Origin of the sequence: Acinetobacter sp. 16 (genome assembly GCF_033439925.1) — a bacterium.
Lineage (GTDB): Bacteria > Pseudomonadota > Gammaproteobacteria > Pseudomonadales > Moraxellaceae > Acinetobacter > Acinetobacter junii.
Genome location: NZ_CP137746.1, coordinates 749,731 through 807,401, shown reverse-complemented (window position 1 = coordinate 807,401; position 57,671 = coordinate 749,731). Strand labels below are relative to the sequence as shown.

Below are 57,671 nucleotides of genomic sequence, written 5' to 3'. Positions count from 1 at the left end.
GCTTTTTTTATGGATTTTCAGAAATTTTGCTCAAATGAGAAATATTCTCATATAAATCGATCAGACCGTGTCTCGGCGCAGTCACCCGCGCGCCTGGGGTTCGTCTAAATGAGTCAATTTCACTGCAACAAGATACACTATTGGATTAAGCAAGGAGACCTATGAAAGTTAGGCTATTGAGAGAAAAATGAGGAAATTTTCATACTGCATATTACTACGATACTACAGTTTCAAGCTAATACGAACCAATGAGTAAAAAATTTGATCGCTATTTGATACTAAAGAACATAAAAATGTCTTTTTAAAGGATCTGAAATCGATTTGAAGTAATAAAGTAATACCAATATATAAATAATTGAAAATTAATGATAAAAAACCTTACTTCTAAGAGTAATTTTTTGTAATAACATAAGTAATTTTTTATAAGTCATTGTTTTTATTAACACTGAATATTGGGTAACAATACTTTTTTTCACAGTAATATCTTACATATTTATTACTGATAATATTACATATGATTAATGATATAAAGTATTGATATATATAAAGATTAATTAAAATATTACTTTATTACTTCAAAATAATGCTATACCCAATTTATTTTTTAGATATTCAAAAATAGCCTTTTTGCTGATTTTGCACGCAATATGAAGAAAATCTATGGGAGTAGGTTGGGAATGGGAATGGGAGTTTAACTAGGTATTTCAATTACACGATCAAGAAATAATTCACTCTATGATCGGCATTATCAAAGCCTGTACTTTGATATTTTTCTTTTAATTTTCAAGAATATGGTCGGAGCAGTAGGATTCGAACCTACGACCCCCTGGTCCCAAACCAGGTGCACTACCAGGCTGTGCTATGCTCCGAAATTGGGGTGAATGACGGGATTCGAACCCGCGACAACTGGAATCACAATCCAGGGCTCTACCAACTGAGCTACATCCACCATAACGTTTGGTTCTATGTACCAAGCTACCAATTAAATGGCGCGCCTGACAGGATTCGAACCTGTGACCATCCGCTTAGAAGGCGGATGCTCTATCCAACTGAGCTACAGGCGCATAACGATGATAATACTATCAAGCGATACTTCGCCGATCTTAAAATAATGTTTTTCAACATCTTTTAAATGGTCGGAGCAGTAGGATTCGAACCTACGACCCCCTGGTCCCAAACCAGGTGCACTACCAGGCTGTGCTATGCTCCGATTTATCTCAGCTTTTATTGTATCGCACATCGTGCGGTACGGTGTGCATTCTAGGCTTGACGTCGCATCACGTCAACACCTAGTTTTAAAAAAAATGATTTTTCCTTATCAAATGTATATTTAACAAGCATTTTAACGCTTTAGAGAAGCACTAAAGTTCAACATTCGATCGAGCGGTAATTTTGCGCGTTCAGCCAATGCTGGATCGACGTGTATTTCTTGATCAGCATGTTGTAACACGTGCAAAATACCATCCAACTCATTCATTGCCATCCAAGGACAATGTGCACACGAACGACATGTTGCGCCCTCACCCGCCGTTGGCGCTTCGAATAATTCTTTATCTGGCGCTGCTTGCTGCATCTTATAGAAAATACCGCGATCAGTAGCTACGATCATTTGTTTATGCGGTAAAGTCTGCGCTGCTTTGATCAGTTGCGAAGTACTTCCCACTGCATCTGCAATATCTACTACAGATTCAGGCGATTCAGGATGAACTAAAACTGCTGCATCAGGATATAGCGCTTTCATTTGTGCAATACCACGTGCACGGAATTCTTCATGTACGATACACGCGCCATCCCATAACAACATATCAGCACCCGTTTTCTTTTGGATGTAACGTCCTAAATGCTGATCAGGTGCCCAAATAATTTTTTCACCCAAGCTATCAAGATGCTCAATAATCTCGACTGCACAGCTTGAAGTTACCACCCAGTCAGCACGTGCTTTCACAGCTGCCGAAGTATTGGCGTACACCACGACAGTATGATCGGGATGTTGATCACAGAATGCTGTAAACTCATCTACTGGACAACCTAAGTCCAAAGAACAGGTTGCCTCAAGTGTAGGCATTAATACTGTCTTTTCAGGAGATAAAATTTTTGCTGTTTCTCCCATGAACTTTACCCCAGCAACTACGAGAGTTGATGCAGCATGATCACGACCAAAGCGCGCCATTTCTAGAGAATCAGAAACACAACCACCTGTTAATTCTGCAAGCTCTTGAACATCAGGATCACAGTAGTAATGTGCAACAAGAACAGCATCACGCTTTTTAAGCTCAGCTGCAATTTGTGCGAACTTTTCTTGTTTCACTTCTGGGCTGAGGCTATGGTCCTTTGGCTCACCCAAACGATCTAAATGCGCCTGCACAATATTTTTGGCTTCGTTCGCAATTAAATTCGCATCATTCATAAAACGTCTTCTCTATCCTGCGTGCTTGCATCACAGCAAACATATAACGTGGGTATCTAGGGTGATCATTTGGGATGAATCACTTCGTCCACACATGAGTGATATAAAAAAAGCCCCTCTGTGGAGGCTTTATTATAACGCATATTTACGAACGATAATCGGCATTAATTTTGACGTAGTCATAAGAAAAATCACAGGTATAAACTGTGTCTTTCGCTTCACCTCGTCCTAAATCAATACGAATCGTGATTTCTTTCTCAGCCATCACAGCAGCGCCTGCTTCTTCGGTATAGTCAGGATTCGCACCACCATCCAAGCAAATCTGTACATCACCTAACCACACTTGAACCTTACTGCTATCTAAGTTTGGAACACCTGCTTTACCAATCGCCATTACAATACGCCCCCAATTTGGATCAGAAGCGAACAAAGCTGTTTTAATGAGTGGTGACTCAGCAACACTATAAGCAACATCACAACACTCTTGGGTATTGGCTCCGCCTTCCACCTGTACCGTAATGAATTTAGTTGCACCTTCACCATCACGAACAATCAATTGTGCTAAACGATTCATAATACGCGCAAGTACATCCAGCACTTGTTGGTAACGAGGGTCATCTTGTGACTCAATTTCTGCGCCACCAGCTAGACCTGTTGCTACAAAAATACATGAGTCATTGGTTGAAGTGTCGCCATCGATTGTGATGCGGTTAAACGAATGTTCGACAGTCGTTTGTAACAGTTGCTGAACAAGTACTTTTGATATTGGTGCATCTGTTGCAACAAAGCTCAACATGGTTGCCATGTTCGGGCGAATCATACCCGCACCTTTACTGATTCCAGTCATGGTGTATGTCACACCATCAAGCTCAAACTGTTCAGATGCACCTTTCGGAGTAGTATCTGTGGTCATAATGCCAGAAGCAGCTTCAGCCCAACGATCCGCATTTAAATCATTTAATGCAGGCTGAATACCTTGAACTAAACGCTCAATCGGAAGTTGCTCACCAATTACACCTGTTGAAAATGGTAGAATCTGATTCGCTTGGACACCTGCTAATTCCGCTAATTTGGCACACGTCGTTTCTGCATTTTTATAACCTACAGTTCCTGTTGCCGCATTTGCATTACCAGTGTTAATAATCAAATAACGTGGTGTATTTTCTGCCAAGTGCTTTTTACTGAGCAAAACTGGCGCAGCAGCAAATGCACTTTGAGTAAATACACCTGCAACATTTGAACCTTCAGCAAATTCAAAAATGACTAGATCTCGTCGATTTGGATAACGTACATACGCCTCAGTTGAGCCAATTTTTACACCCTGCACCACATGCATAAGTGGCATTGTTACGTCACCAACAGCCATTTTTAAACTTCCATTCAATTTAATAAGAAAAAGATCGGGAAAATAATCACCATAAAACTATACCTCCACCATTAGATACTCGATAAAGTCATTCACAGCCTGCGTGGTATCTGCAATATATTGTTTCTGCGACAGAATAAAGAGAATGCAAGAGTCCAACAGGTTCTGTGAATGACAATGGTTTTGCCTACTTTTGCCAAAACAAAAGTAGGTCGAACCGAAGGTTTATCCGACAATTGATATACTTGAGACAAGACGCCGTCATGCTAGTAATTATTTATCAATTATTTAGATAGGGTCTTACAGCTTACATCCGTAGCTTATTCCAAAAAGCAATGAAAATCGAGTATTAACAATACAGATTATCGAATTTGACTTTGCTCTAAACTGAGTAAAATCTGCTTCTTGTCCAACCCACCAGCAAAACCAACCAATGCCCCACTTGATCCAATCACTCGATGACACGGCGCAATAATCGAAATCGGATTCTTACCATTAGCAGCACCCACTGCACGTACAGCTTTTTCATTACCAATCTGGAGTGCAATCTCTTTATAACTACGTGTTTCCCCGTAAGGAATCGTCAATAAAGCCTTCCAAACCTGCTGCTGAAAATCAGTGCCTTGAAAATCAATAGGTAAATCAAATTGTTGGCGCTGCCCTACGAAGTATTCTTCTAATTGTTTTTTAACTCGCTGTAACATCGGATGTTGATGATCTTCTAAGGGCTTTGCTAAACGAACTCTTTTATGATCTTCATTATCCCACATGACTGCAACTAAAGCCTGATCATGTGCAACCAGTTTTAATGCACCTACAGGAGAATCCATATACATATAAACCAATTGCATTAAAAATTCCCCATAGGCTTTGTTCTATTCAGCTTACTCAATCCGATAAGATGCTGAATTTTCTTAATTTGAAGACAATTTCATTAAAATCAGACCAGATACGATCAACACTGCTGCAATCATTCGCATTGCGGTCATCGGCTCATTCAAAATGAGAATACCCACCACGAAAGAGCCAATCGCTCCAATCCCTGTCCACACCGTATATGCTGTACCTAAAGGAAGTGAACGCATTGAAATCGACAATAAAACAACACTTAAAATCATGAAAACAATAGTCACGATGCTCGGCGTTAACTTTGTAAAACCTTCAGACATTTTCATAGAATATGCCCAAATAATTTCAAAAATACCCGCCAAGATTAAAATTGCCCAAGCCATTTTTAACAGTCTACTTTATCAATAGTCAGGTCGTCCCAACGTGATTCTTTGCATGGAGGTCGTCCTCCTTCGTTGAACAGTTTACTGTAAAATGCGCAATTGTGTGAATTGTTGTGTATCTAGATAATTTAAACATTTGAAATAATTAAAATTTCTTAACACAACTATTACTGCCAAACGATACTTTCAACTTTCATGAGTTCACAAGCACCATTCCCTGTATCTTCTCGAGATAGAGAGCTTTTCCATCGCCAGCCATCTGAAGCCTGAATCTCAATCAATGAACCTTTTAAATAAACCAAATCATCTTTTTTTATCTTCTTCATTTGCGATGCCACAGAAGGATTTGCTGGGACTAAATGCATGTTGGCACTATGTGTTGCAATCTCTCTTAATGAAATAGGTGGCTCATTTTCAACTTTCCAATAATACCAACGATTACTTTGAGAAATATCAATGCGCTCATACACTTGCGGTTTCGCCATCTCTCCCCAACCGACCGCAATGTCGATCGGTGAAAATTCAGCTTCTCTTCCCCAATGATAATCTTCTTTGGATAAGACACGGAAAGAACCTTCATACTTTTCTAATTCAATGATTTGAACATTCTGTTGTGTCTTGAGTTGATCTAAATCAGGAACAGGTTTTAAAAAATTTGTCCAAATTAACCATGCAAATGCGACTGCTAATACCCAATACATCCATTTAGGCATCTCATTTATCCCTTTTGTTTCGTATCGCATTCATCCATTGATTTAAATGCTGAAATATAGTCTTCAAAAAAATCTGGAATTGGTAAAAATAATTATGCTTAGATGAATCTATAGATTCCTCTTGTATCGAACCCTTATGTCGATCAATCATGATCTGAATCGGTTCGTAATGCGACATGGTTTGTTGCAATTCCACCCCTAAATTCAAACACTCAAGTTTATAAGTGAGCTGAGATAAATCATCTCGATGGTACAACGTGAGGTGCTTACAATCTAAATCGATATGATGCTCGATTAATACTTCCGAGAAAGGAATTAATGCTTTTCTGATTCGTTGTACATCCTGATCATCATTCATCAGAGGAATATAATAATAGCTCACCTGCATAGAACTATTATTGCTCCGCTGTGAATCTGAAAAAGACGATTGATTACTAATCTTTTCGAGGGAATCTGTTATTGCTGTTATTTGATTGTTTTGTTGTTCTAAAGCCATTTATACACCATCAATGACTCAAAAAAGATACTGCTAGTATAAACCAACAGTATCTCAGTAAAGTGACTTTTTAGACAAAGTATCAGAACTTTAGCGTTAATCCCGTAGCATATAACCAACCCTTTTCACTTTCAGAAGCAGATTGCCATGGTGTTTGCTCTGTACCTTTATGATAAGCATATGCTACATCTACAAAAGGCATAAGTTTTTTATTGATCTCATAACGCACTTGTACACCCGTTTGTAGTTTAGATAACCCTGATTTCTTTGCATATTTTGATTCATCACTCAATACCACATCTGCATTCAAATAGGGTTGAGCAATTAACTTTTGTGTAAATAGCAAGTCTCGACTGGTTTCTAAACTCAACTGCCAATGCTGATCTTGTCCAGCAAAAACATAAGCTTCTGTTTCAAAGAAATATGGTGCTAAACCATGCAAACCGAATACAGCACTCCATTGATCTTGATCTAGCTGATGTTCTGGTTGATATTGATAACGTACACCCGCCTGTATATCCCAAAAATCTGCAATATTTCTGCTATATAAAGTCATTGCTTCAGTTTCAGCTTTTTCTGATTCAGCCTTCTCAACATGGGCTTTGATGAAGATTTTATTTTCATCTGTACCCACCCATGTTTTTAACTCGGTGCTTACACTACCATTTCCATCTTCATCAACCGTCCAAGCATTTTCTAAGCTGGTTGACTGGTATATTTGCCCGCCATGCTCGTTATGATGGCTATGCTCTGCATCTTGAACATCGCTTGAATATGCAAGTTTGGACTGTTCATGTTTGTGATGATCTGCCTTTGACGTTTCCATCACAACCGTCTGTTGCTGTGAAGCTTGATTCATCTGCAACATTTGATTATGAGCTTCATGGGCATGGGCAAATCCTCCCAAAGAGGATGCAATACCACTCACCACGATCAACTGTGTATATCGTTTCATCTTCGAAGACTGCTTAATGATGTGCATGGCTTTCTCCTATCGATGGTTGAACTGGTGTAGATGTTGGTTGAGTGGCTGTTTTTGCCTCATTGACATTCGCAACAATCAACTTACTCATCATTCCTGCACTCATGTGATAGAGCAAATGACAGTGAATGGCCCACTCTCCTAATTCATCAGCTGTCAGTAATGCAGTTACGGTTTTACCGGGTGGTACGATCACGGTATGCTTATTTGGCATATCGGCTGCGCTTTGTCCATTTTCTAGCTGCATAAACATGCCATGTAAATGCATAGGATGTGCCATCATACTTTCATTGACAAACTTCAAACGAATTCGCTCACCGTACTGCACTTTCAATGGTTCAAAATCTTTATCACTGAATTTTTTACCATCAATTGTCCAAATATATCGTTCCATCGTCCCACCTAAACGAATCACGAGTTCTCTTTCTGCAGCACGCGTATCAGGCTGAGGAGTTAATGCTTTTAGATCGGTATATTGCAATGCTTTATGTCCAACAGGTGTGGATGCATTTGCCCAACCTTGAACAGCTTGTGGTTTATGTTGGTTTGTTACGGATATAGAGGATTGTTGCTTATCCGAATGATGATGCATCTGGATCATATTCATGTCGGCATGAGATTTATGGTTCATATCGCCCATATCCATTTCACCATGCGCATTATGATTCATTGCCATCTTACTCATCTGAGTATGTTGGCTATGATCCATTTTAGACTTATCCATTTCAGCATGCTGGCTATGATCCATTTTGCTCGTTTCATCTTGCACATGCGCTCCATGTCCCATATCGTCCATGGTCAATAATGCACGTGGACGCGCTGCCGGCATCGTCACGGTCTGTTGTGCTGGCTTCATCTCATTCTGCAATGACGCGATTGCAAAACCAGACCGATCAATTGACTCTGCTTGGATTTGATAATGCGGTTGAGTTGGTTCAACAATTACATCATAAGTTTCTGCTGCACCAATTCTAAATTCATCGACAGGAACAGGTTGGACAGGCTGACCATCTGCACTCACAACCATCATTTTTAAATTAGGAATTCGCACATCAAAAAAAGACATCGCCGAAGCATTGATAAACCGTAAGCGAACTTTTTCTCCTGCTTTGAAAGCACCCGTCCAATTTTGTTGTGGTGTTTTCCCATTCACTAAAAAGGTATAGCCAGTAACATCCGATAAATCAGTTTTCAGCATGCGCATCTGATTCCACATCGAACGATCTTGCCATGTGGCTTTCAAACCTTGATCTTTCAGTTGTGACCAAACATCAGCGACTGTTTCACGTTGATTTTGATAGTACTCCGCTGATTTTTTTAGATTTGCCATGATCTTGTCACTTTTCGTTTCATGGAAATCGGAAAGCATCACAACATAATCACGTTCAGCACTTTCATGTTTGGCTACAGGCTGTTTTCCTTTGGGATAAATGACCAAAGGACCATATAAACCATCCTGTTCCTGACCTTTACTATGTGCGTGATACCAATAAGTTCCGTTTTGTCGTACTTTAAAACGATACTCAAAACTACCATTAGGCTTAATAACTTTAAAGCCATTGAAGCCGGGAACACCATCCATAAGCCCTGGTAAAAGTAAACCATGCCAATGCAGAGAGGTATCTTGATCTTTAAGTTGATTATGGACATGAATGACCGCTTCATCCCGTTCTTCAAACTCCAGCAAAGGCGCAATAAATTTGCCATTCACTGTAATTCTTTGAACAGGTTTTCCTGTGACATTCACCATCTCTTGGTTGATATTAAGATGATACTCTTTGATTGCAGCCATGCTATAGGGCGCGAATAAGAGACCGAAACTCGCAATAACGCCAGCATATAATTTTGAAGACATGAAATAATCCTAATCTATTGATTCATCAAATTTCCCTAACTATAAGAAGTTAAGAAAAGACTGAGTGGCTGATAGATTAGGCTTTGGGAGGACGAAGAATTTCTTGCCAATATCCAGCTAAGTGTCGAGCTTGATATGCTGTTATTAGATGAACAGGTCGTTCAAAAACAGATAAAGCAGATAGTTCAGGTATATTTTGATCGAGTGTAAAACTCACCGTTTGACAATGTGATGGATGATTACAATCTTCACAATGTTGCTGATTTGGCACTTGTTGGTCATGACATTTAGTCATACTCGTCATGTCTTGATGTGCCATTTGCATTTGATGATGCTGTTCACTTTTTATTTGCATCTTGTGACACGGCATATCCTGAGTAGTTACAGTGGATTGCTCAGTATGAATTGCATGTACAGCTGCAACGGCGACATTACTCCCCCGATGAAAAATATCATCAGGAACACAAACCACATATGTTTGTATCTTTTGAGATGTAGCACTTAATATTCCTATCCACAGATCAGAATCTTTATCTATATAAAGCATAAGTTGTTTCATAGTTATGCACAATCATGTTTATGTTCAAATTATGCAATATTCAACAACTTTAAACAGAGTGATGCTGTTTTATTCTACAATATTTGCAAAAATCGTTCATGAGTAAAAATAGAGCAAAATAAATAATTTAGCGCACAAAAAAAGGACAAAAAATTGTCCTTTTTCGTTCAAACTGCTGTGAATATAAACAACTGAAATCATTTTGTTTATTTTAACAACATCTTATCCACTCGCTTATCAACATGGTTATCCACGTAGTTATAAACAAAGTTATCCACAACCCAGTGTAAAAAATAGGTAAAATAGACTAAATTTGTTTTGCACCAACTTTAGCCAACTCTGCACGCATTTGGTCGATCACTGTTTTGTAATCTGGTTGACCAAAAATTGCTGAACCAGCAACAAACATATCCGCCCCAGCTTCTGCAATTTCTCGAATATTTGCAGGTCCTACACCACCATCCACTTCTAAACGAATATCACGACCACTTGCATCAATAATTTGGCGTGCTTGGCGAAGTTTTTCTAATGTCATCGGAATAAATTTCTGCCCACCAAAACCAGGGTTTACACTCATTAATAAAATTTGGTCCACTTTATCTAGAACATAATCAAGATAATGTAATGGTGTCGCAGGGTTAAAAACTAATCCTGCTTTTGCACCACCTGATTTAATCAACTGCAAAGAGCGATCAATATGATCTGTCGCTTCTGGGTGGAAAGTAATGATATCGGCACCTGCTTCCAAGAAGTCACCAATCATACGATCCACAGGAGAAACCATGAGGTGTACATCAATTGGTGCTTTGATACCGTAATTTTTTAATGCTTTACAAATACCTGCACCGAAGGTCAGATTCGGAACATAGTGATTATCCATCACATCAAAATGTACAACGTCTGCGCCTGCAGCTAGAACTTTTTCTACATCTTCACCTAAACGAGCAAAATCAGCAGATAAAATTGAAGGAGCAATGAGATAAGGCTTGGACATGGATAACCTGACAATGACGAAGGAATGATTCCGTGATTATAACAAATTCATACTGCTTAGGGCCGTTAGAAAGTGATTATTCGAGCATTGCAAACATGCAACACCACGTTGCAGAGTTACTATTTTTTTATCATTGGTTATTTGCTAAGGTAATTTTCGATACAAAAAATGAAGTCGTATGATGAAGAGTACTACACAAATTGAAACAGTCGAAGGTAAACGAATCGCTAAACGTTTACTCAATCACTGGAAACATAAATTTGAAGTTGAAGAAACTGAAATCTATTCAAAAATTTTGATGCCTACTGCAACGGTGACACTCACAGCACAACAGGAATACTTAGAGGTTATCATTGAAAATCAACAAGATGATGTCGAGCGCCTAGAGCAAGTTGTAATAGATCATTTGAATCGAATGGCTCAGCAGGAATTCGCTGCCAATTGGACTCATCAAGAATAAGAAGCTCATTATGAGCTTCTTTCAAAGATTAAGCATTCTTTTCTAATTGAATAGCATGAAATTGCAAATGATCATCGATAAAGCTTTGAATAAAATAGTAACCATGATCATAGCCTTCATGCAAACGTAAAGTGATATGTTGGCCAGACTCTAAACATGCTTGTTTAAATTTTTCAGGATTTAACTGCGCAAAGAATTGGTCTTCTAAACCTTGATCAATCAGAATTTCTTCAAATTGAGCCCCTTTCTGCTGCACTAATGCAGTTGCATCGTGTTCTGCCCAACGTTGTTGATCCTGTCCTAAATATTGACTAAATGCCTTTTCACCCCAAGGGCAAATACTTGGTGCGCAAATCGGTGCAAATGCCGAGACCGATCTAAAAAGTTCTGGGTACTTAAATGCTAATGTTAGGGCACCGTGACCACCCATTGAGTGTCCAAAAACCCCAACCTGATTTTCAATGATTGGAAATTCTTGCAAAACATGAGCGTAGAGTTCATCAACAATGTATGACTCCATTTGATAATGCTCAGCCCAAGGTTGTTGAGTCGCATTAATATAAAAACCAGCACCCTGCCCAATATCCCAATGATCGCCTTGAGCAACGTGCTCTCCACGTGGAGATGTATCAGGAGTAATCAAAATAAGACTTAATCTTGCTGCCATGCGTTGTGCATGTGCTTTTATTGCAAATGTTTCTTCAGTACACGTAAGCCCTGCAAGATAAAAAAGCGCAGAACAAGGTTTGCCATCTAAAGCAGCTGGTGGGAGATAAACACCAACGCGGCTTGAGCCTTTGAGGTGTTGTGATTCAAGTTGATAAATCCTTTGCTCACCCTCAAAACAACGATTTTTTTGCAGTAGCTGCATGTTGATCATCCTGTGTTTTTGTAATGTCTGTTGTTGTAATATTTTGAGTAGGGAATAAATATGGTTCTAATTGCGGCAGCATGAGTTCCATATTACGACCAATTGACCATTGTGGTTCAGATGGCTCAAAACCTTGTGCAGTTTCCCACTGTGTCACCGTTTGTTTGGCTTGTTCAAAGGCTTTTTTCATTGAAGACTGTTCACGCATCGCCAAATCAAAAAAAGCTCGACCAAAATAAGTATAATCTGCTTCATTATTACAGCCAAAAGAGGTCTTATCTGCTGCTGATGCAGTAATAATCAATGTTTCTGGAGACTGTAATGCTGGAATAAAACTTCCAGAATAGCATGCAGAGATTACAATCACTCGCCAACGAATACCTGACTTATCCAAAGTTTCACGTAACCATTTTGGATCGACCTGACCTAATTCAAGTGGTGCATTTTCTAGTTCAAAATGATTTTTTTCACCATGTGATGTCATATAAAGAAATAAAACATCACTATCACGATTCATCTGTTGACCGATACGGCGCAAAGCAAGCTCAATACTTGTCTTTGAAGCTATGGGTACTTCTAAACGCGTGGCAGGGTTATTGACCAGCATGATAGAACGGTCGACAGTTCCAAAGCGTGTATCAAACTGCTCTTTTATACGCTCAACTTCAGATTTAAAAACATTCACATAACTATCACCTGCAACACCTAAAAAGTACCAGTGACTTTGGGCAATGTCGCCATATTGGATGTTATCTAATGCTTGTTGTAATAAATTGCTTTGAGCATAAAAGGCTTCCTCTGAAAAGCTTGGCGGAGTTTCTTCGACTTTCCAAATCGGTTGATCTTTCACCGATAATTGCCAAACCACCATCGTTGCAATCGTTGCGATAAAAACGAGTGCACGCTCCCACCAAGGCCAATTCAGCGCACGTGAGAACACCCAAATTACAGCTAAACTTTGCCAAACAAATAAAGCCACAAAGAATGGTGGTAAAAAACCATTATAGATACTATCAGGAATGAAGTTTAGATAACCATTTGATCCTAAATACTGAATCAAGCACTGTAAGAGCAAAATATTGGTATCAAGAACCAACCAGAGTAAAGCAGGCACTAACATCAACCGTGCTTGGTTCATCCGTTGAGATAGAAAAATCCCAACAATCAAGGCAATGAACGGCCAAAGCGCATAGCCAATGAGACCTTGAGGGTTAAAATCACCTACTTGACCAGCTACTAACCAACTATACAACGAGTTTGTACAGCCACCTAAAATCCCCCAAAGGATCAGCTGGGTGATAGAGGGATGAACCACTTGTAATGAACGGCGGGACCCGAGGAACAACCACATTCCAGCAATTTGGTTACTTTTGAAATCATGCCAGATATTAATGGAGGGTTTGAGATCTATCATAGAATTCTTCGGGAGTATCTCTTCTTAAGCCTAAACTAAAAAATATGCCAAACGTTATAGATTAAATGTCGCTTTTTCAAAATCGTTAATATATGCAACCGTAGTGTAAGCTTAGCAAGAATTTTTTAGCAATCATGCTTTTGAACTATATCACAAATTTTTACCGAGCATTGACCTAAGCCAAACAATCATCTGATAAAAAGACTCAAATTTAACCTTTTGGAAAATAAGCATCAAATCGACAAGCATCCCCTAACCATTGATGATCAGGATGTTGTTCAGCGAGATAAACTGCATGGCGTGGTCGTTTAACAATTACTCTTTTTGCAATTTTCTTAGCTAAATCGAGTAGTTGATCGCCTAAATCCATTTCACCATCTTCAGGTAATAACATATGCAACAACTGCATTTGTTTTTTGACTTGTGCCTGTTTTTTTATCGCTTGCTGATTTTGATCACGCTGGGGAAACATCGGATCAAGATAAACAACATCTAGATATTCACCTTTTTGTGCTAACTCATTTAAATAGCAATTTGAGTCTGCATGTATAAGTTGAATGCGCTGCATAGTGGCTTGTAAAAAGGGATCTCTTTCCGCTTGTACCTTAGCATATTCCAGTAATACAAATAAAATTGGATGTCGCTCAATTAAGCGTACATTGGCACCCAAATGTGCCATAAGCAAGCTATCGTGTCCCAACCCTGCTGTAGCATCAATAAGTGTTGGTTTCTCTCCAAGTTGACATGCCCTCGCTATCATTTCTGATTTTAAACTTGCTCTTTTTAAACGAGGAATTTCAGCACACCAATCGGGCTGCATTTTCATGCCATTTGCACTGAGACTTAAACCATCTTCATCCAATACCAATGCCATATCAGGATTCAAACGTAAAAATCTTGAGTTAATTTTCTCTACAACATGACCCTCAAGTTTTACATCTAGTTCAGCAAAACGAGCTTGAAGTTGCTGAAATGAGTGTTCATATTCTGCTTGATACCAACATATCATTCGCATTACCAATGCACCCAACCTGTCCACCATGTTGCAAGGATAAATACCCCAAAACCGATACGATAATACGCGAATGCCGTAAAATCATGTTTAGAAACATATCGAATCAAGGCACGGATCACGATCAAAGCAGAAATAAAAGCAACCACTATTCCAACTGCAAGTACCGCTAAATCATTATTATGTAAATCATTTCGCATTTTATACATATCGAGTAAACCTGCACCCATCAGTACAGGAATCCCTAAGAAAAATGAAAACTCAGCGGCAGCTTTACGTGATATCCCTAAAAATAAAGAACCAATTATCGTTGAACCCGATCGTGAGGTACCAGGGATCAAAGCAAAACATTGAATTAACCCAATCAACGTTGCTTGTTTAAAAGTCAAATCATCCACTTCAGAACTGACAACTAAATGCTGGCGTCTTTCCGCCCAAAGAATAATAAAACCACCAACGATTAAGGCGATAGCAACAGTAATGGCATTAAATAAATACGCTTTAACCACATCACCAAATGTTAATCCAATGATCACTATAGGAATTGAAGCAATAATTAAATTTAGGCTTAAACGGCGACCTTGCTCCTGACCTTTCATTGCTCCAATCAAAGCACCCCATAATTTGCCCCAATACTCATAAATGACTGCAGCAATCGCACCGATCTGAACTGCAACGGCAAACATATCTCTTTTTTCTACAGTCCAAAAATCTAGCAACTGTCCAGACAAAATAAGATGACCTGTACTTGAGATGGGTAAAAACTCTGTTATGCCCTCAACCAATCCCATTATGGCTGCTTTAAATAGCAATAAAAGATCCATAACTCACCTTAATTTGGTTTGCCCTGATCAGCAATTTTTTTCCACGCATCATCACGTAAATAAACTGGCAAGGCATGTTCTGCATCAACCCATTTTTGTTGAGTTGCATAAACTCGTGCGATGGTTGCGATATCGTGCGCAGTTGCTTTGATATCAGCAACATTTTGATTTAAGGCTTTAGATTCATCTTCTTGCATAAATTCTATGAGAGTTGAACCTGAACCAATTGGTGTAAACTTACAGTATTCACTAGCACGTTCGTAAGCTAATAATTTTTCTTCATCGATTGCTTGCATAATACCAAACTGATCTAAGTTGTAATTCGCAATATACACTTCTTGCATTCGTGCATCTAAAACAGCAGAAACTTGTTTCAAACCGGTTAATCGATATGCTGCTTGAGCTAAAGCTTGTAAAGTAGAAACAGGTATAACAGGCAAATCATGCGACCATGCTAAAGCTTGTGCAACTGCAGCATTGATGCGCACACCACTAAACGAACCAGGACCTCGGCTAAATGCAATTGCTGTTAAATCAGAAAGTTGTGTCTGTGTCTGAATTAAAGCCTGCTCTGTTAAAGGCAAAATGGTTTGAGTTTGTGCCTTTGTTCGCTCATCCAACTGAAAATAGAGTTCTTGTGTGTCATCAATTAGTGAAACTGAACACTGCTCATTTGCAGTTTCCAATGCAAGCAATTTCATGCAAAAACCTTGGTATAAAAGAGATGAAAAACGTCGAGTATCATACTCCACTCAGACATCATAGGCGAGCTGTTCTATTTTTATGGATACAAAAAAGCCAAGCATTCACTTGGCTGAGTTCATATCAATTAATCTAATGTGTTTTAGAAATTAAACGCTTCTAAATTTAGGAAGTTTTTAAAATGCTCAGCATAATGTAAGGCACTCATTCGTAGTTTAACTGCACCTTCATCATCTACAGTTTTAACTATTTTTCCAGGTGAACCCATTACGACAGAATTATCAGGGATCACTTTACCTTCTGGAATTAATGCATTCGCACCAATAATACAATTCTTACCAATCACAGCATTATTTAGAATCACCGCATTAATACCAATTAAAGAATTATCACCGATGGTACATCCATGTAACATCGCCTGATGGCCAATCGTAACGTATTCACCGATATTCAATTCAATACCAGCATCTGTATGCAAAACTGCATTCTCTTGAACATTCGAGTAATTACCGATTCGAATTAAACAGTTATCCGCCCTAATAACAGCACCAAACCAAACACTGGGCAGAGTAAAACTTGAAGTGCGACATAAACCACCTAATTAATTTAAAGGGTTTATGGAGTATATAAAATTGTCATACCATCATCTTAACTTTGAAGATCGTACTGCATTAATGCTTGAGTCAAGAAAAGAAGGCTTTTCAGCCAGAAAATTTGCTGAACTTATTAAAAGACATCCTAGTACGATCTATCGTGAGCTTAAAAGAAATAGCATCAATGACGTTTATCAAGCTCGATATGCTTCTGATAACACTTTTGCTAGACGTAGACGTGGTCACAGAAAACTCAAAATCGATTCAATCCTCTGGAAATTTATTGTTGAAGCGATCCGTTGTTTATGGTCTCCTCAGCAAATAGCAAAGCGTTTAAAGACATTTCCTGATTTGGATCAAACAATGAATGTAAGCCATACAACGATTTATTCAACGATACGAGCATTACCCAAGGGTGAGTTGAAAAAAGACTTATTATCCTGTCTACGTCATGAAAATAAAAAGCGAAAAGCTAACGGTGAACCTAAAAAAGATTCTATATTACAGGATATTAAAACTATTCATGAGCGCCCAGCCGAAGTTCAAGAAAGAAAAATACCGGGTCATTGGGAAGCTGATTTAATTAAAGGTAAAGACAATAAAAGTTCGATAGCAACACTTATTGAACGAAATACACGGCTCTGTATCTTGGCAACATTACCTGATGCAAAGGCAGAATCAGTGCGCAAGGCTTTAACTGAAGCTCTGAAATATTTACCTGCAGAACTGCGTAAAACGTTGACCTATGACCGTGGACGCGAGATGGCAGAACATAAAATACTTGAAGAAGATTTAGGCATAGATGTATATTTCTGTGACCCACATTCACCCTGGCAAAAAGGCACATGCGAAAATATGAATGGTTTAATTAGGCAATATTTACCTAAAGGGATTGATTTAAATCAGGCAGATCAGCATTATTTAAATCAAGTTGCCATGTCACTGAATACTCGTCCTAGAAAAGCGTTAGATTGGCTTACACCATTAGAGAAATTTGCTCAGCTTGTTGATTATCATAAGACTTTTCAAACTGTCGCACCTCATGTTTGAATTCGCCCTGACTTCACGTCCTAATTCGACCTGACCAATCACAGTTGCTGTCGGTGCAACCCAACCATCCCAAGGTTGTTGAAGTGCTTTAGGAGTAAATTCTTTATATTTGTACATCATTTTTAAAACTCTACTTTTCAAAGTGAAATTAAAACTTAGCTAGACCAAAGTTAGGTGGATTAACTAGAAATGGCCATTTTTTTTGATAGCCTAAACCGTATTGGAATAATGAAACGAGCATTCTTGCGGTGAGACCCCACACGACTTCGCTTTCAACTTGCATGCTTGGAAAATATAAAGATTGACGGGCTAATCTAACTTCATAAGGTAAAGGAGGAGCATCGATTAACTGTTTTAATGGTACAAAGAAAATGCGATCAATTTCTGAGGGCTGTGCAATAAGGTTTACTTCCGCAGGGATTAAGCCAACAATTGGTTTAACAGACAATCCACTCCGTGCTCTTTGAATCGGTAAATCACCCAATAATTTAACATCGAAAGGATTTAGTGCGGTTTCCTCTTGAGCCTCACGTAAAGCAACAACAATATTGCTTGTATCGCTAGGATCACGTTTACCACCAGGAAAAGATACCTCACCTGCATGTTGAGATAAATGAATTGAACGACGTGTCAATAAAACTCTAGGCTGAGTCTCCTGCGTAATTGCAATTAAGACTGCTGCATCAGCTTGTTGAATTCGTTTGGAAAATCGCAACCGTTGTTCTAATAGCTGTATTAACGATGCCTCTTCCATGCTACTCATCCCTCTTTGAATGCTTTTCTTATCCACCAACATCATAGCCGAAATTTTACTGAGGAACATAGCTGATCCTAATGCGAATTCATAAAAATTCAGTTATGCTGAGTTATCTCTAGGATTGATGATAATTATGAGCTTTTGTGTAGCGTGTGGACATCAAACTGAAGCAAAAATTCCATTAGGTGATCATAAAACACGTCTTGTATGTACAAATTGTGGCAATATTCATTATGAAAATCCCAAGGTTATTTGTGGTGCTTTAGCGCTATGGGATGATAAGGTTTTACTCTGTCGACGAGCAATTGAACCACGTTATGGTTTATGGACACTACCTGCTGGTTACATGGAGTTATTTGAAACCATGGAACAAGGTGCAGCTCGTGAAACACGTGAAGAAGCGGAAGCTGAAGTTGAAATAGAACAACTTTATTGTATGTACAATATTCCGCGTATTGGACAGATATACGTATTATTCAAAGCACATATTAAACAAGGTTTCTTTGGAGCAGGTGAAGAAAGTATTGAATGTCGTTTATTTGAAGAGCATGAAATTCCATGGTCTGAACTTGCATTTCCAAGTGTTGAACAAACATTGAAACACTATTTTTCTGATCGTAAATCAGGAACATTCACAACTCATCTAGAAACGTTGGGTACTCGTTTAGACCATACAGGTTAAAAAAAGACCGCTTAACGCGGTCTTTTTTATATTAGGACTTAACTTTAATTGCCTTACATGCTGGGATAGATTGATCTGCAATCTTAATACTTACCGAACCAGAGAAACGTTTTGCTAATTCACGTTCTTCTGCTGTAGGAGCTACGTATTTATTTTTTTCTTCTGTGGTCAAATCATCATATAAACGATTATACACATCTACAAAATATGCATAAGTATTTGACCATGTCACTGTATTATTTGAGAAATTCGTTAAATTAATTCCCGTTGCTTGACCTGCAAGAAGGTTATTGATATTGATTTTCGCCCCAGTGCCTGCAGTTACGTTCAAGCCAAACATTACTCCATTGATATTTCCAAACTTAGGATTAGACAATATCGCTCTCACACTGATTGATTTATCATTCGTTGAAAATAATGTCGCTCCCGTTGTACCAATTCGGAACTGTTTTTGATCATTACTATCTGTGATTGAACCATCACTATTCACTGTCTTCACACTGCCACAAATACTTTTCGAAGTACAACCTGTTTTTGAAAAACTCCGATGATTTCTCACTATTGTAGTACAATTATTTCTTATGATTTGCATGTGTTATTTTCAAGTTTATGAGCCAGTTTCAGCAAAAACTCAATATTTCATCTCTATCAGTCTCTGAAATTCTATTTCAGTTGAGAGAGTTAATTGGTTTGGTTTATTTGCATGATCAAAACTCACCTATTATTAGTTTTTTGCCAAAACATTATTTAATCTTCGAAAATTCAACATCACAACAGTTCACTCAACTTGAGTTAAACCAATACCATCAAATTACGCATCCTTTATCGATCATCAATTTTGCTCAGTTTAGCAAAAATCCAATATCAGCCATCGAATCCATTTCTTTTAAAGGTGGATACATCGGCTTTATAAGTTATGACTATTGTTCAAACTTATGCGTTACAACTGCTATGCGCTCTCAACCCAGTCTTTTTTTAGGTGAATATTCAAGTTATCTCAAATATCATAATGGTGAATGGTATTTCTATGGCAATGAAAAAAATTCAGTAAACACCTATAATTACATTCTATCCCTTTTGTCTAAAAATAAATCAGATCAACTTGAATCATTATCTTTACAGGATCAATGTACACCTCGCTGGTCTAAAACCAAGTATTTACAGGCATTCAGAAAAATTCAAGACTATATTAAAGCTGGTGATTGTTATCAAATAAATTTAACTCAAGAGTTTACAGCAAAAGCGAAAGGCTCCCTACTTAGTAAATCAAATGATTTTTGGCAATTAACTCATGCACCATATGCAGGCTATGTAAAAATTAATGAATTCGAACTTTTAAGTTGTTCACCAGAGCTATTCATTGAATTTGATAATAAAAATAAAATTAAAACTCGACCAATCAAAGGCACCATGCCAAGACACCAAGATCCTCAACAAGACCTTATTTCAAAAGAAAAGTTAACAAATTCAAAAAAAGATCAGGCAGAAAATGTAATGATTGTGGATTTACTAAGAAATGATTTAAGTGTTTATGCAGAAACTGGTTCAGTAAAAACAACAAAATTATTTGAAATTGAAAGTTTTAATCAAGTTCATCATATGGTGAGTGAAATCACCGCGACATTAAAAGAAGAAGTTAATCCGATGCAAATGTTGCTATCAGCACTTCCAGGAGGCTCAATCACAGGGGCACCAAAGATTCGCGCAATGCAAATTATCGATGAGCTTGAAGAATCTCCACGCGGTGCCTATTGCGGAAGTTTAGGATATTTTAATTACGATGGTACAGGTCGCTGGAATATTTTAATTCGTAGTATTCAAAAAAATCAGGACAATCTTTCGATTTGGGCTGGTGGTGGAATTACTATCGCATCTGATGCGGAAGCCGAATACCAAGAATGTTTTGATAAAGTTTCTGCCATGCTTGATCTACTCAATACATGGCAGAAATAAAATAAGCTACTTCAAGATTAACTTATTAGCATTTTTAATGTATCAACTAGGCGCTGATTTTGTTCATCAGTACCAATCGTGATACGCAAAAATTGATTAATTCTTGGTTTGTTGAAATAGCGAACAATAATACCTTGCTCACGCAATTTTTCTGCAAGTTGTGCTGCATCGTGTAGGGAGTGTGTAGCAAAAATAAAGTTTGCTTTTGAAGGCAAAACATTAAAACCTAGCTCAGTTAGGTTAGCTACCAATTTTTCACGACTTACAATGACTTTCTCACATTGTTCTTGAAAATAATCTTGATCTTCAAAAGATGCTACAGCTGCAGCAATTGCAAAACGGTCAATTGGATATGAATTGAAACTATTTTTAACCGCTTCAAGTGCAGCAATCAAATGGGCTTGTCCAATTGCAAATCCAACACGCAATCCAGCCAGTGAACGAGATTTGGAGGTTGTTTGACATACAACCAAATTCTCATAACGACTTACAAGGTCAACGGCTGATTCTGCTCCGAAATCTACATAAGCTTCATCAATAACAATCACACGATTCGGATTAGCCTTTAACACTTTTTCAATTTTGTTCAAACCTAATGCAATACTCGTTGGTGCATTTGGATTGGTGATAATAATTCCACCATTTTCCTGTTCATAATCTGAAATATCTATTTCAAATTTTTCATTCAATGGAATTTGCTTTGTTTGAACACCAAAAAATTGACTATAAACAGGATAAAAACTATAGGTTATATCTGGATATAGAATTGGTTTTTGCTGAATGAAAAATGCTTTAAAAATATGAGCAAGCACTTCATCAGAACCATTTCCTACGAAGACTTGGCTAACGTCAACATTTTGTTGTTTAGCGATTGCTTGTTTTAAAACCGTAGCATCTGGATCAGGATATAAACGAAGGGCATCAGCTTGATGAGCCAAAACAGCTTGCACTGCATCAACCACTTTTGGAGATGGCGGATAAGGATTTTCGTTTGTATTCAGTTTCAATAAATTCTGTATTTTTGGTTGTTCACCAGGTACATAAGGCTCTAACTCACGAACCTCTGGACTCCAAAAACGCATTTGTTCAATTGTAAATGCCATTTTATATACTCTCAAAACTCTCTAAAAAGGAACTTTATCAGCCCCTATATTCGTGGGTTAGCTATTGATAACGATAACGAGCTGATCGAGCATGTGCATCAAGATTTTCTTCCACCGCCAATATGTCTGCTGCTTTTGCTAAGGTTTTGACACCTTCTTTTGAGCACATAATTAAGCTTGAGCGTTTCTGAAAATCGTAAACACCAAGCGGTGAGGAAAAGCGAGCTGTACCAGATGTTGGTAGGACGTGATTAGGCCCCGCACAATAATCACCTATTGCTTCAGGAGTATAGCGCCCCATGAATATTGCGCCCGCATGACGTATTTCTTGACTCATCAACTCTGCATCATCTAGACATAACTCTAAATGCTCAGGAGCAACTTGGTTGATAAGATCAACTGCTTCTGCACGATTCTTCACAAGCACTAATGCGCCACGATTTTCAATAGAAGTTCGAGCAATATCTGCCTTTGGCAGTTCGTTCAAATGCTTTTCAATTGCAATTTCCACAGCATTTAAAAGATTCTCATCAGGTGTAATGAAAATTGATTGAGCCACAGTATCATGCTCTGCCTGAGACAATACATCCATTGCCAACCATTCAGCATTATTTTCACCTTCAGCATAAACAAGAATTTCTGAAGGACCTGCGATCATATCAATGCCCACTTGACCGAAAACTGCTCTTTTAGCTGCGGCAACAAAGCGATTACCTGGCCCAGTAATTTTATCCACTGCTGGTATTGTTTCAGTACCATAAGCCAGAGCTGCAACAGCTTGTGCACCACCTATTGTAAAAACTCGGCTCACACCAGCTAAATATGCTGCTGCTAATACCAATGGATTAAGTTCACCATTGGGTGCAGGAACAACCATAATAATTTCAGGTACGCCAGCAACATGGGCTGGTAAAGCATTCATAAGTACAGACGATGGATAAGAGGCTAAACCACCAGGTACATAGATCCCAACACGATCAAGTGGAGTGACTTTTTGGCCTAATGTATTTCCCAAATCATCAACATAAGTCCACCCTTCTTGCTTCTGAGCTTGATGAAATGAACGAATTCGTTTTGCTGCTAACTCAAGTGCATCACGAGTTTCAATGGTTAAACCCTCAAAAGCGGATTTGAGTTGTTCTTGGCTGAGCTCTAAGTCTGAGAATTGATGCGCAGGATGTCGATCGAACTGTTGCGTTAACTTAAGTACATGCTGATCACCGTGTTGACGAACATCGGCAATAATTTGGTCTACGGTTTGTACTAATTGAGGATCATTTACAGTTTCAAATGCTAATAGTTCAGCAAATATCTGCTTAAAATTTTGATCCTGAGTCGATAAACGTCGCATCAATTTACCCACAAGGCGAAAAAGAGAAGAATAAGTTTACTCTTTTTCGATGTCCTTGTGGGCATCATCTCAACAACTATCACTCAGTTTTCATAGGAAATCACGTTTAACGTGATTGGACTGCTTGTTCAAGTTGAGTCAAAATTGGATTTAATAAAGTTTGTTTACGTTTAAAACTCGCTTTATTGACAATAAGACGCGAAGAAACTTTACAAATCTCTTCTAATGGCTCTAAACCATTGGCACGCAAAGTATTGCCCGTATCAACGACATCGACAATATAATCACCCAAGCCTACTAATGGCGCAAGCTCCATTGAACCATAGAGCTTAATCACATCAACTTGTTCACCTAAGCTCGCATAATATTGACGCGTCAAATTGACATACTTCGTCGCAATCTTCAAACGTCCTTTCGGGCGTTCCATTCCAACTTTGCCAGCAGTCATTAATTTACAATTGGCAATTTTCAGGTCAAGTAACTCATACACATGTTGAGCTCCATGTTCCATTAATACATCCTTACCCGCGACACCAAAATCTGCTGCACCGTTTTCCACATATGTTGGCACATCAGAAGCACGTAAAATCAAAATACGTACTTTCTTATGTGTTGTTGGGAAAATCAATTTACGAGATTTATCAGGATCTTCAAGTAAATTTATGCCTGCATTTTCAAGTAATGGCAATGTTTCTTTTAAGATACGACCTTTACTGAGTGCTAAAGTTAAACCATGATCAAAATTACCCATTACATCAAAATTCGGATCATCGTTTCTTAAGTCATTCATCCTTTTACTCGCTTAATCTGAGCGCCTAAACTTTGCAATTTTTCTTCAACATGTTCATAGCCACGATCTATATGGTAAATACGATCAATTAGTGTTTCACCTTCTGCAACTAAGGCTGCAAGCACTAGTGAAAATGAAGCACGTAAATCTGTAGCCATAACAGGTGCAGCCTGAAGTGTTTCCACACCAGTTACGATCGCATCATGGCCTTCTACCTGAATATTTGCACCCATACGTGAAAGTTCGGGGACATGCATAAAGCGATTTTCAAAAATTGTTTCCGAAATCGTCGCAAAACCACGACCGATTGCATTCACGGCCATGATTTGAGCTTGCATGTCAGTTGGAAATTCCGGATGAGGCAATGTTCTAAAACTAACAGCTTTAGGACGTTTCCCTTGCATGTCTAGTTCAATCCAATCATCGCCACGAGTAACTTCCGCACCCATTTCTTCGAATTTATCTAATACAGCTTCTAATAATGCTGGATCTGTATGCGTCGTTTTGATACGACCACCAGTGATCGCTGCAGCGGCTAAATATGAGCCAGTTTCGATACGATCCGCTACGACTGCGTATTCACAACCATGCAGACTTTCAACACCAGTTACTACCAAAGTGTCTGTATCAAGTCCTTCAATTTTTGCACCCATTTTAATTAGCATTTGGGCGAGGTCTGTAATCTCAGGCTCTCTAGCAGCATTACGAATTGTGGTAACACCATCTGCTAAAACAGCAGCCATCAAGATATTCTCTGTACCACCCACGGTCACCATATCAAAAACGACTTCACCGCCTTTTAATCGACCATCAACTGAAGCATGAACATATCCATTTTCAACTTCAATATGTGCACCTAACGCTTCCAAAGCTTTTAAATGCTGATCAACTGGACGTGAACCAATTGCACAACCACCTGGTAATGATACTTTTGCGTTACCATAACGTGCTAATAATGGACCTAACACTAAAATTGAAGCACGCATTGTTTTCACAAGTTCGTATGGTGCAAATTGATTATCTAATGTTGATGCATCAGCACGAACCGTATCCCCTTCATAGGTCATGGTAACGCCAAGACCCGCTATTAATTTAACTAATGTATTTACGTCTTTTAAGTTTGGCACATTGGTTAAAGTAGTCGGAGAGTCCGCAAGAATCATTGCAGCGAGTAAAGGTAAAGCTGCATTTTTAGCACCAGAAATGCGTACTTCACCTTCGAGCTTAACACCGCCCGTAATTAAAAATTTATCCATTAATATTTAAGCTCCGAAAAGGCTTGCTTTACGCCATTCGTCTTTAGTCATTGCACGAATAGTAACTGCGTGAACTTCACCACTCGCGATATAAGAATTAAGAGGTGCATATACGGCTTGTTGACGTGTAAGAGTTCTCTTTCCTTCAAATTGATCATCTACAATACGAAGGTCGAATTTTCCAGCTTGTCCACTCACTGCTACTTCTGCTTCAGGGAAAGCTTCTTTTAAAATTTGCGTGAGCTGTTCACTATTCATTACAAGACCTCTTATACAGCCAATGGTGTAAAACCGCATATTTTACTATAACTTTTTCACATTATTCAGTAAGCAGTTTCTTTTTTTAAAAATAAAAAAAAGAGGCTATCAAAATTAGCCTCTTTCTTAAAAGCAATTTAACTTAAAACAACCAACTCATGCTGGTAAGAACATTGCATTTTTCTATGTTTAGCAAGCTGTCTTTTTAATTTTTCTGTCAGTTTTTTTATTGAAGTATACATATCATCTGCTGTTGCTTGAGCAAACAGCTCAACCCCTGGTAAACGTATGATGGCCTCAGCTATATGATTGGCACTCCCTTTATGCGAACGCTTATCGATTTGATGATCTTTCGCTAATTTAATTTGCATACTGTTTACTTGATCAAGATGCTTAGTCATTTGACTAAACTTTTCTTTTATATTTTTTTCAATTGCTGGTGTAATGGTTAAATGGTGTCCACGAATTGTTATTTGCATAATTCTATCCCTCACCTTTTCTTAGGATTCAAGAAATAACTAAAACAAATTAATGCACATGAGTGGTTCAGTATCCATTAAATCATTTCAGTGATCTCTCTAGTGACTATTAAAAAAATTCATTATTTCGTCATAATGAGCTATTAGAATAGTCACACCTTAAAATTTAGATCAAGACTTTTCTTTCAGAAGATGAAGGAATATGTAACGATTCTCTATATTTTGCGACTGTTCTACGAGCAACCTCAATACCTTCTTTTTTCAACATCTCTGCTATTGCATTATCTGACAAAGGCTTACGTGGATTTTCATTAGATACGAGCTTTTTAATCATGGCACGAATTGCAGTCGAAGATGCCTCCCCACCAGAAGTTGTTCCAACATGACTTGAAAAAAAGTATTTCAATTCAAATAACCCACGGGGTGTAAGCATATATTTATTGGTTGTCACACGAGATACTGTTGATTCATGTAGTTCAACTTCTTCTGCTACATCACGCAAAACTAAAGGCTTCATTGCTTCAGCACCTTGCTCAAGAAATGCTCGCTGATGTTCAACAATACAAGTCGCAACCTTCAATAATGTTTTATGACGCTCATCTATACTCTTAATGAAGTTCTTTGCTTCTAACATTTGATTGCGTAAATAAACATTATCGTCACTTTGATCTGCTCGACGAATCATATTGGAATAAAATGAATTAATCCGTAATTTAGGCATTACATCCGGATTTAATTGTACATTCCAATGCTGATCTTTCTTTGCGACAACGACATCAGGTACCTGATACTCTGATTCTTGTTGATCAAACTCCAACCCAGGATAAGGCTTTAAGGTTTTAAGTAGCTCAATTGCATTAGTAAGTTGTTCTTTTGATAATCCAGTTTGTTTCAATAATTTATTTAAATCATTAGAAATCAGCAGTTCATAGTAATTTAAAAGCTGCTTTGCTTCGGCTAAAAAAGGAGTCTTGTCTTTAATTGTTTCTAATTGAATTTGCAAACATTCAGCCAAACTTCTTGAGCCAACACCTATCGGCTCTAAACGTTGAATATGTTTTAAGACAACAATAACCTCATCTTCTTCAACATCTTCGTCGTTATCAACCTCTCGTAACAATTGATTCACAGCAATTAAAATATCTGTCAAATCAGCATCTAGAAATCCCTTATCATCCAAAGAGTCTACAATACAATAAGCAATCAGCTTATCCACCCTAGAAAAATGCAAAAGATTAACTTGTTCTAGAATATGTTCTTTTAAACTAAGGTGAATTTGTCTGTTATCTTCTCTTTCTTCATACTCTGGTGTAGCAAGTGCGGTGGATTGATGCGTATAAATATCATCCCACTCTGTATCAACGGGCAAATCATTTGGTAAATGATCTGCATTCAATTCAGATGTTAAATCTTTATTTTCATTAGCTTCAACACTATTTAAACTTTCAATACTATTATTATCTTCAATTTTTTCGAGCAATGGATTACTATCAAGTTGAATTTGTATCTCTTGCTCCAACTCCAAACTAGATAGTTGTAAAAGTCGAATTGCCTGCTGCAATTGAGGAGTTAACGATAAATTATTCGCTACTTTCAACCCAACAGATAATTTCATAATCACTTCCTATATTAGAACAAGCAAAAAACATGCCTACAAAATTATTTATAACACAAAGAAACTTGAACAACTATAAGTAAACCTACTTTCAATCTATCCATATGCTCAAAAAACTAGCAAAAGAATATTTGTATAAACTTTATTCGATATATTGCCTAACTAAATTTTCAACCACGCAATAAAAAACACCCCTAACCGTTAGGTTAGGGGTGTTTGTATTTAAAAGCTGGCGATGACTTACTCTCACATGGCAAACGCCACACTACCATCAGCGCGAAGAGGTTTCACTTCTGAGTTCGGGAAGGGATCAGGTGGTTCACTCTTGCTATTGTCGCCAGCAAACTGTTTTGGCTTTCGGTGGTCTTACTCTTGAACTTATTGAAGTTCTTTGCCACTTAGTACCGAAAGAGTTATTAACGGATTAGATAATTGGTCTGTATTGTAACTAGTTTGTACACTAAATCAAGTTATGTATTGAATTTATCTTGAATACAACAACTGTTTGGGTGTTGTATAGTCAAGCCTCACGAGCAATTAGTATTGGTCAGCTTCACACGTCACCGTGCTTCCACACCCAACCTATCAACGTCCTAGTCTCGAACGGCTCTTTAGAGGAATAAATTCCTAGGGAAATCTTATCTTGAGGTAGGCTTCCCGCTTAGATGCTTTCAGCGGTTATCCCTTCCGAACATAGCTACCCGGCGATGCCACTGGCGTGACAACCGGTACACCAGAGGTTCGTCCACTCTGGTCCTCTCGTACTAGGAGCAGATCCTCTCAAATTTCCAGCGCCCACGGTAGATAGGGACCGAACTGTCTCACGACGTTCTAAACCCAGCTCGCGTACCTCTTTAAATGGCGAACAGCCATACCCTTGGGACCTGCTTCAGCCCCAGGATGAGATGAGCCGACATCGAGGTGCCAAACACCGCCGTCGATATGAACTCTTGGGCGGTATCAGCCTGTTATCCCCAGAGTACCTTTTATCCGTTGAGCGATGGCCCTTCCATACAGAACCACCGGATCACTAAGACCTACTTTCGTACCTGCTCGACTTGTGGGTCTCGCAGTTAAGCGCGCTTTTGCCTTTATACTCTACGCGTGATTTCCGACCACGCTGAGCGCACCTTCGTACTCCTCCGTTACTCTTTAGGAGGAGACCGCCCCAGTCAAACTACCCACCAGACATGGTCCTCGTCCCGGATTACGGGACAGAGTTAGAACCTCAACATTACCAGGGTGGTATTTCAAGGACGGCTCCATTGGAACTAGCGTTCCAACTTCAAAGCCTCCCACCTATCCTACACAAGTAAGGTCAAAGTTCAATGTCAAGCTGCAGTAAAGGTTCACGGGGTCTTTCCGTCTAGCCGCGGGTACACTGCATCTTCACAGCGATTTCGATTTCACTGAGCCTCTGCTGGAGACAGCGCCGCCATCATTATGCCATTCGTGCAGGTCGGAACTTACCCGACAAGGAATTTCGCTACCTTAGGACCGTTATAGTTACGGCCGCCGTTTACTGGGGCTTCGATCAAGAGCTTCGCTTACGCTAACCCCATCAATTAACCTTCCAGCACCGGGCAGGCATCACACCCTATACGTCCACTTTCGTGTTTGCAGAGTGCTATGTTTTTAATAAACAGTTGCAGCGGCCTGGTTTCTGCGGCTGCCAACCGCTCAGGGAGCAAGTCCCATCACCGTCAGCAGCGTACCTTCTCCCGAAGTTACGGTACCATTTTGCCTAGTTCCTTCAGCAGAGTTCTCTCAAGCGCTTTGGTCTACTCGACCTGACCACCTGTGTCGGTTTCGGGTACGATTCCTGTGTAACTGAAGCTTAGAGACTTTTCCTGGAAGCATGGTATCAGCCACTTCACTGTACAAGTACAGCTTGCTATCGACTCTCAGCATAGAGCACCCCGGATTTGCCTAAGATGCATGCCTACGGTCTTCCACCTGGACAACCAACGCCAGGCTGACTTAACCTTCTCCGTCCTCTCATCGCATTACACAGAAGTATTGGAATATTAACCAATTTCCCATCGACTACGCCTCTCGGCCTCGCCTTAGGGGTCGACTCACCCAGCCCCGATTAACGTTGGACTGGAACCCTTGGTCTTTCAGCGAACGGGTTTTTCACCCGTTTTGTCGTTACTCACGTCAGCATTCGCACTTCTGATACCTCCAGCATACTTCTCAATACACCTTCATCGGCTTACAGAACGCTCCCCTACCACTTGACTAATGTCAAATCCGCAGCTTCGGCACATAGTTTTAGCCCCGTTACATCTTCCGCGCAGGCCGACTCGACTAGTGAGCTATTACGCTTTCTTTAAAGGGTGGCTGCTTCTAAGCCAACCTCCTAGCTGTCTATGCCTTCCCACATCGTTTCCCACTTAACTATGATTTTGGGGCCTTAGCTGGCGGTCTGGATTGTTTTCCTCTTGACTACGGACGTTAGCACCCGCAGTCTGTCTCCCGGATAGTACTCATTGGTATTCGGAGTTTGCATCGGTTTGGTAAGTCGGGATGACCCCCTAGCCGAAACAGTGCTCTACCCCCAATGGTATTCGTCCGAGGCGCTACCTAAATAGCTTTCGGGGAGAACCAGCTATCACCAGGCTTGATTAGCCTTTCACCCCTATCCACAAGTCATCCCCTGGCTTTTCAACGACAGTGGGTTCGGTCCTCCAGTTAGTGTTACCCAACCTTCAACCTGCTCATGGATAGATCGCCTGGTTTCGGGTCTATACCCAGCAACTAAACGCCCTATTAAGACTCGATTTCTCTACGGCTCCCCTATTCGGTTAACCTCGCTACTGAATATAAGTCGCTGACCCATTATACAAAAGGTACGCAGTCACCGAACAAGTCGGCTCCCACTGCTTGTATGCATGCGGTTTCAGGATCTATTTCACTCCCCTCACAGGGGTTCTTTTCGCCTTTCCCTCACGGTACTGGTTCACTATCGGTCAGTCAGGAGTATTTAGCCTTGGAGGATGGTCCCCCCATATTCAGACAAGGTTTCACGTGCCTCGCCCTACTCGTCATCATTATGTGTGCCCTTTCGTGTACGGGAATATCACCCTCTACGTTCGCACTTCCCAGAGCGTTCCACTAAAACACACATAACTTAATGGGCTGCTCCCCGTTCGCTCGCCGCTACTAAGGGAATCTCAATTGATTTCTTTTCCTAAGGGTACTGAGATGTTTCACTTCCCCTCGTTCGCTTCATAAACCTATGTATTCAGTTTATGATACCCGCCTTATAGCGGGTGGGTTCCCCCATTCAGAAATCTCCGGATCAAAGGATATTTGCCGCCTCCCCGGAGCTTTTCGCAGGCTATCACGTCTTTCATCGCCTCTGACTGCCAAGGCATCCACCACATGCACTTAATTACTTGACTATACAACCCCAAACAGTCGTTAACACATACAAGTGAGTGTTATCGTTGCAAACTTAATTGCTACTGGTTTGTTGTCTGTGAATTTAATCACCATACAGCTTCAATCTAAATTCATATACCAAAACGCTTGATTCAGTGTTTTTGCTAGTTCTCAGATTAAATATTAATTTAACAATTACTTGTTATCTTCCTATTTAATCGAGTTTGAACAATTTATTTCAGACTCAATTTTCTAATCTGTTAATGATTAACTACCACCTCGTCGGTGCGTAGTAAACTGTGATAAATCACAGAAGTTAAGAAGCTATTTGCTTACTAAGTTCTGTAATCTTTAGCTCCAAGCTTCGTTCTATGTGTGCCTGCGCACAGCATAGCTGTTTGCTTAAATTCTCGGACAAAGCGTTGCTTTGTTTACCCTCGAATTTGGTGGAGACTAGGAGAGTCGAACTCCTGACCTCCTGCGTGCAAAGCAGGCGCTCTACCAACTAAGCTAAGTCCCCAGCTTTAATCATAATGAACGACATATCTTTTTATCTAGCAGCTTGTGATTATTCATCACTTCGTCAGTAGTGGTGGGTCTGACAAGACTTGAACTTGTGACCCCACGCTTATCAAGCGTGTGCTCTAACCAACTGAGCTACAGACCCTCAGATACATCTTCGAAGAACAACTTGTTGTGGATTCTTACCGGTCACCAATCTTTCGTTAAGGAGGTGATCCAGCCGCAGGTTCCCCTACGGCTACCTTGTTACGACTTCACCCCAGTCATCGGCCACACCGTGGTAAGCGTCCTCCTTGCGGTTAGACTACCTACTTCTGGTGCAACAAACTCCCATGGTGTGACGGGCGGTGTGTACAAGGCCCGGGAACGTATTCACCGCGGCATTCTGATCCGCGATTACTAGCGATTCCGACTTCATGGAGTCGAGTTGCAGACTCCAATCCGGACTACGATCGGCTTTTTGAGATTAGCATCACATCACTGTGTAGCAACCCTTTGTACCGACCATTGTAGCACGTGTGTAGCCCTGGCCGTAAGGGCCATGATGACTTGACGTCGTCCCCGCCTTCCTCCAGTTTGTCACTGGCAGTATCCTTAAAGTTCCCATCCGAAATGCTGGCAAGTAAGGAAAAGGGTTGCGCTCGTTGCGGGACTTAACCCAACATCTCACGACACGAGCTGACGACAGCCATGCAGCACCTGTATCTAGATTCCCGAAGGCACCAATCCATCTCTGGAAAGTTTCTAGTATGTCAAGGCCAGGTAAGGTTCTTCGCGTTGCATCGAATTAAACCACATGCTCCACCGCTTGTGCGGGCCCCCGTCAATTCATTTGAGTTTTAGTCTTGCGACCGTACTCCCCAGGCGGTCTACTTATCGCGTTAGCTGCGCCACTAAAGCCTCAAAGGCCCCAACGGCTAGTAGACATCGTTTACGGCATGGACTACCAGGGTATCTAATCCTGTTTGCTCCCCATGCTTTCGTACCTCAGCGTCAGTATTAGGCCAGATGGCTGCCTTCGCCATCGGTATTCCTCCAGATCTCTACGCATTTCACCGCTACACCTGGAATTCTACCATCCTCTCCCATACTCTAGCTTCCCAGTATCGAATGCAATTCCCAAGTTAAGCTCGGGGATTTCACATCCGACTTAAAAAGCCGCCTACGCACGCTTTACGCCCAGTAAATCCGATTAACGCTCGCACCCTCTGTATTACCGCGGCTGCTGGCACAGAGTTAGCCGGTGCTTATTCTGCGAGTAACGTCCACTATCCAAGAGTATTAGTCTCAGTAGCCTCCTCCTCGCTTAAAGTGCTTTACAACCATAAGGCCTTCTTCACACACGCGGCATGGCTGGATCAGGGTTCCCCCCATTGTCCAATATTCCCCACTGCTGCCTCCCGTAGGAGTCTGGACCGTGTCTCAGTCCCAGTGTGGCGGATCATCCTCTCAGACCCGCTACAGATCGTCGCCTTGGTAGGCCTTTACCCCACCAACTAGCTAATCCGACTTAGGCTCATCTATTAGCGCAAGGTCCGAAGATCCCCTGCTTTCTCCCGTAGGACGTATGCGGTATTAGCATTCCTTTCGGAATGTTGTCCCCCACTAATAGGCAGATTCCTAAGCATTACTCACCCGTCCGCCGCTAAGATAAGGTGCAAGCACCTCATCTCCGCTCGACTTGCATGTGTTAAGCCTGCCGCCAGCGTTCAATCTGAGCCATGATCAAACTCTTCAGTTAAAATCATTTTGCACCTTAGTTAAGACAAGGTGCTAATTCTGGCTCATCAATTTTCTGACTAAAAATTCGCTCAAATAAACTTCGAGAAATTTCTACCATTCAATCAATGAAAATTATTTCGATCGATCAACCAGTAAAAATCCACACAAGTTGTTCTTCTATTCTCTTAATGATCTTCTCGATGATTCGTCATCATCAAGCTAGGTCGGCTATATTACTCTAAATTTCTTTAAAGTCAACAGGTAATTTAGATATTTTTAAAACTTATCAACCAACCCAAGAATCCAACCATTTTAGCCAAATCCTTGTTTCTCAACAAGTTTTTATCCGCATCACCGCCGATGGATGTGCATTCTACAGTATTCTCACACCTATGCAACACCCTTCAATAGGATTTTATTTCGAGTGAACATTTTTAAACCAAATTCACAATATTTCTTATATTTTTCGATCGAATTTGCTTTAATAATAGTAGAACAAATAAATTGTACTTACTTTATCTATGTTTTGCGTTTAATTAGCGCATTCATTTTAATGACTGTAATTTCGCTCTAACTGCGATTAAGGACTTATATGCATTACTCAAATTTTTTCTTGCTTGGGTTGTTAACTGCTGGAGCATTTAATACAGCAATAGCTCAAGATGTATCTGAGCAATCCCCAGTCGTAACTGAATCAATTGAAAACCAATTAAATACACAACAAAAAACATCAACTCTGCAAGCAATTAAAGATTTAAAAAAAATAACCAAGGATGATTTGAAGGTAAATGCAAATGCAGCGCAACCTGATGCGGTTAAAGATCCTCTACAACCATTAAATCGCCAAATCTTTGCCTTCAACGATACATTAGACCGATATGTACTTAAGCCAGTAGCTATCCAATACGTTGAAAAAGTACCAGAACCTGTACGAAGTCCTTATCGTCAATTTCGCAAAAACCTCGGTGAGCCGTGGAATGCCGTCAACCAACTTATACAAGGGCGTCCATCTCGCGCAGCAAAAACATTAGGACGCTTTACTTTAAATACTTTAACAACCTTAGGTTTTTCTGACCCAGCACGTCGTTTAGGATTACCAACCGAAGAGGAAAGCTTTGGTGTGACTTTAGGCTATTACGGCGTCCCGTCTGGTCCTTATGTAATGCTTCCTTTTTTCGGACCTAGTACTTTTCGTGATGGGTTTGGCTTAGCTATCGATCGTTATGGTCGCCCACAAAAATATATGCTCGACGACCAACAAGGAATTTATTGGTCTACAAATGTGTTACAAGCTATAGATGCTCGTGCTCAAGTTTTGGATATTGAAGAAAGCTTAAAAGGCGATAAATATGCAATGATTCGAGATTTCTATCTGCAAAGAAAGGCTTTCCAAATTGCTGAAAAACATAGCGACTCTGCAGATGTATCATTTGTAGATGATACTGAAGATAGTGAAGAATCTTCGGATAATCAGTAAATTCGTATTTCTATATTTATAGACATAAGTATTACTCTCTATTTTAAATGTGAGTAATACTATGTTTTCCATCATATTTCATCTATGATGAATTAAAAAATGATCATACAAAGGATCGGCTATTCATCTATGTATTTCATTCAACCATCGCGCTCAATACCTTGTTTAGATCAAGCTCTGAATGAGCTACCCAGTCTACAGATCATTCAAGTTGATGATTTAGACTTATATGATCAAACAATAATTGCAATTGCCGATGTGCAGGACTTTTTGAAATATCAATGGAAGCTCCCAACGATCGTATTAGCATTTGAAGATGAAGGTGCTGCATTAGCCCAAGCTTGGGAAATGGGTGCTTTAGCTGGTTGGATTTGGAACAATTTACCCAAAAATCCAATACATGCTTTATTCAAAATTGATGCGCAATACAAACGAAATCAAGATAGTCGTGATCTTCCTTCAGCAGCAGCATTACAGAAACGTTTACTACCGAACCCAATAAGTCTACCCAATTATGAGGTTGAGTCTTTTTTTCAACCTTCGGCTTATTTATCAGGAGATTGGTATGATTATTGGAAACTCAATGAATATGAAGTGCTGTTTTATTTAGCTGATGTTTCAGGTCATGGTGTCACAAGTAGTTTACTAACCTCATGGATGGCAGCTTTTCATGGTCGTTCCAAGACACCTCGCCAGCTCATTCAAAAACTGAATGCAATGTTAGTTCAAGAGAATATTGAAAAACATATCACAATGGTGGCAGGTATTCTAAATCTACAAACTCATGAAATTACATGGTCTAGTGCAGGGCACTATCCACCTCCAATTATCTTTGAACCTAATCAAGCACCTCAAATTCTTACAACCAGTAGTTTCCCTTTGGGACTCACGGAGGATTTAGATGTTGAAGAACACATTTGTAAATTAAATCCTGATGCACGTTTTATTTTATGTTCAGATGGTGCTCTTGAACCCTTTGATGGTGGTTTGAATGATCAGTTCAACCAATTGGTTGATCATCTTCAGAATAATTCATTCCAAGCTCCTGAACACGTTGCAGATGACATCGCTATACTCAGCATATGCCGAATGAATTAATCTAATTATCAATAACTTAAAAACAAAGAACTATACAACCACTTGTGTCTACCATATCACTATGGGATAATTTTATATCCTTTCTCTGAAAATGGCATTTATATGTCAACAGGTCATGTTGAATATGCAAGTTTGAACGGAACGCATATTTTCAAGCTTATTGGCGAAGTGCGTGCACATTCTTGTATAAGTCTAGACAAATTACTCAACAAAATTGAACAGCAGCAAAATGTTGTTGGTGCAATCGTTGATTTAACTGAAACAACGTTCATTGATAGTACTGTATTAGGTGTACTTGCAAAGTTGGGCTTAAAACTCAAACAAGTTCATCATATACAAGCAGTGATGCTGTCAACCAATCCAGATATTACCACCCTAGCCAATAGCATGGGTTTGGGTCAGGTCTTTGTGATTTTAAATTACTGTGGTGATCCTAATGTTTGCACGCTTGAGCTAACTGAAGAACATGTTACTCACAGCGCCATGCTCAACACTGTATTAGAAGCACACAAAACATTAATGCGTTTGAATGAAAACAATCAAAATATGTTTGAACCATTAGTGAAGCAATTGCAAAAAGAGCAAGATTGTCTAAATCTTGATACACACCAACAAAATGCTTAATTGATAACTAAGTCTGCACACTTATGACCTTACTTTCTGTTGCTCAAATGAATTCACAAGATGACATTGAATCTAATTTCCTTGTCATCGAGTCATTAATTCAACAAAGTAAGGCTCAGGGTGGCGAATTAATCGTTTTTCCTGAAAACTTTGTTTGTTTTGCTGCAGGAAAACAACGTGAAACTGCAAATCAATTTGAAACCATTCAGCAACGTTTAGAACAATTATCACACCGATATCAAATATGGATTATCGCTGGCACTTTACCGTGCCCTTTTCGCCCAGATGGATCAGTCATTACTGATGGACGTGTCAGAACCGTAAGCTTATGTATTAGTCCTGAAGGTACTGAGGCTCGTTATGACAAAATCCATTTGTTTGATGTTCAAGTGGGTGATGCTGTTGGTGGCTATCAAGAATCAAAATTCTTTGAACCAGGTGATCAAGTCGTTGTTGCAAAAACACCTTTTGGTCATATTGGCTTAATGGTTTGTTATGATCTTCGCTTTCCAGAACTCGCACTAACCTTACGCCAACAAGGTGCAAACATTTTATCTGCTCCTGCTGCTTTTACTTACACAACAGGTCAAATGCACTGGCAATTGTTACTACAAGCACGAGCTATGGACAGTCAATGTTTTGTATTAGGTGCTGCACAACAGGGTTGGCATGGTGAAAAACGTCAAACATGGGGTCATTCGGGTATAGCCAATAGTCGTGGACAACTTTTACAAATAATCGACTACGAAGGGCATGGTTTAATTAGCGCTGATTTCGATCAAGTTGAACAAGAAAATATTCGCTTATCTATGCCACTTATGCAACATCGAAGAATAATTGCCTACTAAGTCTCACTTTAATTATTGAAATTTTAGTTTTTGAATTTTTTAGTCACGCTTTATCTCCCCTCCACACCTAGGTTCATGATTTAATAAACATAATTTAGGATAGTCAAACAAACCATAATATTTATGTAGTTTGATTATTGTAAAATTCTTTCTTAACACCAATTAAGCTGTATCCATGTTTAGACTTTTTTCTATTTTGTTGATTATAGGGGCAACTACATTCATTTATGTGGTACCAAGTTATGCTAATGCTGTTGAAGTAACAAATGACATGCAGCACTTACCTACACCATCAAATTTATCATTTAATAGCTTTGGTCTTTGGATTATTGGTTGGGGGACTGGTGCTGAAGGTGCTCGACAAAGACTAGATAATATCCAGCGTGAAGATGTCGTGATCATCAAACAGAAAGGTGTTACTCAAGATATGATTAAAGCTTGGTATAGTTTTTATGAACAACAATCTCAAAATGATATAAATAATCCAACCGCACGTTTTAGAGCAAAATTGATGAAAAAAATCATCGAGCTTTGGTAGATTTTCTGCATCTATTTGATGGGTAGATACTCTTTTCAATTTTATATTTTGTCTTTTACTTCTTTACCAAAGCCGTCATTAAATTTACCGTTTTCTCCTTTGCTTTCATCATCCATTTATGCAGGATTGAATGATACCAAACTGTGTCAGCTAGGATTATTCAATATGTCATTAGAAAAAGTAGTTTATCGAGCAAAAGCTAAAGCAACAGGTGGTCGTGATGGTCGTGCGACATCTTCTGATGGTGTTTTAGATGTTAAATTAGGCGTACCTAAAGAAATGGGCGGTGCTGGTGGTGAAGTGACCAATCCAGAACAACTTTTTGCAGCAGGCTATTCAGCATGTTTTTTAGGTGCCATGAAGTTTGTAGCAAACCGAGATAAATTAAAGATTACTCCAGATGCTTATATTGAGGGTGAAGTTGGTATTGGCCCGATTCCAAATGGCTTCGGTATTGAAGTGACTTTGAATATTTATTTAATCGGTATGGATCAAACTGAGGCTGAGGAACTTGTAGCAGCAGCACACATCGTATGTCCGTATTCAAATGCAACACGCAACAATATTGATGTGAATTTCAATATCGTAACAAATTGATATATAAAATAAAAAAACAGCATGATTGATCATGCTGTTTTTCATTAAGAATAGAAAATTATTCTTCAGCTGCTTCGTTTGTAACACGTAGCACTTCTTCTAAAGTGGTTTTACCAGCCAAGACTTTTAATAAGCCATCATCACGAATCGATGCGGCATGACGGCGAGCATGATTTTCCAACTCATATTCGGCTGCATTACCATGAATTAATCGACGCATCGACTCATCGACTGACACAATTTCATAAATCGCTGTTCGCCCACTAAAACCAACATGTGAACATTTCTCGCAACCATGTGGTTCTGGTAATTCCATGTGTTCATCTACCTTGAGATGCTGAAATACCTGTCGTTCAAAATCATCTGCTTTTCGCCAAGTTACGCAATGTGGACATAATGTTCGAACTAAACGCTGTGCAATTACACCAATCAATGAACTTGAAAGCAAGAATGGTTCAATCCCCATATCTTTTAAACGAGTTACCGCACCAATTGCAGTATTGGTATGTAACGTAGATAAAACAAGGTGACCTGTGAGTGAGGCTTGTACCGCAATTTCTGCCGTTTCAAGATCACGAATCTCACCCACCATAACAACATCAGGATCTTGACGCAGCATAGCTTTAAGCGCACGAGCAAATGTCATATCAACTTTCGTATTGACCTGTGTCTGCCCAATCCCTTCTAGTTGGTATTCAATTGGATCTTCGGCCGTCAAAATATTGCGCGTATTATCATTCAAGTCAGATAAGGCTGCATATAAAGTTGTGGTTTTACCTGAACCCGTTGGACCAGTGACCAAAATGATGCCATGTGGACGATGAACCAATTGAGTTAAACGTTCATAATCATTTTGCATCAAGCCAAGGTGTGTCATGTTCAAACGACCCGCCTGCTTATCAAGTAAACGCATCACCACGCGCTCACCATGAGATGACGGTAAAGTAGAAACCCGAACATCGACCTCACGTCCTGCTAAACGCAAAGAAATACGACCATCTTGTGGAATACGTTTTTCAGCAATGTCCAACTTTGCCATAACTTTAATACGAGAGACTAGCAAAGGAGCTAATTCACGGCGTGGTTGAACAATTTCTCGCAATTGACCATCTACGCGTAAACGAACAGACAACTTTTTTTCAAATGCCTCAATATGAATATCTGATGCGCCAACACGAATCGCTTCGGATAACAACGCATTAATCAGACGAACAATAGGTGCATCATCTTCTTGATCCATCAAATCTTCAGCTTCAGGCACCTGATCAGCCAAACTTAATAAATCAGGATGATCCTCTAAACCAGCGGCAACTTGCTGAGATTCACCTGTATCACCTGCATAACTGGAACTGAGTAGAGCATGAAACTCTTGATCTGTACACAATTGATCATGCGCAGCTTTCCCCAAAATTCGACGTGCTTCTTGTAATGCAATTCGCGCTGTATCCTTGCGTCGTACAATAAAAACTTGATCGCCTTCATAGCGCAATAAAACGCCATGCCTTTTGGCGAAACTATATGGAATTTGTATTTGTTTAAGTATTTGCATCACAATTTATAATGATGAAAGGAAGAGTTGAGTGTACTCTAAGGAGATTACAGCGTGAAGTCTGTTTAGCATACTCACAAAGGAATTTTGCACCTTGTCTCAAAATAATCCATATAAAGCACCTCACTCTGACACATTGAGATGGTGGGGTGAACAACAATTTGAAATTCAACAAGCCAAAGCTTGGCAATTTGGTTCACTGCTCTTTCGCCTAACGAGAGGCATCAAAGAATGGCGTTTAGAATATCATCGACCACAATGTCAGCATGATTACGAGCAACAATGGCATGTTTTGTCTGATACAGAATTTGCAATGCCTCAACCTGCAAAAATTGAACGCTATATGTTTCATAAAACCAATAGCTCATTTCATTTAATGCCACGTTTGGCAGATCGCTCTGTTGTTATTAAACCTGTTGATCCGATTTATATTCCTGCTGGTCAACGCGGAACGCTGTATATCAGCACTCCGTTATGGATTGCAGGCTTAGTAGATGGTTTAAGTGAACCTTTGTTTGATATTCCTGTGATTCAGCCGAAAGACACATGGTTTGGTAAAGATCCTCAGCATGGTGAAATTTGTTATGCAACATCTGTAGATGGACGAACTGACCTAAATCTATTAAAGCCACGTGCCTTTAGAGCTGTTACACCTATCGAGTTTCATAATACAAGTCAGCATCAACTGCGATTTGATCGTATGAATGTCCCTGTTCCTGCCCTACCTTTATTCTATAGTGAAGGTACAGGTCGTCTCTGGACGTCTCAAATCAAGGTGTATTACGAAGGTTCAGAACATCCTGCACGTATTCGTATCGAAAACAAAACACCAACTCAGGCAGGTGAAGTCATATACGTACATCCTCCTCGTGCGCCTGGAAGCAACTTATTTAATATGTTTGATTCATTCTTTTAAGGAGTTGCTATGGCTGATACCAATATTCCAAAAGATGTCGCATCTAGCTTCACCAGCATATTTACTAATATTAATTTTGAAAGACTAAGTGAAATTGCTGTAGCCCTAATTTTATGTTTAATCGGCTTTGTCATTGCACGTCTAGTTTCTAATACCTTTATTCGCACTATTGGTAGTCGGTTTAACGCACATCAACGATTATTATGGCGAAGAGGTATTTTTTACTTTATTTTCCTACTCTTCATCATGACCAGTTTAAGAGAAGCTGGATTTAAACTCAGTGTCTTCTTGGGTGCAGCAGGGATACTAACTGTTGCTCTGGGTTTCGCTTCTCAAACCTCAGCTACAAACTTAATCAGCGGGCTCTTCTTAATCGGTGAAGGTTCTTTTGAAGTCGGCGATACAATACAGATTACGTTGATTCGAGGACAAACCATTGAAGGTGAAGTGATCTCTATCGATCTTTTATCGGTCAAACTTCTGACGCTCGACAATGTTTACATTCGGCTTCCAAATGAGCAGCTCATTCGCACCCCTGTCATGAATTTATCCAAATACCCGATACGGCGTATTCCGATTACCTTAGCGATTAATTTTCACGAAGACATTATCAAAGTAAGACAGGTACTATTGGATGTTGCATCTAAATATCCACTGGTTATGGATGATCCTAAACCAACCGTAACAGTAACTGCATTTCGTGAATCCTCAATTGAGCTGTTGTTTGCGGTATGGTGTCGTCAGGAAAATGCATTAAAAGTCCGAGATGAAATGCAAGAAAGGGTTCGTAATGGTTTCCTTGAAAATGAAATTGAAATCCCTGTACCTAAAATGGGTTTAATTGATCGCCCCATCCCTTTAGAAGATGATGAGGTCGATCAATATGCCCATCAAAAAGAGCTCAAAAAAGAAGATAAAGTTAGATAGATGAAGATTCTTTAGACTGTTCTTGGGCAGGTGGTAAAGGTGCAAGATATGCAATTACAAGCATGACTGCACCTGAACCAATAAACGAAATAACACGTGTCAAAGTACCACTTTGCGATAAATCTAATAACAATAACTTAAACACAACGATCCCCAACAACGCAGCCCCAACAAACCAAATTTGTCGAATATGACGACGGCTTGAAAAGGTCATAAGAATAAAAGCTAAAATCACCCATAATAAGGTCAAACTTAGTTGTACATTGCCATTCCGCCAGATTTCTATCCCCCATAATGGTGTTCCAACATAATGATGCATAGCGCGTACAACGATGCTACTTAATACAAGTAAACCGACTAAAATCGTTGAGACTTTGAATCCCCATTCTACTGAATGCTCATCGTCAAAATGATGATGATAAATCACCCAGATCAAACCAATAAACATTAGTAAAGAGAGAAAATCAGTTAAGTTAAATAAAGGAAGCACATAAAACTGAGTTGCAGAATATGGATCTAAACAAATTAACAGTAACCAAAATAAGGTTAGCCCCCACACTGGTTTTTGATCCAATAAAAGCATGTTTTTTGATAAAAATAACCAGCCAGCGTATATTGCAGGAAAAACAGCCAATGCAATAACAGCAATATTTGGGAAAAGTGTAATACCAATACCCGCTAAACTTAACCAAAGCAAAGCAGACCAGATCAAACAATATAGCGATGAAGAAAAAGATCTCATCTTGATGAGCAAAATAGTCAGTGCAAGTGTAGTCGTCAGGGCGCTAAATTGGCTTAGAGGTGTAAACCAATCACCTGTGGAGTAAACATTCTCCGCAAAACTTACGCCATAAATTAAGAAAAGTAATCCACTGATCAAGATAAGTTGTACATTAACCCATTCGATTTTGGACTTAAGCTGAACCATAAAACTAAATAACAACAACAAAACGGCTGCGATTGCCAAATAAGGATTCATGCCTTGATTTTGCCAATGCATAAACTCTATCGCCGCAACTGCTCCTGCATACATGCCAAGTGCTAAAAAAATACCGCTTAGCATCCGCGCACTAAAATATTTTTCGACCTCTTGATAGTGCAATAAATAAAAAGCTGATATGAATTGCGCAAGTGCAAAAATCACTGTACTCAAAATTGGGAAGTCATCATTTGACCAAACTTGGAAAATAAGTGCCACAGAACTTAATAGTACTAAGGCAACCCCGATATATCGACTAAGACGATAACGCTCGGTCACTCCCCAAACGATTAACGCTGTTCCTTGAATGACCCAACCTGTTGATGTCCAATGTGCCCCTTTTGCCAATGGAAATATCAAAGCAGTAAATACCACTGCAAGAATAAAGAAGCTTTTAGCCAAAATAGAAAGCTGCGGATGCCTTTGTTTAATCCAAATATTTAAAGCACCATAAATAATCGCAAGTGCAACTGCACCCCAAGTCAGTGCTTGAGTAGAGTTGTGCATCAGATAAGCATGTAGAGAGAAACCCAATACAGGAACACTAAAAATCAAACCTACATCTAAAATTGGTTGAAATCGCTGTTCCTTTTGATTCGCTTTATTCTCTATTGATAAATCCTCATCACGTACCCGCAGCATCAATTGGCTATAACGAATACTTAGCCAAATAAACAAACCGATATGCAACCATAAAATTATATCTAAGGTGTCGAACTGTTGAGTCTCTCCATAAAGCCCAATCATAGCCCCGCCAATAAAGAGCGTGGCAAAAAAGGCAATCTGATGCAGAATTTTCCAAGGTTGAATAAAGTTAACGGCTGCAACAGCAAGGTTAATCACAAAATAATAGCCAAATAAGAAAATCACGTCAGGATGTGATTGAGGTATGACAAGTGGTGCAATATAAGCCATCGTCAGCGCTAGCATGGCCAAATATAATGCCTGTTGTTTTAAACTCAGATAAACAGTGACTGATAATAAAATTACAAAGAATAAACTGGCTGTTTTCAAACTCGCAATCACTGCAAAGTGATGTGAGAAAATTAATGTGAGGAACACAATAGCAAGACCGACGCCCTGCAAAGCAACAGCAAAAAGCTGATTTTTTCGTTGCAACCAGTATCCTGCGATTGTGATCACAGTACCTGTAAGGGCAATAAAACTAAGCTTTACACCTAAGCTTAACTGCCAATGCTCACTTGCGAAACGTAATAATAATACGACGCCAACCATCAATACAGCGACAGCAATTCGTAAAATCGGATTGCCATGAATCATCCATTGCAAGATAGGTTGCCACCATGCAGTTTGAGATGATGTCGATAATTGCTTCTGAGATGGCTGAGTTAATGAGTATTCGTTTGATGATGAAGATTCTGCTTGCATCCATGTAGCTGGATGTTGCACCTGACTTTCAGAGACAGAATGATTAGGTGTTGATAATTGATTAGCTTGGTTGATATGAGCAGAAACACTATTTAAATCATTTTGGACGTCTGTTTTTCCATATTGTTCTAAATGCAATAACCGCGTTTGAAAGCTACTGATCGTCTGAATAAGACAAAGTAACAACACTAACAATGCACCGCCTGCCAACCACATCCATGTATTTGCATAGGCAAAAAGTGCGACTAATGCAGCACTATAAATCACGATCTTCTGAGCACCAATTGTAGCTGATTGAGCAAAATAACTTGGAGCATCATATTCAAGTTGACATAATCGAGTGTGAATTTCTGAAAGAATGTGCACAATAGCAACAGTTAAACCAATCGCAGAAGCAACAGTAGTGCCTTGCCATTGAAATGCAATCGCTGATGCTAGTAGTACTGTCAGCACAACTAAAACAATCACGATTCCCTGTTTATCTTTTTTATACATAGACTTATATCAATGATTACAGCTTTATTAATCGTATCTTACTTGATCAGTCTATAAACCGTCATTTTTACTAGGACTTACGCATTGACGGATTCAAAAAAGTACTAAAATACTTTATAAAGTATCTGTGATCAGACAAATTAAACATGCTTCTACAGCAACTTGTACTCTACCCATTTATATGGGCTTTCTCATGACAGAACCGAACTCTATTAGCTGCACACAACTTGCCGAGACTTATAATATCTCGCATGATAGTGTAAATCGCTTTCTAGAGCGTGAAGATTACACACCTCACGACCTATATCAAGAATCAATTCAACATATTGATAATAACAAACTTATAGTCAGTATTGATGATACTGTTTTAGATAAACCATATAGTCAACATATGGACTTAGTTAGTTATTTTTGGTCAGGCAAACACCACCGATCCGTCAAGGGTATTAATCTCATTACCTTGTATGCGACAGATCAAAATGGTCAAAATATTCCAATTAATTTCCGAATTTATGACAAATCTGAAAGTAAAACCAAGAATGATTACTTTATGGATATGTTAAGTGAAGTACTCAGTTGGGGTGCAAAGATTCAATTTATTACAGGTGATAGTTGGTATTCATCGACTGGAAATTTAAAAACCATAAGAAAATATGGTATTCGATTTATGTTTGGTATCGACTGTAACCGTAAGGTTTCCCCAGAAAAAGGACAATGGTTTCAACTGCGTTTATTGCCAGATTTCCATCAGGGTCAAGTAGTCTGGCTCAAAGATTTTGGCTTTGTACAATTATTTAAGACTCAGTTAAAAGAACAGCAGAGGTTTTATATTGTGCATCAAGATGAAGATGATTTATTGTCCTTTGAGGGTTTTCATGAATTACATTCAAGTCATTGGAAAATAGAGCAATATCACCGGGTGATTAAACAGGTTTGTCATATTGAAAAGTTTCAAGTAAGACGATCTAAACTGATTTTGAATCATATTTTTTCAGCCTTGATGGCCTACGTTGAGATACAAAAGAACCAGTTTGAGCGGATCTTTGAAAATATATATCGTTGGCAGAAGAAATTATTTAGACCAATGATCAAAAACTTCATTGATGACTTTATTCTCGATAAAAATCATCTGCTACCACAGAGAATCTATAAATAATAGTGCGTAAGTCCTATTTACATACAAATAACTGCAATTTTTAAACGACATAGATCGTCATCATCGTTCTGCCTAACAAGGACATGGACTGCTTTTTCACGTAAAATAGCTCGCAGTTCATAATAAGGATTTGCGCAATGCCACCTTTTGTCTTGGTTGACGGGTCTTATTTTCTATTTCGTGCTTTTCACGCTTTACCGCCATTAACAACGTCTACTGGCCTACATACTAATGCAATTCGTGGTGCTATCTCAGCGATTCAGAAATTAATGCGTCGTACCCAGCCAACACATATGGCTGTTATTTTTGATACTCCAGAACCAACTTTCCGCCATAAATTATCACCCATATATAAAGGTGATCGTCCAAGCATGCCGGAGGAGTTATCTGAACAAATTCCTTATTTACATGCCCTAATCAAAGCTCTTGGCATCCCGTTATATAGCCTTCCTGGCGCAGAGGCGGATGATATTATTGGGACCTTAACAAAACGAGCATTATCAGAAGGTCATCATGTCTTAATCTCGACAGGTGATAAAGATATGGCTCAACTTGTTAATCCACATGTCAAACTTGAAGATAGTTTTAAAGAACGTGTACTTGATGAGGCAGGTGTATTAGAGAAATTTGGCGTACACCCTCATCAAATTATTGATTATCTTACGCTCATGGGCGATGCATCCGATGGCATCATGGGTGTTCCTGGAGTAGGCGCAAAGACTGCGGCAAAACTATTAACAGAATATGGTTCACTCAATAATATTATTGCGAACGTGGATCAACTCAAAGGTAAACTCAGTCAGAATATCAAAGATAATTTAGACAATATTAAAATTGACCACCAATTGGCAAGTATCGTCTGTGACCTCGATCTCGCTTTAGATTGGCATGATCTAAAATTAAGTCAACCGAACACCGAACAACTTCGTCATTTATACACAGAACTTGAGTTCCGTAACCAATTACAATCTTTGGATCATCCTAATAATCCTAATACGCCTGTCTATCAACAGACCTCTCAAAGTATTGTCAAAGCTGAACAAAAAACTGAATCTATAGCGATAGAAGATCATGCAAATCTTTCAAGCCAAGATGATCAATTAGGTGAAGCAACTTATCATACTGTACTAGAGCAAGCTGACTGGGAGCTATTGTTGCAACGTATGCAACTAGCGGATCACTTTGCAATTGATACAGAGACTACCAACTTAGACTATCGAGTGGCTGAACTGGTTGGATTCTCAATCGCATTTGATGCCAATGAAGCCTACTATGTTCCTCTGGCTCATGATTATGAAGGTGCTCCTGAACAACTCAGTCGGGAACAAGTTTTAGCACAAATCAAACCAATTTTAGAAAATGAGCAAGTCAAGAAAATTGGTCATCATTTAAAATATGATGCTCATATCTTTGCCAATCACGGTATCATAATCCAAGGCTGGTACTTCGATACTATGCTCGCGTCCTATGTTTTGAATGCTGCTGCAACTCGTCATGGTATGGATGATGTAGCACGTGTTTATCTCAGCCACCTGACAACTACTTTCGAACAAATTGCAGGTAAAGGCGCTAAGCAAAAAACCTTTAATCAGATTGAACTCGAAGTTGCAGCACATTATGCAGCCGAAGATGCACACGTCACTTATCGTTTGTATGAAGTACTTTCTTCAAAACTAAAAAGCCATCCTGAACTTGTTAATATTCTCCACAATATTGAGATGCCTGTTGCACGAGTACTGACAGGGATGGAAGAAGATGGAATCAAGCTTGATCATAAATTCTTAGATCAGCTCAGTGTAGAATTCTCCGACACCATGCAAACATTAGAGAATCAAGCAACTGAGCTTGCAGGTGAAACGTTTAATATTGCCTCGCCGAAACAGGTCGGAGAGGTTCTATTCGATAAGTTGGGAATTAAAGGCGGTAAGAAAACTGCCACAGGACAATACAGCACCAGTGAAAGTATTCTTGAAAAAATCGAACATCCTTTAGCGGAAGTGATTTTAGAACATCGCGGCTTAGCAAAACTCAAAAATACATATACTGATCGATTAGTTGAGCAATCACATGATGCAACCCATCGTGTACATACTAGCTATCATCAAGCTTTAACTGCGACGGGACGTTTATCTTCTACTGATCCTAATCTACAAAACATTCCGATTCGTACACCAATTGGTCGCCAAATTCGTAAAGCATTTATCGCTCCCGAAGGTCGTGTCCTGCTTGCAGCAGACTATTCACAAATTGAACTGCGTTTAATGGCTCACTTTTCACAAGATGATGCTTTAGTACACGCTTTTCAACAAGGTCAGGATGTCCATCGTCGTACTGCCGCTGAAGTATTGGGAATCGCTATTGAAGACGTAACCAATGATCAACGTCGCCAAGCTAAAGCGGTTAACTTCGGGCTACTTTACGGTATGTCTGAGTTTGGCTTAACCCGCCAACTTGGTTTCACTCGTGAAGAATCACGTAACTACATCGCACGTTATTTCCAACGTTATCCAGGTGTATTGGATTATATGGAACGTACACGTCAGATTGCTCGTGAGCAAGGTTTTGTAGAAACCATTTTAGGTCGTCGTCTATACACACCTGATATTTTGGCAACAAATAAAATGATCAAGCAAGCAGCTGAACGAGCGGCGATTAATGCCCCCTTACAAGGAAGTGCAGCAGATATCATCAAACTTGCAATGATTGCCGTTGATAAAATTTTGCCTAAAGATCAAGCTAAACTTTTACTGCAAGTGCACGATGAATTGGTTTTTGAAGCTGATGTGTCAATTGCAGATGAACTTTCAAAACAAATTGCTGATGTGATGCAGTCTGTATTAGAAATTTCCGTACCTTTTGTGGTGGAAGTTGGACAAGGTCTAAACTGGGATGCCGCACACTAATTTGTAGGCATAAAAAAAAGGATTGTTTTGACACAATCCTTTTTTTTATTTTCAAACCGATCAAAGACCCGTCAACAGAACTTTTGCAGCTTCATTCATCAAAATCTCAGCAATATACAACGCCAAGAAAGCCAAAATTGGTGACAAATCAATCATCCCCATATTGGGTAGTAAACGACGGAAAGGCGCAAGTAAAGGTTCTGCGAGTTCCTGAATGACTTCAATATATGGTGAGCGTGACTGTGTAAACATCACCACCCAACTCAAAATAATCGTTGCAAAAATCAAGTAGCGACAGAAACGAATCAAATCCTGAATCATCGTCACGAATGTCGTAATTACAAGATAGACAGCACTATGGGGCATCTGCCCTGATAGATACATCAACCCGAAAATTTTCAACAAATAAAGCACAATCAATAAAGCAATTGCCGCTAAATTGACGCGCCCTTTGCCTACGGTTGGCAAACTACGGCTTAGGATATCTACAATTTTGGTCGCTTTAACAGTTGAAAGTACAACTGGGTTATAAGGGCTAACCGCTGCCAATTGCATTAAAAAACGGAAAAAGACCAATAAAATTGCGACATTGATCAAAACACCAAAAATTAGCGCAGAACTTGCACCCATACTTGTCTTATCCTACTTAAACTGATTTAGTCTTTTCACTTAACTCTTGTGCAAGCTCTTGACTACGTTTCTGAGCTGCCGCAAGCGCTGCTTGAATATTTTGTGAAATCTGCGCACGATCAAATACCTCTAATGCAGCTTGAGTCGTACCATTTGGAGATGTCACATTTTTACGCAATTCTGATGGTGAGTTAGAGCTGGTAATTGCCATTTGGGCTGCACCCAATGCTGTTTGCAACGTTAGTGCTGTTGCAACTTTCTCATCTAAGCCCAAATTCTTTCCTGCTCGAATCATACTTTCCATTAGATAGAAAAAATATGCAGGTCCCGAACCTGATACCGCTGTTACCGCATCAATTTGAGCTTCGCTATCGACCCAAATCGTCAAACCTGTCGCAGCTAAAATTTGACTCGTTAACTCACGATCTTGAGCATTAACAGCCTCTGAAGCATAAATACCGTGCGCACCGGTTTCTACTAAAGCAGGTGTATTTGGCATTACACGCACAATACGCTGGCTTCCACCAATCAGCTCTGAAATTGTTTGAATTTCTGCGCCTGCAATAATGGAAATAACCAGTTTATCGGATAGCAAACCTTTTAAAGGTTGTAAAACCGTAGCTAACACTTGAGGCTTAACCGCCAGTACGACCACATCTGCATTTTGAATTGCTTCAACATTGTCTGTGGTTGTTTGAATTCCTTTTTCTTCTAATATTTGACGAATTTGTTCTACTGGATCTGAAACTGTAATTCGTGTTGTTGGCAGCCCGCGAGAAAGTAATCCTCCGATCAAGGCCTGAGCCATGTTACCGCCGCCAATAAAACAGATGTTTTGATTCAATGCTGTCGCCATTTCCTACTCGTCATTTGAAAAAGATTGAGGAGAATTTTCTCGACAATCTGAAACTAAACTTGGTTGCCACCCTCCCTGCTCGATATAGTCAGATTGAGCCAACCAAAACCCTTTAGGGCTAAAAACCCCAAGCATAACATTTTCCACGACTAATATTTGAATTGTATGACGGAACCAAGGCAAAATCTGTGCTTCTTGAATCGCTTTTTTCAGTGGCCAATGCCCGATTCGCCCGTAAAGATGAATTTTTTCACCACCTTGACGTTTAATCAATTTTAAATCTTTATTTAATAATTGTTTGGAAAGACCTATATCTTGCGTCAATATTTTGAACTTACCTGAAGCAGTTTGAATCATTTGTTCCAAGTTGTAAGATTGATTCATAATAGTTTGAATTGGAAAAAGCTTTTCTGCGTACAGCTCTGCATGGGTTAGACGATACAATTTTTTCTGGTAGCGGACATAATAATAAGAATTAATATGTAAAGTTGCTTGTGCATCAGGCTTAGCAAAAATCACTTCATCTTGAAGGCGTTTGACCATTTCATAACTTGGGCGGTATTGATCTTTGCCTTTTATCCAAGCGGACAACAATTGACGTTTGCGTGCATCCGATAATTCCAACAGGCGAGTTAAATCCAGCTCATTCTCAGTTGCACATAATTTCCAATCACTTTGCAGTACATCATCTAAAATTTCTGCGGCATCTTGCATCAGATAACTCGTTCGTGACACAGCTGATTGCATTTTTGGGAAGCGCCTTTCTAATACAGGCCATAACTCTTCACGACACCATGCCCGATCATAATGAGTATCATGATTTGTTGGATCGACAACATAGTCAAAACCAATTTGTTTAGCCCACTCCTCAATTTGCTGTCGGCTGAGCTCTAAAAAAGGTCGCCATATCGTCAAATCTTTTCGCACATCATATGCTTGCATAGCGGATAAACCATTAACACCTGCACCTGAAAATAAACGCAATAGTAGAGTTTCAGCTTGGTCTTGTTGGTGATGAGCTAACACCAAGATTTCATGGCTTTTTAAATGCTTTATATAGGCTTGATAGCGTGCATGACGTGCTTGCTGCTCAAGATTTCCTGCATCGACATGTACTTTTTGGATCACACAAGGAATGTTTAATTGTTCAGATTGTTTCTGAACTAAACATCCCCACTCCGTACTGCTCGATTGCAACTGATGATCAACATAAATTGAACGGGTTTGACTTGGGAAAATTTCGGACATTAGATACAACAACAGCATGGAATCCATGCCGCCGCTGCACCCAATTAAGAATTGAGTATCTTTAGAAAAATGCTGTGTTTGTGCTAAGACGCGATGCCTAAATTGCTGCTGCCAAACTTCATTAAACGTTGATAACGTGCTTCGCATCGTGCTTGAGCATCCATCGGTTGCAATTCTTCTAAGGCTTGTTTGAGTACATCTTTCAAATCATGCATGACTTTCTCAGGTTGCAAATGTGCCCCCTCACCTTCATCCACAACATACTCCACAATTCCAATCGCTTTCAATTTGTCAGCAGTCAGAGCTAAGGCTTCACTCGCTTGAGCTGCTTTATCAGCAGTTTTCCATAAAATAGAAGCACAACCTTCTGGTGAAATTACAGAATAAATACTGTGTGAAAGCATAATTACTCGATCTGCCACACCTATACCTAGCGCACCACCTGAACCACCTTCACCAAGTACAGTCGCAATCACTGGCACTTTCAAACCAGAAAGCTGAGCCAAACTGGTTGCAATCGCTTCTGCTTGTCCACGCTCTTCCGCACCTACACCTGGATAAGCACCCATGGTATCGACAAAGGTAAATACAGGTAAATTAAAACGCTCAGCCATATCTAGCAAACGTTGTGATTTACGATAGCCTTCTGGGTTACACATACCAAAGTTATGTTGTAACTTCTCACGCGTACTACGTCCACGATGTTGACCAACTACCATTACGGGTTGTCCGTCAAAACGAGCAAGACCACCGATCATGGCACCATCATCACCATACAAACGGTCACCGTGAAGTGCATCAAATTCAGTAAAGATTTCACTAACATAATCTAGAAATTGCGGGCGTTCAGGATGTCGCGCAATTTGAACCGTAGCCCAAGCCTTGGACTGAGTCGCTTTATTTTTCATAAGTCGTAGATAATCCCTAACAAGGATGTATTGTTAATCAACAAAATTGTCTGACTGAATATTTAACTCAATGTCCCAATTCTTAAACTGCACTTGCTCATCATGCAAATCAGCAACCAATAAAGGCCATTGTTTAGCATCGCCAGAAACGCTGAGTTGCCATTGTTGACCATTTACAACACTCAGTTCAATGGCAGGAAGCATCTGATCACTACGACTATGGTTCAGCAAAACAGCGAGGCGTAATAGCAAACACAAATAAAGTAAATGGCTGCCACCCACCTTCATTACATCATTTTTTGCATCTGCACGTAATTTACGACGATGGTGCGATACAAGATGAGAGAGGTGATTTTGATCGATTTGAGAGAAACCAGGGATATCAGAATGCTGCAATAAATATGCACCATGACGATGATAACCACCATGACTAATCGCTAAACCAATTTCATGTAAATAAGCTGCACGACGTAGTAAGTCACTGTCTTCAGTCGTTAAATTTAAAGCACCTGCAACGCCATCAAACAATTGTTGCGCGGTATTCACTACACGTTCGGCTTGTTTAGGATCAGCGTTGTAACGTCCCATTAATGCTTGCACACTACGGTCACGAATATCTTCATGTTTAAATCGACCTAACAGGTCATACATCACACCTTCACGTAATGCACCGTCAGAATATGCCAATTTATCAATATTCATCACTTCAAAAATAGCGTACAAAATTGCTAGACCAGCTGGCAAAACTGCTCGACGATCTTCGCGTAGTCCTTCAAAATCAATTTCAGAGACATGTTTGAATTTTAACAAACGATCTTTTAACTTATATAAACCTTCACGGGTCAGATTTTCTTGCTCATCACTTAAACCTAGATTCACAGAAATCTGGCGACAAGCTTTAATCGTACCACTTGAACCGACTACTGTATCCCAGCCTTCTGATTTATATGTATTTGCGATTGCAGAGAGCTCTTTACGCGCAGCAACTACCGCTTTATCAAAGGCTTTTGTTGAAATCTCACCATCTGTAAAATATGCCTTACTAAAGGCAACGCAACCCATTTGCAAGGATTCAGTATGCAAAGGCTCAAACTCTTCACCAATAATAAATTCTGTTGACCCCCCACCGATGTCAACGACTAAACGTCTGCCACCATTTGCCATGGTATGAGAAACACCTAAATAAATTAGACGAGCCTCTTCACGACCAGCAATAATCTCAATTGGCTTTGGTAAAATTTCAGCAGCTTTTTGAATAAACTCGTGACCATTTTTAGCTTGTCGTAACGCATTGGTTGCCACAATTCTTAAACGATTAGGTTGAACAGAACTTAAACGCCCAACGAATCGAGCTAGACAAGCCAAACCACGCTGTTGCGCAGCTTCAGTTAAATTTTTATTTTCATCGAGTCCAGCGGCCAACTGAACCTTTTCTGACATTGAAGCAACTTTCTTAACCTCTCCGTGATCTACACGAGCAATTGCCAAATGGAAACTATTCGATCCCATATCAATCGCAGCAAGTAATTCTTCATCAATCAGAAAATCAGACATTCTTCATATAAACCCATGCTCAATTCACGCATTAGAGTAATTCACATGCTTAGAATTTTAAAGTCATTTTAAGCAATAAAAGCAGTAGATTTTCTCTTTTTAACACATAAATGATTGCATAAGTCGATAGTGAACATCGTGAGCATCCATTGGACTTTTCATTTTGATACTTGAATAATGGCAACAAACCCTTACATTGAATAAAGTAGCAATGTAATATTCATCGTGATGATGATTGAATTCGCACTTTATTTCTAAATTTTGGAGCAACCTTATGTCTGCGACTATTGTTAATACAACTGATGAAAACTTCCAAGCAGATGTTTTAGATGCTGAAACTCCTGTACTTGTAGACTTTTGGGCTGGTTGGTGTGCACCTTGTAAAGCAATTGCACCTGTCCTAGAAGACCTTTCTAACGAATATGCAGGTAAAGTAAAAATCGTTAAAGTCGACGTAACTGCATGTGAAGAAACAGCTGTGAAATACAATATCCGTAATATTCCAGCTCTATTAATGTTCAAAAATGGTGAAGTTGTTGCTCAACAAGTTGGCGCAGCTCCTCGCTCAAAACTTGCTGCATTTATCGATCAAAACGTCTAACTTTATTTAGATTGAACCCGACTTGAAATACGTTATTAGTCTAATAGCGTATTTCCTCGTATAAATTGACATTTTCCTTGATTTAACCTATATTACTGGATCAAGAAGCTTTGAATGGAATCTACTTCATCGCGCTTCTTACAAGACACAAACATAAGATCGCCGCTCGGCAATAACAATTGTTTTCACATTTCTCTCTGAAACAATGAACCAGACTACTGAATTGTGGTTGTGTTAATACAATTACATCAGCACGTATGTATGCGGTCGATTTTTTATTCTTTCCCTAACATTATCCTCCACTTATTCCATTCTGTCTGACCACTTATGAACTTAACTGAACTCAAGAAAAAACCCATTGGCGAACTCATTAAAATTGCGGAGTTTATGGGCCTTGAAGGCATGGCACGTAACCGTAAACAAGATATTATTTTTGCCATTTTAAAGCGCCATGCCATGAATGGCGAAGAAATCTTTGGTGATGGTGTTCTTGAAATCCTTTCTGATGGCTTTGGTTTCCTTCGCTCAGCCGCTGGTTCATATTTAGCTGGACCAGATGATATTTATGTGAGCCCATCACAAATCCGTCGTTTTAACCTTCGAACTGGTGACACCATTACAGGTACAATTCGTCCACCTAAAGAAGGTGAACGTTATTTTGCTTTATTAAAAGTAAATCAAATTAACTACGACACACCAGAAAATTCGCGTAATAAGATTTTATTCGAAAACCTCACCCCATTGTTCCCAACTGAACAACTCGTTATGGAGCTAGGCAATGGTACAACTGAAGATCTCACTGCACGTGTAGTAGATTTAGTAGCACCAATTGGTAAGGGCCAACGTTCAATCATTGTTGCACCGCCTAAAGCAGGTAAAACAATGTTATTGCAAAACATTGCTCAATCAATCGTCCGTAATAATCCAGAAGTATTTCTGATTGTTCTTCTTATTGACGAACGTCCCGAAGAAGTAACGGAAATGGAACGTACAGTACGTGGTGAAGTGGTTGCCTCGACCTTCGATGAAGCACCAGCTCGTCACGTACAAGTTGCGGAAATGGTGATTGAGAAAGCAAAACGTCTAGTTGAGCATAAAAAGGATGTTGTGATTCTGCTTGACTCAATTACTCGTCTTGCACGTGCTTATAATACTGTCATTCCTTCATCTGGCAAGGTACTTACAGGTGGTGTAGATGCTCATGCATTAGAACGCCCAAAACGCTTCTTTGGTGCTGCACGTAATATTGAAGAAGGTGGCTCACTTACAATCATTTCGACCGCATTAATCGAAACAGGTAGTAAGATGGATGATGTCATTTACGAAGAATTCAAAGGTACAGGTAACCAAGAGATTACGCTTGATCGCCGTATTGCAGAGAAACGTGTATTCCCTGCAATGAACATCAAGAAATCAGGTACTCGTCGCGAAGAGCGCTTAATGGGTGAAGAAAACTTACGTAAAGTCTGGATTCTACGCAAATTATTACATCCGATGGATGAGCTTGCCGCAATGGAATTTTTATTAGATCGAATGAAAGAAACCAAGACGAATGATGATTTCTTTGATCAAATGAAACGCAAAGCATCAACATAACGGCAACATAAAAAAGCCACCTTAATGGTCACTGCTGTCCCACAAATATCACAAGAAGAACCTCAATTGAGGTTCTTCTTGTTTTCGCCATTTTTTATCAGGCACAAAGAGTGACCTTAAAAGTTTCCTTTCAAATAAATTGACCTGAATAATTCTCAGTAAACGCTGAACACTCCATCCTTCTTGTGCCATGTGTTTAGCGAAGTTCACCAGCAAATAGGCAATTAATGCAATCCATATTTGCGTTTGTATCGCATTGCGGCTTCGACCTAGAAATGACTTCAGTTTTAAATTCTGCTTGATGGCTTTAAAGAATAACTCAATCTTCCAGCGGTCTTTATAAATTGCAGCAATGGTGGATGCTGCCAGATGAAAGTTGTTGCTCAGAAATTCGAATGTTCTTTTCTTATCTGTATCATAAAACTCTATACGTCTTAATAATTTAGGTGCGCCTCTTTTCTTGGCATGCGCACTACTCAATTCAATACATTCATCCGCAATAATCCCTTTAGTCGCTAATACGCTGCGGCTTGATTTAACTTGATAAACCATCTTTGGGCGTAGCCGGGTTACAAAGCTGACGTTCTGAAGTGTCAACTGAGCAAACCATTGATAATCAACATATCCTTTATCAAAGACGATAATGCTGCCAGCAGGAAATTTAAATGCTCTGCCTTGCACCATATCATTTTCAATACCATCCCCAAGCGCTACAAATTCAGGAATGGTATTGCTGTGATTTAAGCCAACACTGAGTTTAATACTGGCTTTGGATTCATGTACTTTTGCCCATGCGCACAATGACAGTGAAAGATCAATATGACTGGCATCTAGTGAATACAGCGGATTTTTGAATCTAAATTTATGTGCAGTTTTAGAGTTTTCACAGCGCTGAAGCAGCTGTGTGAACAATTGCTGATACAGGCTGGCGGGCTGTTCTTCGTTGAGTCTTGCTAAGGTGCTTCGCGCAATTCTCTTCGCGCCAAGATGATAGAGCTTTTCCTGCTGGGATTCGAGATTGGATTGAATGTCTCTTAAGCTTTGCCGACAAGAAAGTTGGGACATCAATATGGCAACAAACTGATCCCAGCGGGTGGCTGATCTTAATTTTTGCCCAGAGTGATGCAGTTTAGCCAGACGTTCAAAATCTTGTCTTAGAATGGGTTTGAGTAATTGATGAAATACGGTATTCTGATGTGACAAAACCTGAGTCCTTTATAGTTAAAGTGTTTGTTTGCACTCATATTTTAACTATTTAGACTCAGGTTTTTTTATTTAAAGCAAACTATGGGACAGTAGTGCCTTAATGGTGGCTTTTTTTAATTGGTTGACAAGATTACATATTTTTTACATTTAAAATGTATTTCTTGATAAAAA

45 protein-coding genes, 6 tRNA genes, 3 rRNA genes and 6 pseudogenes are annotated in these 57,671 nt (G+C 39.4%); 16 read left to right on the top strand and 44 right to left on the bottom strand.

The features are described 5' to 3' along the window. Positions 1 to 792: 792 nt before the first annotated feature. The 14 genes and pseudogenes from R2H34_RS03870 to rpe all read right to left on the bottom strand — a co-directional run bounded on the left by R2H34_RS03870 (position 793) and on the right by rpe (position 10,604). A tRNA-Pro gene (locus R2H34_RS03870) sits at positions 793 to 869 on the bottom strand. A gap of 4 nt (positions 870 to 873) precedes the next feature. Further along, positions 874 to 949 (bottom strand) — tRNA-His (locus tag R2H34_RS03865). A 38-nt stretch (positions 950 to 987) separates the two neighbouring features. Further along, a tRNA-Arg gene (locus R2H34_RS03860) sits at positions 988 to 1,064 on the bottom strand. 69 nt (positions 1,065 to 1,133) lie between these two features. Then, positions 1,134 to 1,210 (bottom strand) — tRNA-Pro (locus tag R2H34_RS03855). A gap of 132 nt (positions 1,211 to 1,342) precedes the next feature. Beyond that, positions 1,343 to 2,407, bottom strand: coding sequence for a quinolinate synthase NadA (gene nadA, locus R2H34_RS03850; protein ID WP_004914354.1), 1,065 nt, complete (start codon positions 2,405 to 2,407; stop codon positions 1,343 to 1,345). 145 nt (positions 2,408 to 2,552) lie between these two features. Next, positions 2,553 to 3,773: a bifunctional glutamate N-acetyltransferase/amino-acid acetyltransferase ArgJ gene (gene argJ / locus R2H34_RS03845; protein ID WP_004914356.1), complete on the bottom strand. Its 1,221-nt coding sequence runs from the start codon at positions 3,771 to 3,773 to the stop codon at positions 2,553 to 2,555. Positions 3,774 to 4,135: 362 nt separating this feature from the next. After that, positions 4,136 to 4,624, bottom strand: coding sequence for a methylated-DNA--[protein]-cysteine S-methyltransferase (locus R2H34_RS03840; RefSeq protein ID WP_318342425.1), 489 nt, complete (start codon positions 4,622 to 4,624; stop codon positions 4,136 to 4,138). 63 nt (positions 4,625 to 4,687) lie between these two features. Then, a complete protein-coding gene (locus R2H34_RS03835) occupies positions 4,688 to 5,005 on the bottom strand; it encodes a DMT family transporter (protein WP_004952367.1) in 318 nt (105 codons plus the stop codon). 167 nt (positions 5,006 to 5,172) lie between these two features. Further along, positions 5,173 to 5,718 carry a hypothetical protein gene (locus tag R2H34_RS03830; protein ID WP_004960552.1) on the bottom strand — a complete coding sequence of 182 codons (546 nt, stop codon included), beginning with the start codon at positions 5,716 to 5,718 and terminating at the stop codon, positions 5,173 to 5,175. Position 5,719: 1 nt separating this feature from the next. Beyond that, positions 5,720 to 6,214 (bottom strand): hypothetical protein, encoded by a 495-nt coding sequence (locus R2H34_RS03825; RefSeq protein ID WP_318342424.1) that lies wholly within the window; start codon positions 6,212 to 6,214, stop codon positions 5,720 to 5,722. Positions 6,215 to 6,296: 82 nt separating this feature from the next. Then, positions 6,297 to 7,196 (bottom strand): copper resistance protein B, encoded by a 900-nt coding sequence (locus R2H34_RS03820; RefSeq protein WP_318342423.1) that lies wholly within the window; start codon positions 7,194 to 7,196, stop codon positions 6,297 to 6,299. After that, on the bottom strand, positions 7,183 to 9,051 hold the full coding sequence (locus tag R2H34_RS03815) for a copper resistance system multicopper oxidase (protein ID WP_318342422.1): 1,869 nt from the start codon (positions 9,049 to 9,051) through the stop codon (positions 7,183 to 7,185). The genes R2H34_RS03820 and R2H34_RS03815 overlap by 14 nt, the downstream gene beginning before the upstream one ends. Before the next feature lie 76 nt (positions 9,052 to 9,127). Beyond that, positions 9,128 to 9,525: pseudogene (locus tag R2H34_RS03810) on the bottom strand (hypothetical protein). 392 nt (positions 9,526 to 9,917) lie between these two features. After that, positions 9,918 to 10,604, bottom strand: a complete 687-nt coding sequence (gene rpe, locus R2H34_RS03805) for a ribulose-phosphate 3-epimerase (RefSeq protein ID WP_004914382.1) — start codon at positions 10,602 to 10,604, stop codon at positions 9,918 to 9,920. 181 nt (positions 10,605 to 10,785) lie between these two features. On the opposite strand from rpe, the gene R2H34_RS03800 reads away from it, so the two are divergent. Beyond that, complete coding sequence (locus R2H34_RS03800; RefSeq protein WP_004960569.1) at positions 10,786 to 11,064, top strand: DUF2218 domain-containing protein; 279 nt, start codon at positions 10,786 to 10,788, stop codon at positions 11,062 to 11,064. Positions 11,065 to 11,092: 28 nt separating this feature from the next. On the opposite strand, the gene fghA is transcribed toward R2H34_RS03800, so the two are convergent. From fghA to R2H34_RS03770, 6 genes and pseudogenes are all read right to left on the bottom strand, one after another. Further along, entirely contained in the window at positions 11,093 to 11,935 is an 843-nt protein-coding gene (gene fghA, locus R2H34_RS03795; RefSeq protein WP_151723146.1) for an S-formylglutathione hydrolase, read from the bottom strand. Continuing rightward, on the bottom strand, positions 11,904 to 13,349 hold the full coding sequence (locus tag R2H34_RS03790) for a C13 family peptidase (protein WP_318342421.1): 1,446 nt from the start codon (positions 13,347 to 13,349) through the stop codon (positions 11,904 to 11,906). Before R2H34_RS03790 ends, fghA begins: the two co-directional genes overlap by 32 nt. A gap of 211 nt (positions 13,350 to 13,560) precedes the next feature. Beyond that, entirely contained in the window at positions 13,561 to 14,364 is an 804-nt protein-coding gene (locus R2H34_RS03785) for a class I SAM-dependent methyltransferase (protein ID WP_130575643.1), read from the bottom strand. Then, positions 14,364 to 15,185: an undecaprenyl-diphosphate phosphatase gene (locus R2H34_RS03780; RefSeq protein ID WP_318342420.1), complete on the bottom strand. Its 822-nt coding sequence runs from the start codon at positions 15,183 to 15,185 to the stop codon at positions 14,364 to 14,366. Before R2H34_RS03780 ends, R2H34_RS03785 begins: the two co-directional genes overlap by 1 nt. Before the next feature lie 8 nt (positions 15,186 to 15,193). Beyond that, on the bottom strand, positions 15,194 to 15,886 hold the full coding sequence (gene tsaB / locus R2H34_RS03775) for a tRNA (adenosine(37)-N6)-threonylcarbamoyltransferase complex dimerization subunit type 1 TsaB (RefSeq protein WP_151973514.1): 693 nt from the start codon (positions 15,884 to 15,886) through the stop codon (positions 15,194 to 15,196). A 143-nt stretch (positions 15,887 to 16,029) separates the two neighbouring features. Beyond that, a pseudogene (locus R2H34_RS03770) lies at positions 16,030 to 16,449 on the bottom strand (gamma carbonic anhydrase family protein); the annotation flags it as partial. A gap of 112 nt (positions 16,450 to 16,561) precedes the next feature. Here R2H34_RS03770 and R2H34_RS03765 point away from each other — a divergent pair. Next, entirely contained in the window at positions 16,562 to 17,530 is a 969-nt protein-coding gene (locus R2H34_RS03765) for an IS30 family transposase (protein WP_014538385.1), read from the top strand. 9 nt (positions 17,531 to 17,539) lie between these two features. On the opposite strand, the pseudogene R2H34_RS03760 reads toward R2H34_RS03765, so the two are convergent. Beyond that, a pseudogene (locus R2H34_RS03760) lies at positions 17,540 to 17,650 on the bottom strand (gamma carbonic anhydrase family protein); the annotation flags it as partial. A 28-nt stretch (positions 17,651 to 17,678) separates the two neighbouring features. Beyond that, entirely contained in the window at positions 17,679 to 18,293 is a 615-nt protein-coding gene (locus R2H34_RS03755) for a CoA pyrophosphatase (RefSeq protein ID WP_005403193.1), read from the bottom strand. Positions 18,294 to 18,420: 127 nt separating this feature from the next. On the opposite strand from R2H34_RS03755, the gene R2H34_RS03750 reads away from it, so the two are divergent. Beyond that, positions 18,421 to 18,969, top strand: a complete 549-nt coding sequence (locus R2H34_RS03750; RefSeq protein ID WP_004914410.1) for an NUDIX hydrolase — start codon at positions 18,421 to 18,423, stop codon at positions 18,967 to 18,969. A gap of 31 nt (positions 18,970 to 19,000) precedes the next feature. On the opposite strand, the pseudogene R2H34_RS03745 reads toward R2H34_RS03750, so the two are convergent. Further along, positions 19,001 to 19,483 (bottom strand): annotated as a pseudogene (locus R2H34_RS03745) (hypothetical protein); the annotation flags it as partial. A 95-nt stretch (positions 19,484 to 19,578) separates the two neighbouring features. Between R2H34_RS03745 and pabB the strand changes: the two are divergent. Continuing rightward, positions 19,579 to 20,922, top strand: coding sequence for an aminodeoxychorismate synthase component I (gene pabB / locus R2H34_RS03740; RefSeq protein WP_042892931.1), 1,344 nt, complete (start codon positions 19,579 to 19,581; stop codon positions 20,920 to 20,922). Between the two features lie 17 nt (positions 20,923 to 20,939). Here pabB and hisC read toward each other — a convergent pair whose 3' ends face one another. The 12 genes from hisC to R2H34_RS03680 all read right to left on the bottom strand — a co-directional run bounded on the left by hisC (position 20,940) and on the right by R2H34_RS03680 (position 33,424). Next, positions 20,940 to 22,025: a histidinol-phosphate transaminase gene (hisC, locus tag R2H34_RS03735; RefSeq protein WP_125298002.1), complete on the bottom strand. Its 1,086-nt coding sequence runs from the start codon at positions 22,023 to 22,025 to the stop codon at positions 20,940 to 20,942. Between the two features lie 61 nt (positions 22,026 to 22,086). Then, positions 22,087 to 23,376 carry a histidinol dehydrogenase gene (gene hisD / locus R2H34_RS03730; RefSeq protein WP_112987399.1) on the bottom strand — a complete coding sequence of 430 codons (1,290 nt, stop codon included), beginning with the start codon at positions 23,374 to 23,376 and terminating at the stop codon, positions 22,087 to 22,089. A gap of 106 nt (positions 23,377 to 23,482) precedes the next feature. Beyond that, positions 23,483 to 24,166 carry an ATP phosphoribosyltransferase gene (hisG, locus tag R2H34_RS03725; protein ID WP_042892939.1) on the bottom strand — a complete coding sequence of 228 codons (684 nt, stop codon included), beginning with the start codon at positions 24,164 to 24,166 and terminating at the stop codon, positions 23,483 to 23,485. Then, on the bottom strand, positions 24,163 to 25,422 hold the full coding sequence (murA, locus tag R2H34_RS03720; RefSeq protein WP_042892941.1) for a UDP-N-acetylglucosamine 1-carboxyvinyltransferase: 1,260 nt from the start codon (positions 25,420 to 25,422) through the stop codon (positions 24,163 to 24,165). The genes hisG and murA overlap by 4 nt, the downstream gene beginning before the upstream one ends. Positions 25,423 to 25,428: 6 nt before the next feature. Then, positions 25,429 to 25,680 (bottom strand): BolA family iron metabolism protein IbaG, encoded by a 252-nt coding sequence (gene ibaG / locus R2H34_RS03715; protein WP_004914432.1) that lies wholly within the window; start codon positions 25,678 to 25,680, stop codon positions 25,429 to 25,431. Between the two features lie 137 nt (positions 25,681 to 25,817). After that, the gene (gene hpf / locus R2H34_RS03710) at positions 25,818 to 26,159 is read right to left on the bottom strand and encodes a ribosome hibernation-promoting factor, HPF/YfiA family (protein ID WP_004914435.1); all 342 of its coding nucleotides are present in this window, start codon (positions 26,157 to 26,159) and stop codon (positions 25,818 to 25,820) included. 166 nt (positions 26,160 to 26,325) lie between these two features. Further along, positions 26,326 to 27,774 (bottom strand): RNA polymerase factor sigma-54, encoded by a 1,449-nt coding sequence (locus R2H34_RS03705; protein WP_004952298.1) that lies wholly within the window; start codon positions 27,772 to 27,774, stop codon positions 26,326 to 26,328. A gap of 227 nt (positions 27,775 to 28,001) precedes the next feature. Next, positions 28,002 to 28,116: ribosomal RNA gene (gene rrf / locus R2H34_RS03700) — 5S ribosomal RNA — on the bottom strand. 174 nt (positions 28,117 to 28,290) lie between these two features. After that, positions 28,291 to 31,181, bottom strand: a 23S ribosomal RNA gene (locus tag R2H34_RS03695). Between the two features lie 424 nt (positions 31,182 to 31,605). Then, positions 31,606 to 31,681, bottom strand: a tRNA-Ala gene (locus R2H34_RS03690). Positions 31,682 to 31,751: 70 nt separating this feature from the next. Then, positions 31,752 to 31,828: transfer RNA gene (locus R2H34_RS03685), tRNA-Ile, on the bottom strand. A 59-nt stretch (positions 31,829 to 31,887) separates the two neighbouring features. Continuing rightward, positions 31,888 to 33,424: ribosomal RNA gene (locus tag R2H34_RS03680) — 16S ribosomal RNA — on the bottom strand. Together the 16S, 23S and 5S rRNA genes with 2 tRNA genes alongside form the textbook arrangement of a ribosomal RNA operon. Before the next feature lie 573 nt (positions 33,425 to 33,997). Here R2H34_RS03680 and R2H34_RS03675 point away from each other — a divergent pair. From R2H34_RS03675 to R2H34_RS03650, 6 genes are all read left to right on the top strand, one after another. After that, positions 33,998 to 34,882 carry a VacJ family lipoprotein gene (locus R2H34_RS03675; protein ID WP_004960630.1) on the top strand — a complete coding sequence of 295 codons (885 nt, stop codon included), beginning with the start codon at positions 33,998 to 34,000 and terminating at the stop codon, positions 34,880 to 34,882. Positions 34,883 to 35,011: 129 nt separating this feature from the next. Then, on the top strand, positions 35,012 to 35,980 hold the full coding sequence (gigA, locus tag R2H34_RS03670) for an RsbU family protein phosphatase GigA (RefSeq protein ID WP_004960633.1): 969 nt from the start codon (positions 35,012 to 35,014) through the stop codon (positions 35,978 to 35,980). Between the two features lie 102 nt (positions 35,981 to 36,082). Beyond that, complete coding sequence (gigB, locus tag R2H34_RS03665) at positions 36,083 to 36,604, top strand: anti-anti-sigma factor GigB (protein ID WP_004906790.1); 522 nt, start codon at positions 36,083 to 36,085, stop codon at positions 36,602 to 36,604. Positions 36,605 to 36,627: 23 nt separating this feature from the next. Next, the gene (locus tag R2H34_RS03660; protein WP_004960636.1) at positions 36,628 to 37,452 is read left to right on the top strand and encodes a carbon-nitrogen hydrolase family protein; all 825 of its coding nucleotides are present in this window, start codon (positions 36,628 to 36,630) and stop codon (positions 37,450 to 37,452) included. 175 nt (positions 37,453 to 37,627) lie between these two features. Then, positions 37,628 to 37,990, top strand: a complete 363-nt coding sequence (locus R2H34_RS03655; RefSeq protein WP_042893031.1) for a DUF4951 domain-containing protein — start codon at positions 37,628 to 37,630, stop codon at positions 37,988 to 37,990. A 165-nt stretch (positions 37,991 to 38,155) separates the two neighbouring features. After that, on the top strand, positions 38,156 to 38,587 hold the full coding sequence (locus tag R2H34_RS03650; RefSeq protein WP_004906781.1) for an organic hydroperoxide resistance protein: 432 nt from the start codon (positions 38,156 to 38,158) through the stop codon (positions 38,585 to 38,587). Between the two features lie 58 nt (positions 38,588 to 38,645). Here R2H34_RS03650 and gspE read toward each other — a convergent pair whose 3' ends face one another. Further along, positions 38,646 to 40,136: a type II secretion system ATPase GspE gene (gspE, locus tag R2H34_RS03645; RefSeq protein ID WP_039047757.1), complete on the bottom strand. Its 1,491-nt coding sequence runs from the start codon at positions 40,134 to 40,136 to the stop codon at positions 38,646 to 38,648. A 94-nt stretch (positions 40,137 to 40,230) separates the two neighbouring features. On the opposite strand from gspE, the gene R2H34_RS03640 reads away from it, so the two are divergent. Further along, complete coding sequence (locus R2H34_RS03640; protein ID WP_004906776.1) at positions 40,231 to 41,052, top strand: hypothetical protein; 822 nt, start codon at positions 40,231 to 40,233, stop codon at positions 41,050 to 41,052. A 9-nt stretch (positions 41,053 to 41,061) separates the two neighbouring features. Next, positions 41,062 to 41,979, top strand: coding sequence for a mechanosensitive ion channel family protein (locus tag R2H34_RS03635; protein WP_004906771.1), 918 nt, complete (start codon positions 41,062 to 41,064; stop codon positions 41,977 to 41,979). Here the strand turns inward: R2H34_RS03635 and R2H34_RS03630 are convergent. Together R2H34_RS03630 and R2H34_RS17870 are read right to left on the bottom strand one after the other, a co-directional pair. Continuing rightward, positions 41,972 to 44,272, bottom strand: a pseudogene (locus R2H34_RS03630) (DUF2339 domain-containing protein); the annotation flags it as partial. The gene R2H34_RS03635 and the pseudogene R2H34_RS03630 overlap by 8 nt on opposite strands. A gap of 194 nt (positions 44,273 to 44,466) precedes the next feature. Continuing rightward, positions 44,467 to 44,842: pseudogene (locus R2H34_RS17870) on the bottom strand (DUF2339 domain-containing protein); the annotation flags it as partial. Between the two features lie 127 nt (positions 44,843 to 44,969). Between R2H34_RS17870 and R2H34_RS03625 the strand changes: the two are divergent. Next, entirely contained in the window at positions 44,970 to 45,998 is a 1,029-nt protein-coding gene (locus R2H34_RS03625; protein ID WP_151730688.1) for a transposase, read from the top strand. Positions 45,999 to 46,135: 137 nt separating this feature from the next. Then, positions 46,136 to 48,901 carry a DNA polymerase I gene (gene polA / locus R2H34_RS03620; protein WP_042893035.1) on the top strand — a complete coding sequence of 922 codons (2,766 nt, stop codon included), beginning with the start codon at positions 46,136 to 46,138 and terminating at the stop codon, positions 48,899 to 48,901. A gap of 60 nt (positions 48,902 to 48,961) precedes the next feature. On the opposite strand, the gene R2H34_RS03615 is transcribed toward polA, so the two are convergent. From R2H34_RS03615 to ppx, 5 genes are read right to left on the bottom strand one after another with little or no spacing between them, the layout of a single operon-like run. Beyond that, positions 48,962 to 49,531, bottom strand: coding sequence for a YggT family protein (locus R2H34_RS03615; protein WP_004906765.1), 570 nt, complete (start codon positions 49,529 to 49,531; stop codon positions 48,962 to 48,964). A 16-nt stretch (positions 49,532 to 49,547) separates the two neighbouring features. Further along, on the bottom strand, positions 49,548 to 50,387 hold the full coding sequence (proC, locus tag R2H34_RS03610; RefSeq protein ID WP_042893038.1) for a pyrroline-5-carboxylate reductase: 840 nt from the start codon (positions 50,385 to 50,387) through the stop codon (positions 49,548 to 49,550). A gap of 3 nt (positions 50,388 to 50,390) precedes the next feature. Continuing rightward, complete coding sequence (gene tilS, locus R2H34_RS03605) at positions 50,391 to 51,782, bottom strand: tRNA lysidine(34) synthetase TilS (RefSeq protein ID WP_080747910.1); 1,392 nt, start codon at positions 51,780 to 51,782, stop codon at positions 50,391 to 50,393. Continuing rightward, the gene (locus R2H34_RS03600; RefSeq protein WP_005403742.1) at positions 51,719 to 52,543 is read right to left on the bottom strand and encodes an acetyl-CoA carboxylase carboxyltransferase subunit alpha; all 825 of its coding nucleotides are present in this window, start codon (positions 52,541 to 52,543) and stop codon (positions 51,719 to 51,721) included. Before R2H34_RS03600 ends, tilS begins: the two co-directional genes overlap by 64 nt. 33 nt (positions 52,544 to 52,576) lie before the next feature. Next, complete coding sequence (gene ppx / locus R2H34_RS03595) at positions 52,577 to 54,097, bottom strand: exopolyphosphatase (RefSeq protein WP_042893041.1); 1,521 nt, start codon at positions 54,095 to 54,097, stop codon at positions 52,577 to 52,579. 274 nt (positions 54,098 to 54,371) lie between these two features. On the opposite strand from ppx, the gene trxA reads away from it, so the two are divergent. Further along, positions 54,372 to 54,698, top strand: coding sequence for a thioredoxin (gene trxA, locus R2H34_RS03590; protein WP_004906753.1), 327 nt, complete (start codon positions 54,372 to 54,374; stop codon positions 54,696 to 54,698). A 327-nt stretch (positions 54,699 to 55,025) separates the two neighbouring features. Next, positions 55,026 to 56,294: a transcription termination factor Rho gene (gene rho, locus R2H34_RS03585; RefSeq protein ID WP_004955720.1), complete on the top strand. Its 1,269-nt coding sequence runs from the start codon at positions 55,026 to 55,028 to the stop codon at positions 56,292 to 56,294. Between the two features lie 48 nt (positions 56,295 to 56,342). Here rho and R2H34_RS03580 read toward each other — a convergent pair whose 3' ends face one another. Then, positions 56,343 to 57,497, bottom strand: coding sequence for an IS4 family transposase (locus tag R2H34_RS03580; protein ID WP_252665822.1), 1,155 nt, complete (start codon positions 57,495 to 57,497; stop codon positions 56,343 to 56,345). Positions 57,498 to 57,671: the final 174 nt, after the last annotated feature.

What these genes read in the sequence shown, in the direction of transcription:
- hpf (WP_004914435.1), bottom strand. Translation starts at nt 26,159, where the DNA reads ATGCAAATAACAATTCGTGGACACCATTTAACCATTACACCAGCAATT.
- R2H34_RS03675 (WP_004960630.1), top strand. Translation starts at nt 33,998, where the DNA reads ATGCATTACTCAAATTTTTTCTTGCTTGGGTTGTTAACTGCTGGAGCA.
- R2H34_RS03835 (WP_004952367.1), bottom strand. Translation starts at nt 5,005, where the DNA reads ATGGCTTGGGCAATTTTAATCTTGGCGGGTATTTTTGAAATTATTTGG.
- rho (WP_004955720.1), top strand. Translation starts at nt 55,026, where the DNA reads ATGAACTTAACTGAACTCAAGAAAAAACCCATTGGCGAACTCATTAAA.
- murA (WP_042892941.1), bottom strand. Translation starts at nt 25,422, where the DNA reads ATGGATAAATTTTTAATTACGGGCGGTGTTAAGCTCGAAGGTGAAGTA.
- R2H34_RS03820 (WP_318342423.1), bottom strand. Translation starts at nt 7,196, where the DNA reads ATGCACATCATTAAGCAGTCTTCGAAGATGAAACGATATACACAGTTG.
- R2H34_RS03790 (WP_318342421.1), bottom strand. Translation starts at nt 13,349, where the DNA reads ATGATAGATCTCAAACCCTCCATTAATATCTGGCATGATTTCAAAAGT.
- R2H34_RS03660 (WP_004960636.1), top strand. Translation starts at nt 36,628, where the DNA reads ATGACCTTACTTTCTGTTGCTCAAATGAATTCACAAGATGACATTGAA.
- R2H34_RS03840 (WP_318342425.1), bottom strand. Translation starts at nt 4,624, where the DNA reads ATGCAATTGGTTTATATGTATATGGATTCTCCTGTAGGTGCATTAAAA.
- gspE (WP_039047757.1), bottom strand. Translation starts at nt 40,136, where the DNA reads ATGCAAATACTTAAACAAATACAAATTCCATATAGTTTCGCCAAAAGG.
- polA (WP_042893035.1), top strand. Translation starts at nt 46,136, where the DNA reads ATGCCACCTTTTGTCTTGGTTGACGGGTCTTATTTTCTATTTCGTGCT.
- R2H34_RS03825 (WP_318342424.1), bottom strand. Translation starts at nt 6,214, where the DNA reads ATGGCTTTAGAACAACAAAACAATCAAATAACAGCAATAACAGATTCC.
- R2H34_RS03705 (WP_004952298.1), bottom strand. Translation starts at nt 27,774, where the DNA reads ATGAAATTATCTGTTGGGTTGAAAGTAGCGAATAATTTATCGTTAACT.
- gigA (WP_004960633.1), top strand. Translation starts at nt 35,012, where the DNA reads ATGTATTTCATTCAACCATCGCGCTCAATACCTTGTTTAGATCAAGCT.
- R2H34_RS03780 (WP_318342420.1), bottom strand. Translation starts at nt 15,185, where the DNA reads ATGGATCTTTTATTGCTATTTAAAGCAGCCATAATGGGATTGGTTGAG.
- R2H34_RS03615 (WP_004906765.1), bottom strand. Translation starts at nt 49,531, where the DNA reads ATGGGTGCAAGTTCTGCGCTAATTTTTGGTGTTTTGATCAATGTCGCA.
- R2H34_RS03650 (WP_004906781.1), top strand. Translation starts at nt 38,156, where the DNA reads ATGTCATTAGAAAAAGTAGTTTATCGAGCAAAAGCTAAAGCAACAGGT.
- hisG (WP_042892939.1), bottom strand. Translation starts at nt 24,166, where the DNA reads ATGAATGACTTAAGAAACGATGATCCGAATTTTGATGTAATGGGTAAT.
- hisD (WP_112987399.1), bottom strand. Translation starts at nt 23,376, where the DNA reads ATGCGACGTTTATCGACTCAGGATCAAAATTTTAAGCAGATATTTGCT.
- R2H34_RS03815 (WP_318342422.1), bottom strand. Translation starts at nt 9,051, where the DNA reads ATGTCTTCAAAATTATATGCTGGCGTTATTGCGAGTTTCGGTCTCTTA.
- tilS (WP_080747910.1), bottom strand. Translation starts at nt 51,782, where the DNA reads ATGCGAAGCACGTTATCAACGTTTAATGAAGTTTGGCAGCAGCAATTT.
- nadA (WP_004914354.1), bottom strand. Translation starts at nt 2,407, where the DNA reads ATGAATGATGCGAATTTAATTGCGAACGAAGCCAAAAATATTGTGCAG.
- R2H34_RS03635 (WP_004906771.1), top strand. Translation starts at nt 41,062, where the DNA reads ATGGCTGATACCAATATTCCAAAAGATGTCGCATCTAGCTTCACCAGC.
- gigB (WP_004906790.1), top strand. Translation starts at nt 36,083, where the DNA reads ATGTCAACAGGTCATGTTGAATATGCAAGTTTGAACGGAACGCATATT.
- R2H34_RS03755 (WP_005403193.1), bottom strand. Translation starts at nt 18,293, where the DNA reads ATGAGTAGCATGGAAGAGGCATCGTTAATACAGCTATTAGAACAACGG.
- proC (WP_042893038.1), bottom strand. Translation starts at nt 50,387, where the DNA reads ATGGCGACAGCATTGAATCAAAACATCTGTTTTATTGGCGGCGGTAAC.
- fghA (WP_151723146.1), bottom strand. Translation starts at nt 11,935, where the DNA reads ATGCAGCTACTGCAAAAAAATCGTTGTTTTGAGGGTGAGCAAAGGATT.
- R2H34_RS03765 (WP_014538385.1), top strand. Translation starts at nt 16,562, where the DNA reads ATGCTTGAGTCAAGAAAAGAAGGCTTTTCAGCCAGAAAATTTGCTGAA.
- hisC (WP_125298002.1), bottom strand. Translation starts at nt 22,025, where the DNA reads ATGGCATTTACAATTGAACAAATGCGTTTTTGGAGTCCAGAGGTTCGT.
- ppx (WP_042893041.1), bottom strand. Translation starts at nt 54,097, where the DNA reads ATGTCTGATTTTCTGATTGATGAAGAATTACTTGCTGCGATTGATATG.
- pabB (WP_042892931.1), top strand. Translation starts at nt 19,579, where the DNA reads ATGAGCCAGTTTCAGCAAAAACTCAATATTTCATCTCTATCAGTCTCT.
- R2H34_RS03750 (WP_004914410.1), top strand. Translation starts at nt 18,421, where the DNA reads ATGAGCTTTTGTGTAGCGTGTGGACATCAAACTGAAGCAAAAATTCCA.
- R2H34_RS03600 (WP_005403742.1), bottom strand. Translation starts at nt 52,543, where the DNA reads ATGAAAAATAAAGCGACTCAGTCCAAGGCTTGGGCTACGGTTCAAATT.
- tsaB (WP_151973514.1), bottom strand. Translation starts at nt 15,886, where the DNA reads ATGAAATTGCTTGCATTGGAAACTGCAAATGAGCAGTGTTCAGTTTCA.
- R2H34_RS03830 (WP_004960552.1), bottom strand. Translation starts at nt 5,718, where the DNA reads ATGCCTAAATGGATGTATTGGGTATTAGCAGTCGCATTTGCATGGTTA.
- ibaG (WP_004914432.1), bottom strand. Translation starts at nt 25,680, where the DNA reads ATGAATAGTGAACAGCTCACGCAAATTTTAAAAGAAGCTTTCCCTGAA.
- R2H34_RS03800 (WP_004960569.1), top strand. Translation starts at nt 10,786, where the DNA reads ATGAAGAGTACTACACAAATTGAAACAGTCGAAGGTAAACGAATCGCT.
- rpe (WP_004914382.1), bottom strand. Translation starts at nt 10,604, where the DNA reads ATGTCCAAGCCTTATCTCATTGCTCCTTCAATTTTATCTGCTGATTTT.
- trxA (WP_004906753.1), top strand. Translation starts at nt 54,372, where the DNA reads ATGTCTGCGACTATTGTTAATACAACTGATGAAAACTTCCAAGCAGAT.
- R2H34_RS03655 (WP_042893031.1), top strand. Translation starts at nt 37,628, where the DNA reads ATGTTTAGACTTTTTTCTATTTTGTTGATTATAGGGGCAACTACATTC.
- R2H34_RS03785 (WP_130575643.1), bottom strand. Translation starts at nt 14,364, where the DNA reads ATGCGAATGATATGTTGGTATCAAGCAGAATATGAACACTCATTTCAG.
- argJ (WP_004914356.1), bottom strand. Translation starts at nt 3,773, where the DNA reads ATGGCTGTTGGTGACGTAACAATGCCACTTATGCATGTGGTGCAGGGT.